Source organism: Thermus caldifontis (assembly GCF_003336745.1).
Classification (GTDB): domain Bacteria; phylum Deinococcota; class Deinococci; order Deinococcales; family Thermaceae; genus Thermus; species Thermus caldifontis.
The window spans coordinates 1-50686 of sequence record NZ_QGMX01000017.1 but is presented as its reverse complement, the minus strand read 5'-3'; the positions used below and the strand labels follow the sequence as shown (position 1 = coordinate 50686).

The window sequence follows — 50686 nt, the reverse complement described above, 5'->3', positions numbered from 1 at the left end:
GGTTTGCCATCCGTGAGGGTGGGCGGACCGTGGGCGCCGGCGTGGTCACCAAGATCCTGGAGTAATCAGGGGCGGAAAGCCGCCTCTTTGGGGAAAGGGGGTGAACCATGGCCAGCGAAGTCCGCATCAAAATCCTCCTGGAGTGCACCGAGTGCAAGCGCCGTAACTACGCCACCGAGAAGAACAAGCGCAACACCACGGGCAAGCTGGAACTCCGGAAGTACTGCCCTTGGTGCGATAAGCACACGGTGCACAAGGAAGTGAAGGTCTGATGTTTACCCGGATTGTTCGCTACTTCCAGGAGGCCCGGGCCGAGCTTGCCCGGGTCACCTGGCCCACGCGGGAGCAGATCGTGGAGGGCACCCAGGCCATTTTGGTTTTCACCGTGGTGTCCATGGTGATCCTGGGGTTCTACGATCTCGTCTTCCGGTTCCTGATAGGGCTTGTGCGATGAGCATTGAATGGTACGCGGTCCACACCTACGTGGGGCAGGAGGAAAAGGCCAAGGCCAACCTGGAGAAGCGGGTCAAGGCCTTTGGCATGGAGGACAAGATCTTCCAGGTGCTCATTCCCACGGAGGAGGTGGTGGAGCTCCGCGAGGGGGGCAAGAAGGAGGTCGTCAAGAAAAAGCTCTTTCCCGGCTACCTTTTTGTGCAGATGGACCTGGGGGACGAGGAGGAGCCCAACGAAGCCTGGGAGGTGGTGCGGGGTACCCCGGGCATTACGGGTTTCGTGGGGGCGGGGCATAAACCGGTACCCCTTTCCCCGGACGAGGTGCGGCACATCCTGGAGGTGTCGGGGCTTTTGGGCAAAAAGGAGGCCCCCAAGGCCCAGGTGGCCTTCCGGGAAGGGGATCAGGTGCGGGTGGTTTCCGGCCCCTTCGCGGACTTTACCGGCACCGTGACCGAGATCAACCCGGAAAAGGGGAAGGTCAAGGTCATGGTCACCATCTTTGGGCGCGAGACCCCGGTGGAGCTGGATTTCTCCCAGGTGGTCAAGGCTTAGGAGGCGTTCGCACCCCCAACTTGGGGGGAGCCTAGGAGGGAAAAATGAAGAAAGTCGTTGCGGTAGTGAAACTTCAGTTGCCGGCGGGCAAGGCCACGCCCGCACCCCCGGTGGGTCCAGCCTTGGGCCAGCACGGGGCCAACATCATGGAGTTCGTGAAGGCCTTCAATGCGGCCACCGCCAACATGGGCGACGCCATCGTCCCGGTGGAGATCACCATCTACGCCGACCGGTCCTTCACCTTCATCACCAAAACCCCGCCCGCCAGCTACCTGATCCGCAAGGCGGCCGGACTGGAGAAGGGGGCCCACAAGCCGGGCCGGGAGAAGGTGGGCCGCATCACCTGGCAGCAGGTCTTGGAGATCGCCAAGCAGAAGATGCCCGACATGAACACCACCGACCTGGAGGCCGCCGCCCGGATGATCGCCGGCTCGGCCCGCTCCATGGGGGTGGAGGTGGTGGGTGCCCCGGAGGTGAAGGATGCCTAAGCACGGCAAGCGCTACCGGGCCCTTTTGGAGAAGGTGGATCCCGCCAAGGTCTACACCATTGACGAGGCCGCCCGGCTTTTGAAAGAGCTGGCCACGGCCAAGTTTGACGAGACCGTGGAGGTCCACGCCAAGCTGGGTATTGACCCCCGCAAGTCCGACCAGAACGTGCGTGGCACGGTTTCCCTCCCCCACGGCCTGGGCAAGCAAGTGCGGGTGTTGGCCATCGCCAAGGGCGAGAAGATCAAGGAGGCCGAGGAGGCTGGGGCCGACTACGTGGGGGGGGAGGAGATCATCCAGAAGATCCTGGATGGCTGGCTGGACTTTGACGCTGTGGTGGCCACCCCAGACGTGATGGGGGCCGTGGGCTCCAAGCTGGGCCGTATCCTGGGCCCGAGGGGGCTCTTGCCCAACCCCAAGGCGGGTACCGTGGGCTTCAACATCGGGGAGATCATCAAGGAGATCAAGGCGGGCCGCATTGAGTTCCGCAACGACAAGACCGGGGCCATCCACGCCCCCGTGGGCAAGGTGAGCTTCTCCCCGGAGAAGATCGCCGAGAACATCCGGGCTTTCATCCGGGCCCTCGAGGCCAGCAAGCCCGAGGCGGCCAAGGGCACCTTCTTGCGCTCCGTCTACGTGACCACCACCATGGGGCCTAGCCTCCGCATCAACCCCCATTCCTGAGGGAGTGTTAAGGGGGGCCTGGCTTGACGCCAGGCCCTTTTCCCTTTAGACTCGCCTATGGCACCCCGGGCGCTAGGGCGCCCAGGCCAAAGACAGCGGGGGGCTTGAGGCCTTAAACATCCCGCCGAGGCGCTTGCAGGGGGAGCGTTTCTCGGAAATCCCCAAAAGTCGGCTGGGGTTCCCCTGCCCCAAAGGGAGGAAGGCGTGCCCAATAAGCGCAACGTTGAGCTTCTAGCTGCCCTCAAGGAAAACCTTGAGCGGGCCCATGGCTCCTTCTTCCTGGTGAACTACCAGGGGCTTTCCGCCAAGGAGACCCATGCCCTGCGTCAGGCCCTGAAGGAGAAGGGGGCCAGGCTCTTCGTGGCCAAGAACACCCTGATCCGCATCGCCCTTAGGGAGCTGGGCCTGCCCGAGCTGGATGGGCTGGTGGGCCCCAGCGCCGTGGTCTTTTACCAGGACCCGGTGGCGGCGGCCAAGGCCCTTTCGGAGTTCGCCAAGAAGAACCCCAAGGGCATTCCCGAGGCCAAGGGTGGGCTTTTGCAGGGCCAGGTGCTTGCGGCCAAGGATGTGGTGGCCCTGGCGGAGCTTCCCACCATGGACGAACTCAGGGCGGAGCTTGTGGGCGTGTTGCAGGCGCCCATGGCGGAGCTGGTGGGGGTCCTGGGCGGTGTGGCCCGCGAGCTGGTAGGCATCTTGGAAGCGTACGCGGAGAAGAAGGCGGCGTAGGAGGTGGAGGATGGCTTTGGACATTGAACGCATCAAGGAAGAGCTTTCGCAGGCTACGGTTTTGGAACTCAAGCAGCTCATCGACGTCCTCAAGGAGACCTGGGGTGTGACCGCAGCGGCGCCGGTGGCGGTGGCCGCGGCCCCTGCGGCGGCCCAGGCGGCGGCTCCCGTGGAGGAGAAGACCGAGTTTGACGTGATCCTCAAGGACGCCGGGGCCAAGAAACTGGAGGTCATCAAGGAGCTTCGCGCCATCACCGGCCTTGGCCTCAAGGAGGCCAAGGACCTGGCGGAGAAGGGGGGCCCCATCAAGGAGGGCATTCCCAAGGCCGAGGCCGAGGAGATCAAGAAGAAGCTGGAGGCCGTGGGCGCGGTGGTGGAGCTGAAGTAGCCCCCCGTCCCACGGGGTGCCCCCCGGACCCCTTGGGGTCCGGGGTTTTGTATTGGGGCCTCAGGTGGGGCCAGGGTTCAGGGGTAGCATGGGACCATGGCGGATCTTCCCCGGGTGGTGGTGGGGTTGACGGGGGCTAGCGGCATGCCCTATGCCCTCGACCTTTTGCAAACACTACAGGGCCTCGCTGAGGTGCACCTGGTCTTAAGCCAGGGAGCCAAGCGGGTCTTGTGGGAGGAGATGGGCCTAAGCCCGAAGGACCTCTACCCCTTGGCCAGCCGGGTGTACAAGGACGGCGACCTTGGTGCTCCCATTGCCTCGGGCTCCTTCCCCACCCGGGGAATGGTGGTGGTACCCTGCTCGGCCAGCACCCTGGCCAAAATCGCCCTGGGGCTGGCGGATACCCTCCTCACCCGAGCCGCCTACGTGCACCTGAAGGAGCGGCGCCCCCTGATCCTGGTGCCCCGGGAGGCTCCTTTGCCCCTTCCCACCCTGAAGGCCATGGTGGGGGCGGCGGAGGCGGGGGCGGTCATCCTGCCGGCGAGCCCAGGCTTTTATCACCGGCCCAAGGAGATCCAAGACCTCCTGGGCTTCGTCACCCAGCGCATTCTGGACCACCTGGGCTTGAAGGCCCAGCGGGCTCCCCGTTGGGGGGAGGGGTAAGCATCTGGGCTAAAGGGGGGCCTCTTCCCTTAGTGTGACGTTTTTTTGCCAGCATGCAGTGTTACGATAGGGAAGATGACCCTGACCACCGAACAAAAACTGGTGCTGGACACTGTGCGCCAGGTGGCCAAGGAGGTCCTTTACCCCTTGGCCCCGGAGTACGACCGCACGGGGGAGTACCCCTGGCCCCAGCTAAAGGCCCTGGCGGAGCTGGGTTTCTTGGGCATGACCACCCCCGAGGAGTGGGGAGGGGTGGGGTTGGACTCCGTGACCTGGGCCCTGGCCTTGGAGGAGATCGCCGCCGCCGACCCTAGCGTGGCCGTGGTGCTCTCGGTGACCAGCGGCCTTCCCCAGTACATGCTCCTCCGCTTTGGTACCGAGGCGCAAAAGCGGAGGTACCTCATCCCCCTGGCCCGGGGGGAGTGGATCGGGGCCTTCTGCCTTACCGAGCCCCAGGCGGGCTCCGATGCCGCCAGCATCCGCACGGAGGCCAGGAGGGTACCTGGGGGCTTCGTGCTGAACGGTCTAAAGAGCTGGATCACCTCCGCGGGCCAGGCCCAGCTTTACGTGGTCATGGCCAGGAGCGAAAAGGGCATCAGCGCCTTTTTGGTGGAAAAGGGCACCCCGGGCCTTTCCTTTGGCCCCCCGGAGGCGAAGATGGGCCTCCACGCCGCCCACACCGCCGAGGTGCGCCTCGAGGAGGTCTTCGTGCCCGAGGAGAACCTCCTGGGGGAGGAGGGGAGGGGCCTGGCCTACGCCCTGGCGGGTTTGGATTCGGGCCGGATTGGGGTGGCGGCCCAGGCGGTGGGCATCGCCCGGGGGGCCTTTGAGATGGCCAAGGCCTATGCGGATCAGAGGGAGCAGTTTGGCAGGAAGCTTCGGGAGCACCAGGCTATCGCCTTCAAGATCGCCGACATGCACGTGAAGATCGTGGCCGCCCGGGCCTTGGTGCTGGAGGCCGCCAGGAAAAAGGACTCCGGGGAGCGGTTCACCCTGGAGGCCAGCGCCGCCAAGCTCTTCGCCAGCGGCGTGGCGGTGGAGGTGACCCGGGAGGCGGTGCAGGTGTTGGGGGGCTACGGTTACCACCGGGACTACCGGGTGGAGCGCTACTACCGCGACGCCAAGGTGACGGAGATCTACGAGGGCACCTCGGAGATCCAGCGCCACATCATCGCCCGGGAGCTATACCGTTAGCCCTTCCCTTTCTCATCCTCTCGCCTTAGGGTGGAAAGGGTATGGTTCGCCGCCTCCTCTCCCTCTCCCGGCCCCTCTACTGGCTGTACGAAAAGCGCCTCCTTAAGGAGGTGAAAGGAGGCCCGGTGCCCAAGCACCTGGGCCTCATCCTGGATGGGAACCGCCGCTACGCCCGGGCCTTGGGCCTAGCCCCCGTCAAGGGGCATGAGTTTGGGGTGCAAAAGGCCTACGAGGTCCTGGAGTGGTGCCTGGAGATGGGCATCCGGACGGTGACGGTCTGGGTGTTTTCCACCGATAACTTCAAGCGCCCCCCCGAGGAGGTGGAGGAGCTCATGCGCCTTTTCGTGCGGGAGGCGGAGAGGATGGCGGAGGACCACCGCATCCTGGAGAACCAGGTTAGGGTGCGCTTCATCGGGCGGCGGGAGGGGTTTTCCCCGGAGGTGCTAAGGGCCTTGGAGCGCCTCGAGGCCAAGACCCAGGCCCACCAGGGCATGGTGCTGAATATCGCCTTGGGCTACGGGGGGAGGGAGGAGATCGCGGATGCGGTGAAGCAACTTCTCCTCGAGGCCGATAAAAAGGGCCTTTCCCCCAAGGAGGTTGCGGAAGGGCTCACCCCTGAGGAGATCGCCCGCCATCTTTACACTGCGGGTCTTCCTGACCCCGACTTCATCATCCGCACCTCGGGGGAGATAAGGCTTTCGGGTTTCCTCCTCTGGCAGTCCGCCTACTCGGAGTTCTACTTCGCCGACGTGCTTTGGCCGGAGTTCCGAAAAATAGACTTCCTGAGGGCCCTCCGCAGCTACCAGGCCCGCGAAAGGCGGTTTGGCCGTTGACAAATGGGAGGGTTTCGTATACCCTTACAGGCAAGATGCTGGCCCGTGAGAAAAAACTCGGCCGCCGGGGGGTAGGCTAGCCCTAGAGGGCTCCTTATCCCCCGGCCCGAAATCGGGCCGGTTTTCTTTTGGGGAGGGGCGCATGCGGGAATGGAAGATTATCGATTCCACCTTAAGGGAAGGCGAGCAGTTTGAAAGGGCCAACTTTTCCACCCAGGACAAGATCGAGATCGCCAAGGCCCTGAACGAGTTCGGCGTGGAGTACATCGAGGTGACCACCCCCATGGCCTCCCCCCAGTCCCGGAAGGATGCGGAGGTCCTGGCCTCCTTGGGCCTCAAGGCCAAGGTGGTGACCCACATCCAGACCCGGATGGATGCGGCCAAGGTGGCGGTGGAAACCGGCGTGCAGGGCATTGACCTCCTCTTTGGTACCAGCAAGTACCTAAGGGCCGCCCACGGGCGGGACATTCCCCGGATCATCGAGGAGGCCAGGGAGGTCATTGGCTACATCCGCGAGAAGGCCCCCCACGTGGAGGTGCGCTTCTCCGCCGAAGACACCTTCCGCTCCGACGAGCACGACCTTTTGGAGATTTACGGGGCCATCGCTCCCTATGTGGACCGGGTGGGCTTGGCGGACACCGTGGGCATCGCTACCCCCAGGCAGGTCTTTGCCCTGGTGCGGGAGGTGAGGCGGGTGGTGGGGCCGCATGTGGACATAGAGTTCCACGGGCACAACGACACGGGCTGTGCCATCGCCAACGCCTTTGAGGCCATAGAAGCCGGGGCTACCCACGTGGACACCACCATCCTGGGGATCGGGGAGCGGAACGGGATCACCCCTTTAGGGGGTTTCTTGGCCCGCATGTACACCCTGCAGCCCGACTATGTGCGCAGGAAGTACAAGCTGGAGATGCTTCCCGAGCTGGATCGCATGGTGGCCCGGATGGTGGGGATCGAGATTCCCTTTAACAACTACATCACCGGGGAGACCGCCTTCAGCCACAAGGCGGGGATGCACCTCAAGGCCATCTACATCAACCCCGAGTCCTACGAGCCCTATCCGCCGGAGGTCTTCGGGGTGAAGCGCAAGCTCATCATCGCCTCTAAGCTCACGGGCCGGCATGCCATCAAGGCGCGGGCGGAGGAGCTGGGCCTCCACTATGGGGAAGAGGAGCTTGCCCGCATCACCCAGCACATCAAGGCCTTGGCGGATAAAGGGCAGCTCACCCTCGAGGAGCTGGACCGAATCTTAAGGGAGTGGATCACGGCATGAGGCCGGGCCCTTTAGAGCTTGCGGAACTCCTCCTCGCTGAGGCCGGCTTGCTTCAGGATCTTTTTGAAGGTGCCCTTGGGAAGCTCTCCGCTATGAAAGGGAATCACCACGATCCGGCCGTCGGGATGGGCGTAAAGCCGGTGCCCCCCTCTGGTCATGCGCTCCGCAAACCCCAGGCGCTGGAGCTTCCGGGCCACCTCCTCGGGCCTAGGCGGCATCTACCCCCACCTGCACCGCACGGACATCTTTGGGAAGGGGGCGGCCCATTTCCTTCAGGTGGGCCAGAACCAACTCCAGGGCTTCTTTGGCGTGGGCCAAGGCTTCCTCGGGGGTTCGGCCGAAGGAATGGGCTTCGGGAATGGCGGGAAACTCGGCGATCCAGGTGCCCGGGGTTTCTGGGTCCTCGTAAACCAGGGCGGTATAGGTCATACCCCCAGTATAGGAGGCGGGCATGGGCTTGACCTTGGCGGAAAAGATACTTTCTAGGAAGGCGGGAAGGGAGGTAAGGGCCGGGGAGCTTGTGGTGGTGGAGGTGGACCAGGTGATGGTGGTGGACTCCATCGCCGGGAGCTTCTTCAAGCGCCTGGCGTACCTGGAGGCCACCCCCCGCTATCCGGAAAGGGTTTCCATCGTCATCGACCACGTGGCTCCGGCGGCCAACCTGGAGGTGGCCAAGGCCCAGAAGGAGATCCGGGAATGGGGCAGGAAGCACGGCATCCGGGTCTTTGACGTGGGAAGAGGGGTGTGCCACCAGGTGCTCATGGAGGAGGGCCTGGCCCAGCCGGGTTGGATCGTGGTGGGGTCGGATTCCCACTCCACCACCTATGGGGCAGTGGGGGCCTTCGGCACGGGCATGGGGGCCACGGACATTGCCTTGGCCGCCGCCAGCGGCCGCACCTGGCTTAGGGTTCCGGAAAGCGTGAAGGTGACCTTCCGGGGAAAGCTTCCTAGGGGGGTTACCGCCAAGGACGCTGCCCTGGAGATGGTCCGTCTCCTCACCGCCGAGGGGGCCACCTACATGGCGGTGGAGATCCACCTTGCCGAGGGGGCGGAGTCCCTAAGCCGGGGTGAGCGCATGACCCTGGCCAACCTCACGGTGGAGGCGGGGGCCAAGGCGGGGCTTTTGGTGCCCTCGGGGGAGATCCTGGATCTTTACCGGGTGCCCGATTGGCTCTACCCCGACCCCGATGCCCGGTATGTCCGGGAGGTGGAGGTGGACCTCTCCACCCTTACCCCGCGGGTTTCCGTGCCCTTTTACGTGGACAACGTGCAGGAGGTTTCCGCGGTGCGGGGCAAGCGGGTGGATCAGGTCTTCATCGGCACCTGCACTAACGGGCGCCTCGAGGACCTCCGCGCCGCCGCCGAGGTGCTAAGGGGAAGAAAGGTGGCCCCGGGGGTGCGCCTTTTGGTGATCCCCGCCAGCTCCCAGGTCCTGGAGGAGGCCGCCCGGGATGGCACCCTCCTCACCCTGCTGGAGGCGGGGGCCACCCTGGGCACCCCTGGGTGCGGCCCCTGCATGGGGCGGCACATGGGGGTTTTGGCCCCGGGAGAGGTGTGCGTGTCCACCAGCAACCGCAACTTCCGGGGGCGCATGGGGGCGCCCGACGCCGAGATCTACCTGGCAAGCCCCCGGGTGGCCGCGGCCAGCGCGGTGGCCGGGTACATCGCCACCCCCGAGGACCTGGCCCCTTTACAGGAGGAAGCCCATGCCTAGGGTTTGGAAGTTTGGCGACCAGATCAACACCGACGACATCCTTCCCGGCAAGTACGCTCCCTTCATGGTGGGGGAGGACCGGTTCCACACCTTCGCCTTTGCCCACCTGCGGCCGGAGTTCGCCAAGGAGGTGAAGCCGGGGGACATCTTGGTCTTTGGGCGGAACGCCGGGCTTGGCAGCAGCCGGGAGTATGCCCCCGAGGCCCTGCGCAAGCTGGGCATCCGGGCGGTGATCGCCAAGAGCTACGCCCGCATCTTTTTCCGCAACCTGGTGAACCTGGGGATCATCCCCTTTGAATCGGAGGAGGTGGTGGATGCGCTAGAGGATGGGGATCAGGTGGAGTTGGACCTGGAAACGGGGGTTTTGCTGCGGGGAGGGGAGCGCTTTGCCCTTCGCCCCCCGCCCCCCTTCCTGCTGGAGGCCTTGAGGGAAGGGTCGCTGTTGGACTACTACAAGAAGCACGGCCGCTTCCCGGGGGAGTAGACTGGACCCATGGAGGACCTGGAGATCACCTGTCCGGTGTGCGGCGAGGTCAGCGTGGTGCTGGCCGAGGACCTGGAAACCCTGGAGATAGGGGATGTGCTGGAGTGCGAGGCCTGCGGGGCCTTCTTGGAGGTGGTCTCCCTGGATCCCCTCGAGGTGGAGGTGACGGAGGAGGGCCTGGAAGCCTTCTTCGTGGACTGCCCCCGTTGCGGTTACACCTTTGAGGTATCCGAGGAGGACCAAGGCCAGGAGGTGGAGTGCCCTGAGTGCGGCTTCCGCTTCATCCCCGACTGGAGCGAGGTGGACGAGGAGGACGAGGAATGGTAGCCACTTGTCCTGAATGCGGTGCGGAGTTGACCCTGGAAAACCCCGAGTTGGGCGAGCTTGTGGTTTGCGAGGACTGCGGTGCGGAGCTGGAGGTGGTGGGGCTGGACCCTTTGCGCTTGGAGCCCGCCCCGGAGGAAGCGGAGGACTGGGGGGAGTGAGGCCCTTCCCTTAGGGTAGGGGGCCTCGAGGCCCCGGGCCGGGCCCGGTCCGGGGTTCCTGGAAGGGGGAAGAGCCATCGCCATGCTGGCCATCCTGTACGACCGTATCCGCCCCGACGAGAGGATGCTCTTTGAACGGGCTGAGGCCCTGGGCATTCCCTACAAGAAGGTTTACGTCCCCGCCTTGCGCATGGTCCTGGGGGAAAGGCCTAAGGAGCTGGAGGGGGTCACGGTGGCCCTGGAGCGGTGCGTGAGCCAGACCCGGGGCCTGGCCGTGGCCCGCTACCTCACCGCGTTGGGCATCCCCGTGGTGAACCGGCCCGAGGTGATGGAGACCTGCGGGGACAAGTGGGCCACCAGCGTGGCCTTGGAGCGCCATGGCCTGCCCCAGCCCAGGACCGCCCTCCTCACCGAGGCGGAGGAGGCCCTTAGGCTCATGGAGGAATGGGGCTATCCCCTGGTGCTGAAGCCGGTGATCGGGAGCTGGGGAAGGCTTCTCGCCAAGATCACCGACCGGGAGGCCGCCGAGGCCATCCTGGAGCACAAGGAGGTCTTAGGGGGGTTTCAGCACCAGCTCCTTTACCTGCAGGAGTATGTGCGCAAGCCCGGGCGGGACATACGGGTCTTCGTGGTGGGGAGTAGGGCCATCGCCGCCATCTACCGGCGGAGCCAGCACTGGATCACCAACACCGCCCGGGGGGGACAGGCGGAAAACTGCCCCCTAACCCCCGAGATCGCCGAGCTTTCGGTGAAGGCGGCCCAGGCGGTGGGGGGCGGCGTGGTGGCCATAGACCTCTTTGAGTCGGAGCGGGGTCTATTGGTGAACGAGGTGAACCACACCATGGAGTTCAAGAACTCCGTCCACACCACGGGGGTGGATATCCCGGGGGAGATCCTCAGGTACGCATGGGAAGAGGCACGAGCCTAGGGGAACGGGTGGGCCGTTTGCTGGAGGCTTTGGAGGAGTAGTTGCATGAGCGCTAAGAAGACGCTATCCATCGTGGGGGCCTCGGGGTATGCCGGGGGGGAGTTTTTGCGCCTGGCCCTTGCCCATCCGTACCTCGAGGTGAAGCAGGTGACCTCGAGGCGCTTCGCCGGCGAGCCCGTGGCCTTTGTCCACCCCAACCTCAGGGGAAGAACAGGCCTCAAGTTCATCCCTCCGGAAAGGCTGGAGCCCGCCGACATCCTGGTCCTCTCCCTGCCCCACGGGGTTTTCGCCCAGGAGTTTGACCGCTATGCGGATCTAGCCCCCATCCTCATAGACCTTTCCGCGGATTTCCGCCTCAAGAACCTGGACCTATACCGCAAGTACTACGGGGAGCACCCCCGGCCCGAGCTTCTGGGCCGCTTCGTCTACGCCATCCCTGAGCTCTACCGGGACCGCCTGCGGGAGGCGGACTGGATGGCGGGGGCGGGGTGCAACGCCACCGCCACCCTCCTGGGCCTTTACCCCCTCCTTAGGGGTGGGGTGCTGAAGCCCGCACCCATCTTCGTCACCCTTCTCATCTCCACCTCGGCGGCGGGGGCCGAGCCCAGCCCCGCCAGCCACCACCCCGAGCGTTCCGGTTCCCTTAGGGTCTACAAGCCCACGGGCCACCGCCACACCGCCGAGGTGGTGGAAAACCTCCCGGGAAAGCCGGAGGTCCACCTCACCGCCATCGCCACCGACCGGGTGCGGGGCATCCTCATGACCGCCCAGGCCTTTTTGCAGGACGGCTGGAGCGAGCGGGATGTCTGGCAGGCCTACCGGGAGGCCTATGGGGGAGAGCCTTTTGTCCGTATCGTCAAGCAGAAAAAGGGCATCCACCGCTACCCCGACCCCCGCTTCGTCCAGGGCACCAACTATGCGGACATCGGCTTTGAGCTGGAGGAGGACACGGGGCGGCTGGTGGTGATGACCGCCATCGACAACCTGGTGAAGGGCACCGCCGGCCATGCTCTCCAGGCCCTCAACATCCGCATGGGCTGGCCCGAGACCCTGGGTCTGGAGTTTCCCGGCCTGCATCCCTGAAGGCCAGGATGGGGGAGGTAACCGTGGATGGGTTTGTGCCCTCTTGGGTGGGGATAGGGAAGAGCGCTAGGCCAGGTTGCGTGTCAAGGAACCTCGGGTCTGACGGGGACGCCTAAGGGAGGGGTTTTTGTGATCGTGGTCAAGGTGGGAGGCGCTGAGGGCATCAACTACGAGGCGGTGGCCAAGGATGCCGCCTCCTTGTGGAAGGAGGGGGTGAGGCTTCTTCTGGTCCATGGGGGAAGCGCCGAAACCAACAAGGTGGCGGAGGCCTTGGGCCATCCCCCCCGCTTCCTCACCCACCCCGGGGGGCAGGTGAGCCGCCTCACCGACCGCAGGACCTTGGAGATCTTTGAGATGGTCTACTGCGGCCTGGTGAACAAGCGCCTGGTGGAGCTTCTCCAGCGGGACGGGGCCAACGCCCTGGGGCTTTCCGGGCTGGATGGGAGGCTTCTCCAAGGCCGCCGCAAGACCGCGGTGAAGTACGTGGAAGACGGCAAGGTCAAGATCCACCGGGGGGACTACACGGGCACGGTGGAGCAGGTGAACCGGGCCCTTTTGGACCTCCTTTTGGGCGCAGGGTACTTGCCGGTGATCACCCCTCCCGCCATCAGCTACGAGGGGGAGGCCATCAACACCGACGGGGACCAGGTGGCGGCCCTCCTGGCCACCCTTTATGGGGCGGAGGCCTTGGTTTACCTTTCCAACGTGCCGGGCCTTCTCGCCCATTACCCCGACGAGGCCAGCCTGGTACGGGAGATCCCCGTGGACAGGGTGGAGGACCCCGAGTACCTTTCCTTGGCCCAAGGCCGCATGAAGCGGAAGGTGATGGGGGCGGTGGAGGCGGTGAAGGGCGGGGTGAGGCGGGTGGTTTTTGCCGATGCCCGGGTGGAAAACCCCATAAGGCGGGCCCTGGCCGGGGAAGGCACCGTGGTACGCTAGACCCATGGCACGCTTTGCCCTGGTCCTCCACGCCCACCTACCCTATGTGCGCTCCCATGGGATGTGGCCCTTCGGGGAGGAAACCCTTTACGAGGCCATGGCGGAAACCTATCTGCCCCTCCTTAGGTCCTTGGAGCGGCTTCATCAGGAAGGGGTGGAGGCCCGCTTTACCCTGGGGATCACCCCCATCTTGGCGGAGCAGCTGGGGGACGCCAAGGTGAGGGAAGGCTTTTGGGCCTACGCCAAGGACCGGCTGGAGCGGGCCCAGGGTGACTACCTGCGCTACCAAGGGACGGACCTCGAGGCCAGCGCCCGCCACCAGGTGGCCTTCTGGGAGCTTACCCTGGACCATTTCCATCATCTAAGAGGGGATCTCCTTTCCGCTTTCCGCAGGACCCAGGACCGGGGCCAGGTGGAGCTTCTCACCTCCAATGCCACCCATGGCTACTCCCCCCTTCTGGGCTACGACGAGGCCCTTTGGGCCCAGATCAAGACGGGGGTGGCCACCTACCGCCGCCACTTTGCCAAGGACCCCACGGGCTTCTGGCTTCCGGAGATGGCCTACCGGCCGAAGGGCTACTGGAAGCCCCCCGTGGAAGGGGCCCCAGAGGGTTTTAGGCCGGGGGTGGATGAGCTTCTCATGCGGGCCGGGATCCGCTACACCTTCGTGGACGCCCACCTGGTCCAAGGGGGGAGGCCCCTTTCCCCTTATGGGGAAGCCTCCTTGGGCCCGGTGGAAAGCGCCGAGGCCACCTACTACGTCCACGAGCTGGAGTCGGGCCTGAGGGTCTTGGCCCGCAACCTGGAAACCTCCTTGCAGGTGTGGAGCGCGGACTATGGCTATCCCGGGGAGGGGCTTTACCGGGAGTTTCACCGCAAGGACCCGGTTTCTGGCCTCCACCACTGGCGGGTTACCCACCGCCAGGCCGACCTTTCCGCCAAGGCGCCCTACGAACCCGAGGCGGCCTTTCTCAAGGTGAAGGAACACGCCCTTCACTTCGTGGGCCTGGTGGAGCGCCTGGGCCGGGAGCATCCGGACGGGGTTATCCTGGCTCCCTACGATGCCGAGCTCTTTGGCCACTGGTGGTACGAGGGGGTGGCCTGGTTGGAGGAGGTGTTGCGGCTTCTGGCCCAAAGGAGAGGGGTCCAGGCGGTCACGGCGAAGGAGGCGGTCCAGGGTAAGGCGGTGCGCACGGCTTTGCCCGAGGGTTCCTGGGGCCGGGGCGGGGACCATAGGGTCTGGCTCAACGAGGCCACCTGGGACTACTGGCGCACGGTATACCGGGCGGAAGGGGCCATGCGGGAGGCGGTGCGCCAGGGCAACCTGCCCTTTAGGGTGCTCCAGCAGGCCATGCGGGAGCTTTTGCTCCTCGAGGCCTCCGACTGGCCCTTCCTGGTGGACACCGCCCAGGCGGTGGAGTACGCCAAGGAGCGCTACCAAGGGCATGCCGAAGCCTTTTTCAACCTTCTCAAAGGCGTCTCCCCCGAGGAGCTTGGGGCCTTGGAGGAGCAGGACAATCCCTTCCCCGAGGCGGACCCCAGGCTTTACCTGGAGCCCAGTAGGGCCCCGCATGGGGGTGTAGGCTAGGAACCGTGGTCCGGCATGCCATCCTCCAGTTTCGCCCGGAAAAGGCCAGGATCAGGGAGAACCTAACCCGCTTGGCGGCGCACCTTAGGGTTCTTCGTCCTCACGCCCCGGGGGTGGTGGTCCTACCCGAGGCGGCCTTGACCGGGTATTTCCTGCAAGGGGGGGTGAGGGAGCTGGCCCTTACCCGGTACGAGCTTTTGGAACTCCTCTCCCAGGTGCACAAGGAGGTGGGTTGGGAGGGGCTTTTGGACGTGGTGGTGGGCTTTTACGAGCGGGATGAGGGAGCCTATTACAACAGCGCCGCCTACCTGGAACTTCCCCACCGCATTGTCCACGTGCACCGCAAGGTTTTCCTGCCCACCTACGGGGTCTTTGACGAGGAGCGCTACCTGGCCCGGGGGAGGCGGGTGGAGGCCTTTAACACCCGTTTTGGCCGGGCGGCCATCCTCATCTGCGAGGACTTCTGGCATTCCCTCACCTCGGCCATCGCCGCCTTGGACGGGGCGGAGGTGGTCTATGTGCCCGCAGCCAGCCCCGCCAGAGGCTTCCACGGGGAAAGGCCCGAGAACGTGGAGCGCTGGCGCACCCTGGCCCGGGCGGTGGCGGCGGAGCACGGCCTTTACGTGATCCTTTCCAGTCTGGTGGGGTTTGAGGGGGGGAAGGGGATGAGCGGGGGAAGCCTGGCGGTGGGGCCGGAAGGGCGCGTTCTGGCCGAGGCCCCCCTGTTTGAGGAGGCGGCCCTGCTCTTGGACCTGGACCGGGAGCGGATCCCCCCGGTGCGCTACGATAGCCCTCTGCTTTCCGACCTCGAGGCCGCCTTGCCCCTTCTCCTCCCCGACCTGGAGAGGGTTTTGGGAAAGGAGGGGAGATGAAAATCCTCCAAGCTCCCAAGATCCAGGAAAGCCTGGAGCTCCACTGGCCCCTGGTGGCGGACTTCCTTACCCGCTTTGTCCAGGAGGAGCTTTCCTGGCGGGGCTACGAGAGGGCCATTGTGGCGGTATCCGGGGGGGTGGACTCCGCCACCACCTTGGCCCTGGCGGTGCGAGCCCTGGGGCCGAAACGGGTCCACGCCCTTTTCCTCCCCCACCGGGACTCCAGCCCCCTTTCCCGGGAGCACGCCTATCTGGTGGCGGAGACCTTCGGGGTGGAGCTAGAGGAGGTGGACATCACCCCCATGGTGGAGGGCTACGCTGCGCAAACCCCGGACCTCACCCCCCACCGCAAGGGCAACCTGATGGCCCGGGCCCGGATGATGGTCCTCTTTGACAAATCCCAGGCCTACGAGGCCCTGCCCTTGGGCACGGGCAACAAGACGGAGAGGCTTTTCGGCTACTTCACCTGGCACGGGGACGACACCCCCCCGGTAAACCCCTTGGGGGACCTGTACAAGACCCAGGTCTGGGGCCTGGCCCGTTACTTGGGGGTGCCCCAGGCGGTGGTGGAGAAGGTGCCCACCGCTGACCTCATCCCGGGGCAGACGGACGAGGGGGACCTGGGGGTGCGCTACCTGCGGGCGGATGTCATCCTGGAGCACTACCTGAAGGGCTACCCCGACGCCTATATAGAGAGCCTGGGCTACACCCAGGAGGAGATAGCCCGGGTCAAGGAGCGGGTGAACCGCACCCATTGGAAGCGGGCCCTGCCCACCGTGGCCCTCCTTTCCTCCACCGCCATCGGGGAGTTTTACCTGAGGCCCTTGGACTACCGGCCATGACCGACCTAGAGCTCCAGACCTATCTGGAAAGGGCCCGGACCATTGCCGTGTTGGGGGCCCATAAGGACCCTTCCCGCCCCGCCCACTACGTGCCCGAATACCTTTGGGAGAAGGGTTACCGCATCCTGCCGGTTAACCCCCGTTTCGCCGGGATGGAGCTTTTCGGGGTGCGGGTGGTGGCGAGCCTAGAGGAGATTTCCGAACCCGTGGACATCTTGGACGTCTTTCGCCCTCCGGAGGCCCTTTTGGCCCACCTGCCCGAGGTCTTGGCCCTGAGGCCCGGCCTGGTGTGGTTGCAGTCTGGCATCCGCCACCCGGGCTTTGAAGAGGCCCTGAAGGAGGCCGGGATCCCCGTGGTGGCCGACCGGTGCCTTATGGTGGAGCACCGGAGGCTTTTCGGCACCCCGTAGGCCCATGAAAGGGCTACAGGAAGCGCTCCTTGGCTGGTATCGGGAAAACCCCCGCCTCCTTCCCTGGAGGGGGGAGAAGGACCCCTACCGCATCCTGGTGGCCGAGGTGCTCCTGCAGCAGACCCGGACCGCCCAGGCCATCCCTTACTACCATCGCTTCCTGGCCCGTTTCCCCAGCCTGAAGGCCTTGCGGGAGGCCCCCTTGGAGGAGGTGCTGAAGGCCTGGCAGGGGGCGGGCTACTACCGCCGGGCCCTTCACCTCCACCGCCTGGCCCAGGAGGTGGAGGCCCTGCCCCAAGGCTATGCCGAGCTTCTTGGGCTTCCCGGCCTTGGCCCGTACACGGCGGCGGCGGTGGCCTCTCTGGCCTTTGGGGAAAGGGTGGCGGCGGTGGACGGGAACGTGAGGCGGGTCCTTTCCCGGCTTCTCGCCTGGGAGAACCCTTCTCCCCAGCGCCTTTGGCGCCTAGCCCAGGACCTCATGCCCCCGGGGGAAGCCCCAGGCGAGTGGAACCAGGCCCTCATGGACCTGGGGGCCACGGTGTGCCTGCCCCGGAGGCCCCTTTGCTCCCGTTGCCCCGTCGCCGCCTTTTGCCAAGGGCGGGCGGACCCAGGGCGTTACCCGGGGGCCAGGAAGCGGAAGGTGCGGGAGGAAGCCCTGGCGGCCCTGGTCCTCTGGGGCAGGGAAGGGGTCTATCTGGAGAAGCTGGAAGGGCGTTTCGCCGGGCTCTACGGGGTGCCCCTCATGCCCCCTGAAGACCTTCCGGCAAGGGCCAGGGCCTTTGGGGTGGAGCCCCGTTTCGCCGGGGAGGTGCGCCACGCCCTCACCCACCGCAGGCTCCGGGTGGAGGTGCACGTGGCCCCCTGGGAAGGGGCTGCTTGCCGAAGGGAACAGCTTGTGGACCCGGGGGAGAAACCCCTACCCAAGCTCATGGAGAAGGTGCTCCGCCAGGCGCAGGCCTTCTTGGCTCATGAGGGCATACTCCCCCTCCCGCACGCAAAGGCCCACCGCATAAAGCCCTTCCAGCCTGACTAGGCGGAAGGTTTCCTCCTCCCACTCCTCCGGGTGGAAGGCGTGGTAGCTCACGGTATAGCCCGGGGTCCCGGGGGCTTCCGGCACCGCCCTCTCCCGCTTTAGGAAGCGGAAGCCCAGGGCCTGAAGGTGGAGGAAGAGGTCCGGGTAGCTGGCCTCGGAAAGCCGGCCCGCCTCCTCCACCGCCTCGCCCAACCAAAGCCTGGCTCCGAGAAAGCTCCCCACCGCCAGCACCACGCGGGAGGCCCGGGCCGGGGGGCCTTCCCACGTACCCACCCCCACCACCCTCTTCCCTTCCAGAAGAAGCTCCGTGGCGGTGGCCTGGAAAAGGTGCAGGTTGGGTTGGTTTTCCAGGAGGTACTTGGCCCGGGCGTGGAAGGCCCAAAGCCGGGAATCGGCAGGGTCGTAGGCCCGGGCCAGGAGGCTTCCTTCCGGGAAAGGGGGCTTTGGGGGCAGGAAGGGCATCATCACCGAGTCCAGGCTCTGGGTGAGGAGGCCCACCCGCACCCCCATTTGCGCCAAGCGGAAGGCGGCCTCGCTACCGGCAAAGCCCGCCCCTACGATGAGCACCTGGTACTCAGGCATATCCGCTTCCCGCCTATCGGGATTAAAAAAGGGCCCCGAAGGGCCATCCTGGCGGGCCGTGAAGGACTCGAACCTCCAACCCCCGGTTTTGGAGACCGGTGCTCTGCCAGTTGAGCTAACGGCCCCCGCCTTCCGGGATTGTAACACACCCTTTTGCCCTGGGCCAAGGGGGGCCGGGCGTAAAATGAAACCCATGCGGGCCTTTGCCCTGGCGGTCCTTTTGGCCTGGACCCTAGGCCAGGTTAATCCCCAAGGGGCCACCTTGTCCCACACCGTCGCCCCTGGGGACACCCTTTTCTCCATCGCTCGCCGCTATGGCACCACGGTGGAGGAGCTCATGCGCCTGAACGGTCTGGAGAACTTCTTGATCCAGCCCGGCCAGGTGCTCAAGATTCCCGGGAAGGCGGAGGGGACCCATGTGGTGGCCCCTGGGGACACCCTTTTCTCCCTGGCCCGACGCTACGGGACCACGGTGGAGGCCCTCATGGCCTTAAACGGCCTGGCCGCCTCGAGCCTCAAGGTGGGCCAGGTGCTAAGGATCCCGGCTCCCCAGGACCAGGGGGGAAAGGAGGCGGAGGGCCAACCCCAAGGGGGCTATCCGGCTGAGCCCAGGGAAAACGGCGCCCCAGCGCCTCCCCCTCGAGGCCCCACCCCTGGCCCAGAAGAATCCCTTCCTTCCGAGGACTACGATCCCGAAAGTCCCCTCCTCAAGGTGGTCCTCCGCTACCTGGGCCTTCCCTACAAATACGGGGCCAACTCCCCCACCGCCTTGGACTGCTCCGCCTTCGTGGCCCAGGTGTTCGCCGAGCTGGGCGTGGCTCTGCCCCGAACCTCCCGGGAGCAGTACCGCGCCCTGCCCCCCGCCGATACCCTGCGCCCAGGGGACCTGGTCTTCTTTAGCTTTGGCGGCAGGGATATTGACCACGTGGGCATCTACCTGGGCCGGGGGGTTTTCGCCCACGCCAGCAGCTACGGGAGCCGGGTGGTGATCGAGAGCCTCGAGGCCCCCTTCTACCGGAAGGCCTACCGGGGTGCCCGGCGGGTGGCGCAGGAGGCCAGGAAATAGCCTTCCTAAGGCCAGTCCTTCACCTCCCCCCGGGCCTTCTTTAGGGCGGTTACGAGGGCTTCCCCGGGGCCTCCTTCCCCCCGGAAGGCTTCGGTTTCCCGCTCCAGCCAGGCCTCCCCCTTGCGGAAGAGGACGGCCCGGGCTTCCTCCAAAGCCTCCCCCAGAAGGGCGCCCAGGGAATAGAAGGGGGTACCGGGGGGAAGGTCGGGGTCCAGGCCCTGGCGGGCCAGGGCCCGGCCATAGGGCCTTTCCCGTTCCTCCATCGTGCCTCCCTGGGCGAAGTAGCGCCTTAGGACCCTTCCCCAGTCCCCCACCCGGCTATAGGGGGCCATGGCCTGGAAGGCGGCCTCGAGGTCCTGGGGCCCATAGGAGCGGTACCGGTTCTCGTGCACCACCAGGCCCCTTGGCAACCTGGGCCTGGGGGGGCCTGCCTCGTCCGGCACCCCCACCGCCAGGCCCACCGCGGGGATGACCCCCGGGGGAAGCCCCAGGAGGTCCAAAAGCTCCTCCACCCCGTTCAGCACCCCCCCAATGAAGCAGACCCCGTAACCCAAGGCCTCGGCGGTGAGGGCCAGGTAGGCGGCGGCGAGCCCAGCGTCCAAAAGGGCAAAGTGTAGGGCAGTTTTGGGCCAGAGGGCCATCCTTTCTCCCCGGTGGGCGAGAAGCCTTTCCAAGCGATGGATGTCCGCCAGGAAAACGAAGAACTCCGCTGCCTGGCGGATGTGCTCCTGGTTTCCGGAAAGCTGGGCCACCCTTTCCCTGAGCCCGGGGTCCGTGATCCGGATGGCGCTATAGAGCTGGGCGCTGGCGTCGGTGGGGGCCCGTTGCAGGGCGAAGAGGAGCTTTTCCAGGTCTTCTTCTGGGATGGGCAAGGGCTTAAACCGGCGCACGCTCCGCCTTTGCGCCAGGATGGGAAAGAGGTCTAAGGACATCCTCCTAACTATAGCCCCAGCCAGGCCAGATAGGCCCGCCACAAGGCCTCCCCGAAGAAGAAGGCCACTATGCCCCCTAGGGCCAGGTAAGGGCCGAAGGGGATTTTCCGTTGCCGGAGGGTGAGGCCAAAGAAGGCCCCGGCCAGCACCCCCAGGAACAGGGCCAGCAGGCTATAGGGCCCAAGCCAGGCCCCAAGGGCCCCCAGGAGCTTCACATCCCCATAGCCCATGGCCACGGGTTCCTCCTGTTCCTCTTCTCCCTCCTTTTGAGCCTCTTGGGGTCTAAAAGCCCAGTAAAGCCCCCCTGCCAGCGCCAGCCCTCCTGCGCTCAAAAGGGAGCCTTTCAAGGGGCTAAGAGGGTCGGCCCCCAGGTAAGGGGCTAGGATCCAGGCCAGGGGTAGAAGGGGAAGGGTGATCCGGTCGGGAAGTACCACAGGCCTTCCCGTACGCCCCGAAAGGGCCCAGGTGAGGAAGGCCAGGGCCATGCCCATCCCGGGGCCCAAGAGGGCGCCAAAAAGGGCGGCCATGTGCACCTGATGGGGCCCCACGGGGACCTCGGCCTTTCCTTCCCGGAAACGCCTCAGGAAAAAGGCCCCGTACCCCGCCACCAACCCCAATACTCCAGCGGCGAGGAGGCTTCCATCCAAGGCTTGGGAAAAGGGGCGGGGAAAGGAGAGGAGGTAGGCAGAGAGGAGACCCAGGAAGAGGAGGCCATAGGTGAGGCTATCGGGAAGCTCATAGGTGTCCAGGTCTATGAAGGAAAGGGCCACCAGAAGGGCCAGGAAGGCAAAGGTCAAGAAGGCCTGGGGCGAGGGGGGGTAGAAGAAGGCGGCCAGGGCAAAGAGGAGGCCCGTGAGGGCCTCCACCAGGGGGTAGCGGGGGCTTATGGGGCTTGAGCAGTAACGGCACCGCCCCCTAAGGGCCAGGTAGGAGAGCACGGGGACCAAGTCCTTGGGGGCCAGGCGGTGCCCGCAGGCGGGGCAATGGGAGGGTGGGAAGACGATGGACTCCCCCTTGGGCAGTCGGTGGATGACCACGTTCAGGAAGGAGCCCACCACCAGACCAAGGAGCAGGGAAAAAAGGAGCCACATGGAGGCATTGTAAAGCCGGAACCCAGACCCCGGGCTAAGGGCGCCGCTTCCTTCAGGCCTGGCCGGGGAGGTCTTCGGGCTTGCGGGGCTGGTCGGCATCGTCCAAGAGCAGGGCCAGGAGGAAGAAGAGGAGCACCCCCAGCAAGGACCAGGCCCCGCCAAGGGCGAAGAGCCATACGGCCAGAAATCCTATTCCCAGGGTCAGGGCTAACCTCATCATAAGTTTATCTTAACATACCGCCCCCACAAATAAGCAAGGCTTTACTATGAGGGCCAGGCCTGGGTTCCACCGGGGTTTCACGGGCCTTTAACACCATGGGGGGTATGATGCTTCCGTGACGCCGGAAACCGCTTATCGGGAGCTTTTGGAGTTTCAAAGGGAAACCGCCTACCTGGCCTCCTTGGGGGCCCTGGCGGCTTGGGACCAGCGCACCATGATCCCCAAGAAGGGGCATGAACACCGGGCGAGGCAGATGGCGGCCTTGGCTCGGCTCCTCCACGGGCGGGCCACCGACCCCCGGATCGGGGACTGGCTTGCGGCGGTGGAGGGTTCTCCCCTGGTGCAGGACCCCCATTCCGATGCCGCGGTGAACGTAAGGGAGTGGCGGCAGGCCTACGAGCGCGCCCGGGCCATCCCCGAAAGGCTAGCGGTGGAGCTGGCCCTGGCGCAAAGCGAGGCGGAAAGCTACTGGGAGGAGGCCCGGCCCAGGAACGACTGGCAGGGGTTTTTACCCTATTTGCGCCGGGTGTTTGCCCTCACCAAGGAGAAGGCGGAGATCCTCTATGGCCTTCCCCTCGCCCCAGGGGATGCGCCCTATGGGGAGGTGTACGATGCCCTTTTAGACGGGTATGAGCCGGGGATGCGGGCCCGGGAGTTGGAGGGGCTTTTTGCTGGGCTTAGGGCAGGGCTTCAGGGGCTTCTGGACCGCATTTTGGGAAGTGGCAGTAGGCCCGATACGGGCATCCTTCACCGGCACTATCCCAAGGAGGCCCAGAGGGCCTTTGCCCTCGAGCTCCTGGCCGCCTGCGGCTATGACCTGGAGGCGGGCCGCCTGGACCCCACCGCCCACCCCTTTGAGATCTCCATCGGCCCCGGGGATGTGCGCATCACCACCCGCTACTTTGAGGACTTCTTCAACGCCGGCATCTTCGGCACCCTGCACGAGATGGGCCACGCCCTCTACGAGCAGGGCTTGCCCAAGGAGCACTGGGGGACCCCAAGGGGGGAGGCGGTCTCCTTGGGGGTTCACGAGTCGCAAAGCCGCACCTGGGAGAACCTGGTGGGCCGGTCCTTGGGCTTTTGGGAGCGGTTCTTCCCCCGGGCCCAGGAGGTTTTCCCAAGCCTACAGGGCGTGGCCCTGGAGGATTTCCACCGGGCCATCAACGCCGTGGAGCCCTCCCTCATCCGGGTGGAGGCGGACGAGGTCACCTATAACCTCCACATCCTGGTGCGGCTGGAGCTGGAGCTTTCCCTCTTCCGGGGCGAGCTTGCCCTAGAGGACCTCCCCGGGGCCTGGGCGGAGCGGTACCGGGCGTACCTGGGGGTGGCCCCCAAGGACTACAAGGACGGGGTGATGCAGGACGTGCACTGGTCTGGGGGGCTTTTCGGCTACTTCCCCACCTATACCCTGGGTAACCTCTACGCCGCCCAGTTCTTCCAGAAGGCAAAGGAGGAGCTTGGGGACCTCGAGGCCCAGTTCCGCCGGGGAGAGTTCCGCACCTTCTTGGACTGGACCCGGAAGGAGATCCATGCCGAGGGAAGCCGCTTTCGGCCCAAGGACCTGGTGGAGCGGGTGACCGGTGCACCTCCCAGCGCAGGGCCCTTCCTGGCCTACCTGGAGGCCAAGTACCGGGCCCTTTACGGCCTCTAGCCCTTTTGCGTCCAGCGCTTTCCGTCCCGCTCCCGATACTTGGCCATGGCCTTGAGGAAGGCTTCCTCCAGGTCAATCCCTTCCCGGTTGGCCAGGGAGATGAGGACGAAGAGGAGGTCGGCGAGCTCCATGGCCAGATCCCCTTCCTCCTCCCCCGGCTTGGGCTTTTTCCCGTGGCGATGGGCCAGAACCCGGGCCACCTCCCCGAGCTCCTCCGTGAGGCGGGCCAGCATGAGGAGGGGAGGGAAGTAGCCCTCCTGAAACTGCCCAATCCAGGCGTCCACCTGCCTTTGCGCCTCCTTGAAGGTGAGGGCTTCCATGGAAAGGAGCATACAATGGCCCCATGAAGGCCTTGGCCCTCATCGCCCACGATGCCAAAAAGGACGATATGGTGGCCTTCTGCCAAAGGCACCGGGAGCTCCTTGCCCGCTTTCCCCTCCTGGCCACGGGCACCACGGGAAGGCGCATAGGGGAGGCCACCGGGCTACGGGTGGAAAGGGTCCTTTCCGGCCCCTTGGGAGGGGACATGCAGATCGGGGCAAAGGTGGCGGAGGGAAAGGTGCTCTGCGTGCTCTTCTTCCAAGACCCCCTCACCCCCAAGCCCCACGAGCCCGATGTGCAGGCCCTCATGCGGGTGTGCAACGTGCACGGGGTGCCCTTGGCCACCAACCTCGAGGCGGCGGAGGCCCTGATCCCCTGGCTGGCGGGCCAGGCGGGCTAAAGGGTTTTGCGGTAGGCCAAGGCCTCGGCCACGTGGCCTTCCTCCACGCCGTCCGCCCCTTGCAGGTCGGCGATGGTGCGGGCCACCCGGAGGAGGCGGTCGTAGCTCCTGGCGGAAAGGAGCATCCGCTTGGCCGCCGCCTGCAGAAGGCTTTCCGCCCCCTGGCCCAGGCGCACGTGCTCCCGCAAAGCCCTTCCCGCAAGCTCCCCGTTGGGCCGGCCTTGGCGGGAGAGCATCCTCTCCCGGGCCCTTAGGACCCGTTTCCTTACCGCCTCGGTGCTTTCCCCCTCGGGGGCCCGGGCCAGCTCCGCTGGGGTCAGGCGGGGCACCTCCACCACCAGGTCGAAGCGGTCCAAAAGGGGCCCAGAAATCTTTCCCACGTAACGCTGGCGGCTAGCCGGGGTGCAGGTGCAGGCCCTTTCCGGATCCCCATACCAGCCGCAGGGGCAGGGGTTCATGGCCGCCACCAGGAGGAAGCGGGCGGGGAAGGTGAGGCTGGCCTTGGCCCGGGAAACGGTCACCACCCCGTCCTCCAGGGGCTGGCGTAGGGCCTCCAGGGCGTCCCGGGAAAACTCGGGGAACTCATCCAGGAAAAGCACCCCCCGGTGGGCCAGGGAAACCTCCCCTGGCTTGGGAATGGCCCCGCCCCCGATGAGGCCGGCGTAGCTCACCGTGTGGTGGGGGGCGCGGAAGGGGGGCGTGCGCACCAGGCCCTTGAGGACCTGCCCGGCGGCGGAGTGGATGCGGCTCACCTCGAGGGCGGCCTCCTGGCCCAAAGGGGGAAGCAGAAAGGGAAGGCGCCTGGCCAGCATGGTCTTCCCCGAGCCCGGGCTTCCCACCATGAGGAGGTGGTGGTAACCGGCGGCGGCGATCTCCAGGGCCCTTTTGGCCTTGGCCTGGCCCTTCACGTCCCGCAGGTCCAAAACCTCTAAGGCGGCCACGGGGTCCTCGGGCTCCGCCCTCTTTGGGTCCTCCTCCCCCCTTAGGTAGGCCACCGCCTGGAGGAGGCTTTCCGCCCCGTAGACCTCCACCCCCTCCACCAAGGCGGCCTCCTTGGCGCTTTCCCAAGGGAGAAGGAGTTTTTTCCCTTCCCCCAAGGCCCCCAACGCCAGGTTCACCGCCCCGGGCACCGGGCGCAAGGACCCGTCCAGGCCCAGCTCCCCCGCCACCGCCAGGCCCGAGAGGCTTTCCAAAGGCACCACCCCCTGGGCGGCCAGAAGCCCCAAGGCGATGGGCAGGTCAAAGTGGCTCCCCTCCTTGCGCAGCTCCGCCGGGGCCAGGTTCACCACCACCCGGGCCTGGGGGTAGGGGAAGCCAGAGTTTTTGAGGGCCGCCCGGACCCTCTCCCGGCTCTCCTCCACCGCCTTGTCCGGCAACCCCACCAGGGCGTAGCTGGGAAGCCCGGGGCTAACATCCACCTCCACGGTGACGGGAACCGCGTCCAGGCCGAAGAGGGTGTAGCTGCGCACCTGGGCTAGCATGGAGGGAGTTTAACGCAAAAGTGTTAGTTTTGCCTAGTGTTTGCGAAGTTGCTAACAGGGAAACAGTAGGCTTATAATCGCAACGAATGCCTATAAGGCCCGTGGGACCATATAACAAATATCGCCGCTGGGTGGAAGAGCGCTGGCATCTACTTCGGCGCCTGGGGGGATGGGATCTGGCCTTGGTGCAGGTGGCCAACCGCGAGTGGCTTTACATGCTTCAAGAGGATACACGCCATTCCCTAGCGATAGAAGGGTACTTCGCTTCCGAAGCTGAGCTCGAGGAGGTTGTACGAGGTGGAAGGGCCTCGGTAGAGGTCCTAAACTACTTCCGCACGGCGCAGTTTGTCTACGAGCAGGCCCTGCAGGATGTCAAGGAGGGCATCTTCCGTTTGGATGTGGCTTTTATCAACAATATCCATGGCCAGCTATTTCGCGATACCTCAGGGGAAGCCTGGCGGGGAAGGCCTGCGGATGGGGTTGACCGTATCATCCAGGGAGCCAAGGTAAAGCCTCCCTTGGAGGCCGCCGATTACCTCAAGGCGTTTGTTCGGCTGGCCCCGAGGCTTCTAGAGGAGCGGGAGCCCCTCGAGGCCCTAGCCAAGGCCCATGTCCTCTTTGAGGCCATTCATCCCTATCGGGATGGGAATGGCCGGGTAGGCCGTCTGGTCCTCAACTATATGGCCTTGTGGAAAGGACTCCCCCCCATCGCCATAAAAGGCTTGGCGGAGGAGGAAAGGCAGACCTACTATCAGGCATTGGAGAGGGCTGACAGGGGCTTCCACCGGGGATTCCCTCCTCCCGATGCCGAGGCTTTGCTCAAGGCTTTGGACGAGGGGGACTGGCAACCCCTGGCCTGCGTGCTAGGGGAGGCCCTGGTGGATCGCTTGGAAACCATTTTGGGCTTGGCCTTGCTGCGGTATGAGGACCTGAAACCCATAGAGGAGGTGGCCCGGGACCTGGGGGTAAGCCGGCAACAAGCCTACGTTTGGGTGAACCGGCGGAGGCTTGCCGTCTACCGCCCAGGGGGTAAGGCCCAACTGCTCTCCCACCCCTGGCTTTTTTTGGGGACCCGGGAGCGCCCCCCCCTTTTGCCCGACCCTCTTCCCCCAGAACGTCCCGGCTGGCCGGATAGAGTCCGGGAGAAACAAGACATGCTGTTTCACCCAGAGGCCCTTGGACGGAGAAGGGGCCGGTAGAGGAAAAGGGCGAGGAGGAGAAGGCCAAGAAGGCCGGCAAAGGCGAGGCCGTATCCCATGGTCCCCACCGCCACCCCCACCCCCCACTGCAGGAGGAAGGTCCCCCCGATGCCAAAGAGGTTCACCAAGGTGGTGCCCCGGCCCACCAGGTGAGGGGGTACCAGCTCCCGGGCCTGGGTCAGGGTGAGGATGTTGAAGGCTCCGAAGAACCCCATGACGGGGTAGGCGAGGGCCAGAAGTTTAAAGAGGGCGAGGAGGAGGCCCAGGGCGAAGAGAAAGGCCGCGCCTACCAGCACCTTGGGGGTGCCCAGGCGGTCGGCCAGGTAGCCGGACACCAAGAAGCCCAGGACCGCACCCCCCGAGTAGAGGAGGAGGAGGTTCCCCACCTTCACCGCCTCGAGGCCCAGCGCGTAGGCGTAGGCCCCGGCCCAGAGGGTTTGCAAGGCCAGGAAGCTTCCCGCAAAGGCCAAGGCTAAAAAGGCCACCCGCAGGAGCCTGGGGTTACCCAAGACCTCCCTTAGCCCCCCGCTTCCTCCGCCCCTGGGCCAGGGAACCCCAGGAGGGGTGTTCCGCACCCCAAGGGCGATGAGAAAGGCAACCAGCACCACTACCCCCGCTCCCAGGAGGAAAACCCCGCGCCAGCCCACGGCCTCTTTCATGAGGGCCAGGGGCGTGGCTGCCAAAAGCCCCCCCGTGGCCCCCAGGCCCACCAGGAGGGTGGACATGGTGGCGTAGGTCCGGGGAAACCACAGGCTAAAGGCCTTTAGGGAACCCATGAGGGCCGCGGCCATCCCCACCCCGATCAGGGCCCGGCCCAGGGCCAGAATGGGGAAGCTTTGCGCCAGCCCGAAGACCACGCTCCCCAGGGAAGCCACCAGGAGGAGGGCCGGGGTGATGGTCCTGGGGCCATACCGGTCCAGGAGGCTTCCTAAGGGTAGCTGCACCGCGGCGAAGGCCAGGTAGAAAAGGCTGGTCATGAAGCCCAGCTCCGCCGGGCCCAGTCCCAGGTCCTGGGACAGGTCCTTGGCCAGCACCGCATTGGCCGACCGGTAGAAGTAGGAGAGAAAGTAGCCTAAGGTGAAGAGGAGAAAAACCCGCGCTGCCATATCATCTCCGGTTCAGGGCAACCCCCAGGAGGATGAGGGTGCCGCCCAGAAGGGCCTCGAGGCTGAGGGGCTCCCCCGCCAGGGGCCAGGCGAAAAGCGCCCCCGCCACGGGCTCCAGCATGGCCACGAGGGTAGCCTTGCGGGCGGGCACCGTGCGTACCCCAAGGAGAAAAAGGCCAAAGGGCACCACCGTGCCCAAGACCACCAGATAGCCCACCGCTCCCCAGTCCCCCGGTCCCAGGGCCAGCACCTGGGGCAGGTGGGCGAGGAGCACCGGTAGGGAAAGGAGGCTTCCCACCCCCGTGGCCACCCCCAGGCTCACCAAGGGGGGTATGCGAAGCCCGTGGGAAAAGAGGGCGTAAAGGGCGAAGGAAAGGGCAGAAAGAAGCCCGTAGGCCACCCCGAGGGGGCTGGCCAAGAATCCCTTCGGGCCCACCACCAGCACATAGGCTCCCAAAAGGGCCAAGGCCACGCCCAAAAGCGCCCTTCCGGGAAGCCTTTCCCTCCTTAGGAGGGCGTAGAGGGTGAGGAGGGCCGGGGCCAGGTACTGGAGGAAGATCCCCGTGGCCACGGTGGTGGCGTGGATGGCCAGGTAGTAAAAGGCCTGGGCTCCGGAAAGGGCCAAGCCCACCTGAAGGAGCCTGGGCCACTCCGTGGCGGCTGGGGGGAAGCGAAGCACCAGGGGAAGGAGCAGGAGGAAGCTGAGGAGAAAGCGCAAGGGAATGAGGACGGAAGGGGGGATCTCCCCCATGAACCGCCCGGCCAGGGCTCCCCCCAGACCCCAAAGGAGGGCGGCCAAGGCGATGGGGATCACCGGCGCCCTCCCACCACCACGAGCCCCACCCCCAGGAGGAGGACCAAGGCTCCCAAGAGCACCTTCACCCCAGGAAGCTCCCCGAAAAGGAGGAAGGCGAGAAGGCTTGCCCCCACCGGCTCAAAGAGGATGGCCAGGGTGACCAGGACCGGGGGGATGTGCCGGGTGGCCCAGTTGAAGCTGGTGTGGCCCACGAGTTGCGGCAGAAGGGCCATGAGCAGGATGTAGCCATAGACCACGGGCGGATACCCCCCGTACTCACCTCCGAAGAGATAGGGAAGGGGGAGGAGGAGAAGGGCGGCGGCGGAGTAGGCGACCCGTATGTATTCCAGAATGGAAAGGCCGCGCCTTTGCGCTTCCCGCCCCAGGAGGAGGTAGAGGGAGGCGGCCACCGCTCCCAAGAGGGCCAGGAAATCCCCCAGGAGGGGGTTGGCACCCCCCTCTCCTTGGGCATCCCCCAGGCCGATGAGAAGCCCTCCCAAAAGGGCTACCCCGATTCCCAGAAGGGTGAGGCCGGAAGGAGTCTCCCGGAAGAAGAGCCGAGCGAACAGGGTGATCCAGATGGGGTTGGTGGTGACCAAGGCGGTGCTGGCGGCCACGGAGGTGTAGGAGAGGGAGGTGATCCAGAGGGCGAAGTGCAGGGCTAAAAAGGCTCCGGCGGCCACGGCGTAAGGAAGCCCAGCGGGGCTCTTTAAGGGGCTGCGCCAAGCGGGGAGGAGGAGGAGGGCCGCCAGCGCCATGCGCCCCGCGCTCATCACCAGGCTGAAGGCCAGGCTTCTATCCCCGGAGGCCGCCAGGGCCAGGCGCACCAGGATGCTCCCGAAGCTGATGGCGAAGATCCCCAAGAGCAGTACGGCGGCGATCTTGAGCCCCGAGGGCCGCATGGGGGCATTTTTCCATAAGGACTTGCTTCTGACCAGTGGGTCAGCCTCGAGGGTCAGGACAGATGCCCATGGAGGCCGTTGGTATACTGGCCCGGAAGGAGGTCCTATGGTGACCATAGCGGTTCCCAAGGAAAGGGCCCCAGGGGAAAAAAGGGTGGCCCTGGTGCCCGAGGTGGTGGCCCGTCTGGTAAAGGGAGGGGCCAGGGTACGGGTGGAAAAGGGCGCTGGGGAAGGCGCCTATCATCTTGACGCCGCTTACCAGGAGGCGGGGGCGGAGGTGGTGGAGCGAGGGGAGCTCCTAAAGGGCGCCAATCTCCTCTTCACCGTCCAGCCGCCACCGGAGGATCTGATCGCCGCCTTGGAGCCTGGGGCCATTGTGGTGGGGTTTGTTCAGGCCCATAAAAACCTGGACCTGGTGAAGGCTTTGGCCGCCAAAAAGGCCACGGTGATCGCCATGGAGCTCATTCCCCGCATCACCCGGGCCCAGAGCATGGACGCCCTTTCCAGCCAGGCCACGGTGGCGGGGTATCTGGCAGCCATCCATGCCGCCAGGCTTTCCCCCCGCTTCTTCCCCATGCTGACCACCGCGGCGGGCACCATCCGCCCCGCCAAGGTGATGGTCATGGGGGTGGGGGTGGCGGGGCTCATGGCCATCGCCACCGCCAAGCGCCTGGGGGCCCAGGTGTTCGCCTACGACGTGCGCAAGGCGGCGGTGGAGCAGGCCCTTTCCTTGGGGGCCAAGCCCATTGAGCTGCCCATCAGTGCCGAAGGGGAGGGGGGTTACGCTCGCGAACTCACCGAGGAGGAAAAGCGGATCCAGCACGAGGCCCTTAGGGAACACGTGGCGGGGATGGACGCCATCATCACCACCGCCCAGGTGCCGGGCCGCCGGGCCCCCATCCTCCTCACCGAGGACATGGTGGAGCGCTTAAAGCCGGGCACGGTGGTGGTGGACCTGGCCGCGGAAAGCGGGGGTAACTGTGTGCTCACCCAGCCGGGAGAGGTGGTGGAGGTGAGGGGGGTTAGGATCTATGGCCCCTTGAACCTCCCCAGCGAGCTTTCCGTACACGCCTCGGAGATGTACGCCAAGAACCTGCTCAATCTTTCGGGCCTGCTCATAGATAAGGGCGAGTTCGCCCCCAAGTGGGAGGACGAGATCGTCCAAGGGGCGCTTCTCATGAAGGAAGGCGAGATCCTGCACGGGCCCACCAAGGCCCTCGTGGGAGGTGCGTGATGGAGTTTGGCTTCTGGTCTGCCCTATACATTTTTGTGCTCACGGCCTTCTTGGGTTACGAGCTCATCACCCGGGTGCCGGTGATCCTCCACACCCCCTTGATGTCGGGGTCCAACTTCATCCACGGGGTGGTGGTGGTGGGGGCCATGGTGGTCCTGGGGCATGCGGAGACTGGCCTGGAAAAGCTCATTGGCTTCCTGGGGGTGATCCTGGGGGCGGCCAACGCCGCCGGGGGGTATGCGGTGACGGTGCGCATGCTGGAGATGTTTGAGAAAAAGCCGGGCAAGGGGGGTGGTCAGTAATGGATCTCATCCAAGCAGCCTACTTTGTGGTGGCCATCCTCTTCATCGTGGGCTTAAAGCGCATGGCCCACCCCACCACCGCCAAAAGCGGCATAGTGTGGGCGGGGTGGGGCATGGCCTTGGCGGTGGTGGCCACCTTCTTCTGGCCGGGGATGCACAACTTTGGCCTCATGCTCATCGCCCTCTTGGTGGGCTCGGTGGTGGCTTGGTGGGCGGCGGTCAAGGTGGCCATGACCGACATGCCCCAGATGGTGGCCATCTACAACGGCATGGGTGGGGGTGCGGCGGCCACCATCGCTGCGGTGGAGCTTCTAAAGGGAGCCTTTGAGAACCCGGGCCTCATGGCCTTGGCCATCCTGGGCGGCCTCATCGGGAGCGTGGCCTTCACGGGAAGCCTCATCGCCTTCGCCAAGCTGCAGGGAATCATGAAAAGCCGGCCCATCCTTTTCCCCGGGCAGAAGGTGGTGAACGCCCTGGTGCTTCTCATCACGGTTCTGGTGGGCTTCTCCCTGCTTTGGAACGATCCCACCCTCAGCATCGTGCTCTTCTTCCTCCTGGCCCTGCTTTTCGGCATTCTCATGACCCTGCCCATCGGCGGGGGGGATATGCCCGTGGCCATCTCCTTCTACAACGCCTTCACCGGTATGGCCGTGGGCTTTGAGGGTTTTGCCGTGGGGAACCCGGCCTTGATGGTGGCGGGAACCCTGGTGGGGGCGGCGGGTACCCTTCTCACCGTGCTCATGGCGCGGGCCATGAACCGCTCCGTGTGGAACGTGTTGGTGGGCGGCTTTGGCGTGGAGCAGGAGGCGGGGGAGGTCAAGGGCAGCCTCAAGCCCATTGACGTGGAGGACGCCGCCGTGATGCTGGCCTACGCCAGCAAGGTGGTCTTTGTGCCCGGTTACGGCATGGCCCTCTCCCAGGCCCAGCACAAGGTGAAGGAGCTTTCGGACCTCCTAGAGAGCAAAGGGGTGGAGGTGAAGTTCGCCATCCACCCGGTGGCGGGGCGGATGCCCGGGCACATGAACGTGCTTTTGGCGGAGGCAGGGGTGGATTACGACAAGCTGAAGGACCTCGAGGAGATCAACCCCGAGTTCCCCACCGTGGACGTGGCGGTGGTGATCGGGGCCAACGACGTGGTGAACCCCGCCGCCCGCCGCCCGGGAAGCCCCCTTTACGGCATGCCCATCCTGGACGTGGACAAGGCCAAGAACGTCATCGTCATCAAGCGGGGCCAGGGCAAGGGCTTTGCTGGGGTGGAGAACGAGCTCTTCTACGCCGACAACACCCGGATGCTCTACGGGGATGCGCAACAGGTGCTCACCCAGCTCACCCAGGCTCTAAAGAAGCTTTAGGCCTTGGCCCGCTTCTCGGGTTTCGTTCCCCGAGTTCCACCCAGGTGTTGCCAATCGGGCTTTTCCTTTCCGGGGCCCCCACCCTGGCGCAAGCCAGGGTGGGGTGGTTTAAGGCCTGGGCCGGGCCCCAGGAGGTTCCCGGGGTCTTCTTCTTGACGCTTCCCCGGGCCTCCTGCTATAGTGCCTAGTGCGGTCGGTCCGCGGTAGCTCAGCTGGTAGAGCGGCCGGCTGTTAACCGGTTGGTCGCAGGTTCGAGTCCTGCCCGCGGAGCCAGGTGGGGGCCTTAGGGCCCCCTGGGTCTTTTTTTGGGGAGGAAGAGAGGGTATAATCATTCCTCGTGCGGCCTGCCGGGCCCGGAAAGGAGGTGTGGATGCGCAAGTACGAGGTGAACATCATCCTGAGCCCCAACCTGGACCAGACCCAGCTCGCCTTGGAGAAAGAGATCATCGGCAAGGCCCTCGAGGCCTTCGGCGCTCGGGTGGAGAAGGTGGAGGAATGGGGTGTACGCCGCCTGGCCTACCCCATCGCCAAGGACACCCAGGGCTACTTCCTCTGGTACCAGGTGGAGATGCCCGAAGACCGGGTGAACGATCTGGCCCGGGAACTTCGCCTGCGCGACAACGTGCGCCGGGTCATGGTGGTGAAGGCCCAGGAACCCCTGCTCGCCAAGGCGTAAACTGTTTTCATGGCAAGAGGCCTGAACCGTGTATTTCTCATCGGGACCCTTACCGCCCGTCCGGACATGCGCTATACCCCGGGGGGCATGGCCATTTTGGACCTGAGCCTCGCGGGCCAGGATACCCTGTGGGATGCCTCTGGCGAAAAGGAGGTGTCCTGGTACCACCGGGTGCGCCTTTTGGGGCGGCAGGCGGAGATGTGGGGGGACGTCCTGGAAAGGGGCCAGCTGGTCTTCGTGGAGGGGCGGCTGGAGTACCGGCAGTGGGAGCGGGAAGGGGAGAAGCGGAGCGAGCTCCAGATCCGGGCGGACTTCATCGATCCCCTGGAGGCCAGAGGGCGCGAAACCGTGGAGGATGCCCGGGGCCAGCCTAAGCTCCGCCACGCCCTAAACCAGGTGATCCTCATGGGCAACCTCACCCGCGATCCTGATCTGCGCTACACCCCCCAGGGGACGGCGGTGGCCCGGCTGGGTCTGGCGGTGAACGAGCGCCGCCCTGGCCAGGGGCCGGAAGGGGAAAAGACCCACTTTATAGAGGTTCAGGCCTGGCGCGACCTGGCCGAGTGGGCCTCCGAACTTAGGCGGGGTGAGGGGCTTTTGGTGATCGGCCGTTTGGTGAACGACTCCTGGACGAGCTCCACCGGGGAGAGGCGCTTCCAGACCCGGGTGGAAGCCCTCAGGTTGGAGCGACCCACCCGTGGGCCTGAAAGAGCCGGCGGAAGCAGGCCCCAAGAGCCAGGGCGCTCTGTCCAGACGGGTGGGGTGGACATCGACGAAGGATTGGAAGACTTCCCGCCGGAGGAGGATTTGCCGTTTTGAACACGAAGAACGCTAAACCCAAGAAGGAGACGCAGAAGCGTCCTTCCAGGAAGGCCAAGGTCAAGGCCAGCCTGGGGGAGTTTGACCTGAAGGACTACCGCAACGTGGAGGTGCTGAAGCGGTTCCTGTCGGAGACGGGGAAGATCCTGCCCCGCCGCCGCACGGGGCTTACCGCCAAGGAGCAGCGCATCCTGGCCCGCACCATCAAGCGGGCGAGGATTTTGGGGCTTCTTCCCTTCACGGAGAAGCTGGTGCGCAAATAGGGGGTGGACATGAAGGTCATCCTGCTTGAACCCCTGGAGAACCTGGGCGATGTGGGCCAGGTGGTGAAGGTGAAGCCCGGCTACGCCAGGAACTACCTCCTGCCCCGGGGCCTGGCGGTCTTGGCCACGGAGAGCAACCTGAAGGCCCTGGAGGCCAAGATCCGCGCCCAGGCCAAGCGCCTGGCGGAGAGGAAGGCGGAGGCGGAGCGCCTTAAGGAGATCCTGGAGAACCTCACCCTCACCATCCCGGTGCGGGCGGGGGAGACCAAGATCTACGGCTCCGTGACCGCCAAGGATATCGCCGAGGCCCTTTCCCGCCAGCACGGCATCACCATTGATCCCAAGCGCCTGGCGTTGGAAAAGCCCATCAAGGAGCTGGGGGAGTACACCCTCACCTACAAGCCCCACCCCGAGGTGCCCATAGCCTTGAAGGTGAGCGTGGTGGCCCAGTAGGGGCCAAGGGACCTGGCAGGCTGCATGGACCCCTGGAAGGCCGGGGGTCCTTAAGCTTTTCCTATGGGGGCTGTGCTCATCACGGGAGCGGGTAGCGGCATCGGCCTGGCCACGGCCTGGCTTTTGGCGGCCAAGGGCTTTCGGGTCTATGGTGGGGTGCGCAAATCCCAGGATGCCGAGGCCCTGCGCGCCCTGGGGGCGGTGCCCCTTTTCCTGGACGTAACCCAGGAGGAAAGCCTTGTGCAGGCCCGAAGGCTTCTGGAAGGGGAGGGGTTGGAGGGTTTGGTGGCCAATGCGGGGATTGCGGTGGCGGGGCCACTGGAGCTTATCCCCCCTTCCGCCTTCCGCCAGGTGCTTGAGGTGAACGTCCTCGGGGCTTTCGCCACGGTGAAGGCCTTTTTGCCCCTTCTCCGCCAAAGCCGGGGGCGGGTGGTGCTCATGGGCTCCGTGTCTGGCCTGGTGGCCCTGCCCCTGGCGGGCCCCTATGCCGCCAGCAAGTTCGCCCTCGAGGCCCTGGCGGATGCCTTAAGGGTGGAGCTCCTTCCCTTTGGGGTGGGGGTGGCCTTGGTGGAGCCGGGGCCCGTGGCCACCCCCATCTGGGAACGTTCGGAAAAGTGGGCGGAAACCTACCTGGAGCCCCCTCCTCCCGGTACGGAAGGGGTGTATGGCCGCTACCTGGAGGTGGCCCGCAAGATGGCCAGGGCGGGCGCCCAAAGGGGCTTGCCCCCGGAAAGGGTGGCGGAGGTGGTGCTGAAAGCCCTCCTGGACCCAAGGCCCAGGGCCCGCTACCTGGTGGCCCCTAAGGGGTGGCAGACCCTTCTTCTCCGCCACCTCCCCCAAGCCTTACGGGACCGGCTCCTGGCCCGCTTTCTGGCCTAGGCCAGCTCCAGGGCCACGAGGAGAACCAGACGCCCTTCCTGCCGCTTCAGGAGGCCCTCGAGGTTCCGCACGGGAAGGTGCCTGCGGAAAACCGCCAGCACCTCATCCATGAGCTTTTCCGCTAGCCCTGGGTCCAAGGCCTCGGGGTCAAGCTCCAAAAGCATCTCCAGCCACCTAGGCCCCTGGTGGGGTTTTGCCCCATGGGCACACAGATTTGCGGCGCTGTGAGACCCCATACTTTAAGGGGGCTTCCCCCTGGCGTATGCTTAGGGACGTGGAGTTTCTGGTGGAGGACCTGGGCCTGGTGCCTTACGGGGAGGCCTGGGCGTATCAGAAGGGGGTGCACGGCCAGGTGGTGCGGGGCGAGCGCCCCCCCACCCTGCTCCTTTTGGAGCATCCCCGGGTCGTCACCCTGGGGCGGAAGGCCACGGGGGAGAACCTCCTTTTCCCCGAAAGCTGGTACCGGGAGAACGGTTTTGAGCTCTACTGGGTGGAACGGGGTGGGGACGTCACCTACCATGGGCCGGGGCAGCTGGTGGGCTATCCCATCTTCCCCGTGGGCCGGGAGGTGCGCCGCTTCCTGCGCCAGATAGAAGAGGCCGTGGTAAGGGTAGCGGCCTCCTACGGCCTAGAGGCCTACCCCACCCCGGGGTACGCCGGGGTCTGGGTGGGGGAGGAGAAGCTTTGCGCCATCGGGGTGGCGGTGAAGGAAGGGGTGAGTTTCCACGGCTTCGCCCTCAACGTGAGCACCGACTTGAACGACTTCTCCGTCATCGTCCCTTGCGGGCTTAAGGGGAAAGGGGTCACTTCCCTGGAGCGGCTTTTAGGCCGCCAGGTTCCCATGCAGGAGGTGAAGGGCCGGGTGGTGCAGGCCTTCGCCCAGGTTTTCGGAATGGAGCCCCGCCTAAAGGAGGGCCATCGTGAAGCCCAAGTTTGAAACCGTGGAGCTCATAGCCCCCACCGGGGAGGTGGTGGAGCTCAAGGTGGTGAAGCACGGCCTGGCCCAGACCCGGCCTGAGCCCGTGGACCGGCACAAGCCTGCCTGGCTCCGGGCCACCCTGCCCACGGGGGCCAGGTACCAGGCCCTGAAGGCCACGGTGAAGGAGCTCAAGCTCCACACCGTCTGCCAGGAGGCCCTTTGCCCCAACGTGGGGGAGTGCTGGAGCCACGGCACCCTCACGGTGATGATCCTGGGGGGCATCTGCACCCGGGCCTGCAAGTTCTGCGCCGTGGACACAGGGAATCCTAAGGGCCTCATAGATCCGGAGGAGCCCCATAGGGTGGCCGAGGCCATCGCCCGGCTTCATATCCGCTACGTGGTCCTCACCAGCGTGGACCGGGACGACCTTCCCGACGGCGGGGCGGCCCACTTTGCCGCCACCATCCGGGCCATTAAGGAGAAGGCCCCCGGGGTCTTGGTGGAGGCCCTTACCCCTGACTTCCAGGGGGACCTGAGGGCGGTGGAGACGGTTTTGGATGCGGGCCCTGAAGTCTACGCCCAGAACCTGGAGACCGTGCGCCGCCTCACCCCCAAGGTGCGGGACCCGCGGGCGGGCTACGACCAGACCCTTAAGGTCCTGGCCCACGCCAAGCGCTACCGCCCCGGGGTCCTCACCAAGAGTAGCCTCATGCTGGGCCTGGGGGAGACGGAGGAGGAGATCCTCGAGGCCATGCGGGACCTGAGGGAGGTGGGGGTGGATATCCTCACCCTGGGCCAGTACCTGCGCCCCACCCCGGCCCACCTGCCCGTGGAGCGGTACGTGCCCCCGGAGGACTTCAAGCGCTACGAGGCCTGGGGGTACGGGCTGGGCTTTAAGGAGGTCTTCGCCGGGCCCCTGGTGCGGAGCTCCTACCGGGCGGATCGGGTTTTCCTCGAGGCTTCCCAGAAGGAGGTGGGGCCATGACCCGAAGCCGCCCTGCCGCCACGCCCCTCTTCCTCCTGGACCTCTTGGCCCTTTTCCTCTTCGCCGGGGCTGGGCTCCTTTCCCATGGCCTACCCGTTACCTTTGGGGGCCTGGCGCGAAACGTGCTGCCCGTGCTTTTCGTCTGGCTTCTCCTTTCCCCTTTCCTGGGCACCTACCGTAAGCCCACCTGGCAAAACCTCCTCCTCACCTGGGCCTTGGCCTTCCCTGCGGGGCTATGGCTTAGGCAGATGGTCCTGGGCCTGGGGTTTGGGGTGGGGTTTTTCGTCTTCCTGGGCGTGGCCATGGCCTTTAGCCTCCTTTTCCTCCTCCTCTTCCGGGGCCTCGCCAAGCTCCTCAGGCTCTGGTAAAAAGGGGACATGGATCAGCCCTTAGAGAAGGTGGCCTTCCTCGGCCTCGGGGCCATGGGCTACCCCATGGCGGCCCATTTGGCCCAGCGGTTTCCCACCTTGGTCTGGAACCGCACCTTTGCCAAGGCCCTAAAGCACCAGGAGGAGTTTGGCTCAAAGGCCGTGCCCCTGGAAGGGGTGGCGGAGGCTCGGGTGATCTTCACCTGCCTGCCCACCACCAAGGAGGTGACGGAGGTGGCGGAGGCCCTTTGGCCCCACCTGAGGCCCGGCACCTACTGGGTGGACGCCACCAGCGGGGAACCCGAGGGAAGCCGTAAGGTGGCGGAGCGCCTTCTGGAAAAGGGGGTGGTCTACCTGGACGCCCCGGTTTCCGGAGGGACCATCGGGGCGGAGAAGGGCACCCTTACGGTGATGATGGGAGGGCCCCTCGAGGCGGTGGAGAGGGTGAGGCCCTACCTGGCCTATGCCGCCAAGGCGGTCCACGTGGGGCCCGTGGGGGCGGGGCATGCGGTGAAGGCCATCAACAACGCCCTCTTGGCGGTCAACCTCTGGGCGGCGGGAGAAGGACTCCTGGCCTTGGTGCGGCAAGGGGTTTCCGCGGAGAAGGCCCTGGAGGTGATCAACGCCTCCAGCGGCCGCTCCAACGCCACGGAGAACCTGATCCCCCAGAGGGTCCTGACCCGGGCCTTTCCCAAGACCTTCGCCTTGGGCCTGTTGGTGAAGGACCTGGGCATCGCCATGGGGGTTTTGGATGGGGAGAAGGCCCCAAGCCCCCTGCTCCGCCTCACCCGGGAGGTGTACGAGATGGCCAAGCGGGAGCTGGGCCCCGAGGCCGACCACGTGGAGGCCCTGAAGCTTTTGGAGCGCTGGGGCGGGGTAGAGATCCGCTAAGGGGTTTGGGTTATCCCCGGGTTGGGCCCACCCTTGGGCTTGACGCGGGCGTAAAGGTGCCCTAGTGTGTATGATATGAAAGACAATGTGTCCTACTATATAGGACAAAGGCTTCAACGGTTACGTCAAGCCAAGGGGCTTACCTTGTCGGGTCTGGCGGCTAAAGCGGGTGTGGCCAGATCCCTGATATATGCCTTGGAGGCGGGGAAGGCCAACCCTACCCTCGCTACCTTGTGGGCCTTAGCCCAGGCCTTGGAGGTGTCCTTCAGTGAGCTGGTTCAGACCCAGCCGGTAGCGGAGGAGGGGGTAGTGGTTCAACTTATTGAACAAACCCAAGAACCGGGGGGCGGTACCCTGGAAGTTTACCGTATGGATCTCTATCCCCATTCTCTGCGCCATGCGGAACCCCACGAGGCTGGCATTCGGGAGCGGGTGATTGGCTTGAAGGGAAAAGCCCGCGTGGGGCCACCCCCAGGCAAGGAGGTGGGCCCCGGGGAAGAGGCGGATTTTTCGGGTGATGTCCCCCACCTGTATGCCAGTGAGGAGGGAGCAAGCCTCTTGGTCTTCCTCCATTATCCTCCGGTTTCTTGGCCCAAGGGAGAGCCCGGTAGCGAGGAGAAGGCCTCTTTGGCGCTACGGGAGGTGGGTTTGGGAGTGGGGGGCATGGTCTTGGAAGGCCGTTGGCTTGCACCAGGGTTTCGGGAAGGGGTTTTTGTCCGCTGGGGCGGTAGCCGTACCTACCTTTTCAGCCTGCCTCTCGCTCCGTTGCCTCGTCTCACAGGCCAGGGGCTTTTGGGCGAGGCCTTCGCCCTACTCCACGCCCCTAGGGAAGACCTGAGGTTTTACCAGAGAAGCTCCAGCCTCCTTTTGCACGCCTTAGCATGGGAAGGGTTGCTCCTTAAGGGCGAGGTGGCGGATCCGACACCCCTTCTTATCAAAACGCCACAACCCTTTCCCGGTTCTTCCGTAGAGGGTGGGTGGGAAAACCGCATATCCGTAGACCTCTATGCCCAGGTGGAGCTTCTGCACCCCGGGTATGCCAGGCAACTCCTTTACCTGGCGCATGGGTTGCAAGCTGTTGATTTGACGGCAGAGCGATTTTTGGATGTGGGCACCGGACCCGGCCACCATCTCCTGTTGCTTTTAGAGCTTCTTCCCCACTTGAAACCAGTTGCGGTGGAACCCAGCCTGGCCTCGAGGCAAGCCCTAGCTCAGCTGCTTCCCTGGGTAGAGGTCTTACCCGTGGATTTTACCATGCTGGAGACAGGGGAAGCCTTCTCCTTGGTCCTTTCCGTGGGGTCCAGTCACCACATGTCCACTTGGAACTTTCTGGATAGAGCTTATCGGCTTCTACGGCCCGGGGGAGTGTTGGCGGTGGCGGATGAGTTCGTAAGCCCCTTTGCTACCCGGGAGGAACGGGTCCGAAACCTAGTGCTTCACCACACGGCCTATTTGGTTCCGTTCCCCTTGGAGGATTGCGAGGCCCTTTGGGCCTTGCGCATTTTGGCGCTACAAGGGGAAACCAAGGGTCTTAGGAGGTTGGTAGAAGAAGCCTTGCAGGAAATGCGGGTTCGGCCAGGACCTCTTGCCTCCTTTGCAAGCCTGGAGCTGCAGGCCTTGCTGGCGGGCTTGGACTACGAAGTGGAAACAAAGACCTCCGCCAAGCGTTTTCTGGAGCTAGCCTTGGCGGTAGGTTTTCAAGTGGAGCAGCACTTCCGCCTTTTTGCCACCCATGGGAGTAGCTCTTGGGACGGGGGGACCCATCTTTTCGTCCTGAGGAGGCCAGAGTGAGGCAGGGTCTAAAGGCCGCTTGGCCCATCGCCCTAGGCTATTTCCCCGTGGCCGTGGCCTTTGGTGCCCTGGGTGCCCAGGCGGGGCTTGGCTACCTTTGGTTCCAGCTCACCTCCCTCCTGGTCTTCGCTGGGGCCAGCCAGTTTGCCCTGGTGGGGCTTCTGGCCCAGGGGGTGCCGCCCCTCTTGGCGGCCACCTTGGGCCTTCTCCTCAACCTGCGCCACGCCTTCTACGGCCCGGCCCTCAGGCCCTACCTAAAAGGGGGCCCCCTGGAGGCCTTCTTCCTCACCGATGAGGTGTTTGCCCTGGCCCTAAGGGCACTACCTGGCCTCCTTCTGGAAAGGAGGCGGGGCTACTTCCTGGGTCTGGGCTTGGGCGCCTACCTCTCCTGGAACCTGGGCACTGCCCTCGGGGCCTTGGGGGCCAAGGGGCTATTGGCCTGGCCGGTCCTAGGGGAGGCCCTTTCCTTTGCCCTTCCTGCCCTTTTCCTTCTCCTGGCCCTTCCCCACTTAAGGAATCCGGTGGCCCTCCTGGCAGGTGGGGTGGCCCTGGCCTTCCACCTCCTAGGCCAGACGGCCTGGGGCCTTTTCTTGGCGGGGGGCATCGGGCTTCTCTGGAGGCGGCCATGACCCTGGCCCTTTTCCTCCTGGCTCTGGGCACCTTTCTCCTCCGCTTCCTGCCCTGGCGGGGGGAAGGCAGCCTAAGGGCGGGCCAGGCAGGGCCGGCCCTGGTGGTGGCCCTTTTCCTGGTCTCCGCCTTTAACCCGCCCCCTTCCCCCGAGTGGCTCCGCGCTGCCTTGGCCCTCTTGGGCGCCTATCTGGGAGCCCGGCTTACGGGGAACCTGGGCCTTGCGGTTTTCCTGGGGGCGGGGCTTTACGGGCTTCTGGGCCTCCGCTAGCGGCTCAGGATGTGGATGGCCTGTTTGTGCAAGGCCTCCGCCGCCTCCATGAGGCCTTCGGAGAGGGTGGGATGGGGGTGGATGGTGAGGCCCAGGTCGGAAACCGTGGCCCCCATCTCCAGGGCCAAGGTGGCCTCGGCGATGAGCTCTCCCGCCTGGGGCCCCACCATGAAGACGCCCAGGAGAAGGTCGGTTTCCGCGTCCCCCACCACCTTGATGAGGCCCTCTGCGCCTCCTAGGGTGAGGGCCCGGCCGCTGGCGGAGAGGGGAAACCTCCCCACCTTGACCTTATACCCCGCCTTCCCCGCTTCCTCCTCCGTAAGCCCCACCCCGGCCCACTCGGGGCCGGTGTAGACCACGCTGGGCACCTGGTAGTCAAAGAGGGCGTTCTTGCCGGCGGCATTCTCCGCGGCCACCAGGCCCTCCCGCATGGCCTTGTGGGCGAGAAGGGGAGGCCTGGCCACATCCCCGATGGCGTAGACCCCGAAAGCGGAGGTTTCCATGCGGGCGTTCACCTGGATGAAGCCCCGCTCGTCCACCTTCACCCCGGCCTTTTCCAGGCCTAGGCCCTCGGTGCGGGGCTTTCGGCCCACGGCCACCAGGATCTTGTCCACCACGATCTCCTCTTGGTTTCCCCCCTGGGCTGGCTCCAGGAGCACGTGGAGGCCATCTTTCTTCTTTTCATAGCCCACCGCCTTGGTGCCCGTGCGCACCCTAAGGCCTTCTTTCTCCAGGGCCTTGCGCAGGAGGGCGGCGGTTTCCCTGTCGCCTGCGGGGAGGATCTCCGGCATGTATTCAATAAGGGTGACCTCCGAGCCTAGGCGGCGGTAGATCTGGCCGAGTTCCAACCCCACCGCCCCGCCCCCGATCACCAAGAGGCGCCTGGGGATGCCCTCTTCTACCCGTAAGGCCCGGGTGGAGTCCCAGACGTCCTCGCCAAAGGGGAAACCCTTTAAGGGCATGGGCTCGCTTCCCGTGGCCAGGATGAGGCTTTTGGCCCCGTAGGTTTCCCCGTTTACCTCGATCTCCTTGGGTCCCTTGAAGCGGGCGAAGCCCCGCAAAAGCTCCACCTTGTTGCCCTTGAGGAGCCCGGCCACCCCTCCGGTGAGCTTTTTCACCACCCCATCCCGCCAGGCGCCCAGTTTCCCAAAGTCCAGCTCGGGCTTGGCCTTTAGGCCAAAGCCCTCGGCCGCCTTCAGGTGGTGAAGGGTTTCTGCGGCGTGGAGGAGGGCCTTGGTGGGAATGCACCCCACGTTCAGGCACACGCCCCCCACCTCGGCGGCCTCCACCGCCAGAACCTTAAGCCCCAGTTGCGCCCCCCGGATGGCGGCGTGGTAGCCGCCGGGCCCGGTGCCGATCACGATGAGGTTGTAGGTCTTCATGGGGTCCATCCTACATTTCCAGAAGGAGCAGGTCCGGGTTTTCCAAGAGCCGGATCACCTCCCGGGTGAAGGAGGCGGCCTCGGCCCCGTCCACCAGGCGGTGGTCAAAGGAGAGGGAGAGGTACATGATGTCCCGGGCCTGGATGGAGCCATCCGGCATCACCCAGGGCCGCTTCCGGATGGAATGCACCCCCAGGATGGCGGCCTCGGGAACGTTGATGATGGGGAAGCTCATGAGGGCCCCCACCGAGCCGATGTTGGTGACGGTGAAGGTGGAGCCCGTGACCTCCTCGGGGGAGAGCCTTCCTTCCCGGGCCTTGGCGGAAAGCTCGGCGATCTCCTGGGCCAACTCCAGGATGTTTTTGCGGTCCGCATCCCGCACCACGGGTACGATGAGCCCCCTTTCCGTGGCCACCGCCAGGCCCAGGTGGTAGTAGCGCTTGTAGACGATCTCCTGCCTTTCTTCGTCCAGGCTGGCGTTTAGCATGGGGAACTTCTTCAGGGCCCGCACCACCGCCTTGAAGATGAAGGGCAGGTAGGTGAGCTTAACCCCCTGGCGCTCCGCTTCGGGCTTCAGCCGTTCCCTAAGGGCTACCAGCTCCGTGAGGTCGGCCTCGTCCACGTTCAGGGTGCGCACCGTGTAGAGGTGGCTTTGCCAAAGCCCTTGGGCGATGGTGCGGCGGATGCCCCTTAAGGGAACGCGCTCCTCCAACCCCTCATAGCCCTTGGGAGGGGTGTACCGGGGCGGGGGAGGGAAGCCCGAGGGAAGGGGTGCTGGGGCTTCCCTGGGGACTTCCGGCGGGGGAGCGGCCTGGGCTTTAAGCCTTTCCGCATAGGCCCGCACGTCCTCCACCCGGATGCGGCCCATGGGGCCCGAGCCCGGGATGGCCTCGAGGGGAATCCCCAGTTCCCGGGCCAGCTTCCTGGCGGCGGGTACCGCCAGGATGCGGCCTGGGCCTGGCCCCTCCTTGGGGGCTTCCCCTTGGGCCTCGAGGAAGGGGTTCTTCACCGCCACCTGGGTGGTGTCCGGCTTGAAGAGGGAGAGGTCCTCCTTTTCCTCCTTCGGGGGAAGCCCGGGCTCCACGATGGAGCGCTCTTCGATGGCCTGCACCGGCGGGGCTTTCTCTTCCTTCGCTTCCGTCACCACCTCTCCGGGCTCCGCCAGGAGGGCGATGGGGGCATGGACCTTGACCACCTCCCCCTCCTTGGCCAGCTTCTTCAGGAGCACCCCCTCATAGGGGGAGGGTAGCTCCACCGTGACCTTGTCGGTCATCACCTCCACGAAGGGCTGGTCCTTTTTGAGGTAGTCTCCTTCCTCCACCAGCCACTTCAGGATCTCGCCTTCCACCACGCTTTCCGCCAGTTCGGGCATGAGGATTTCCTTGGGCATAGGCCTCCTAGATTAGGTCTAGAAACTCCTCGAGGGGAAGCTGGGCATCCTTAAGGATGTGGGCTAGAGTGGAGCGTTTGATGGGGATGTGCGCAGGTACGATGACGATGATCCGCTTTTCCCCTACTTCCTTTTCCATCCGGATATGGCTTCCCCGTTGGCGTACCACCTGAAAGCCTGCTTTTTCCAAAGCCTTGACTACCCGCTTATAGGACAAGGAGGGAACCTTCAAACCTCTACCTCGGCCAGTTCGGCGTTCTCCGGGAGCTTTTCCTCTAGCGGCTCCAGATAGAGGGCTATGGCCTCACGGATGTTGGCTAAGGCCTCCTCGAGGGTGTCCCCCTCACTAATGCAACCGGGAAGAGCAGGTACGTAGACGGTATACCCGCCCTCCTCGCTCTTTTCCAGGACCACCTTCAAACGCATACTCCCTCCTCTAATCAGTAGTCTAACGCCCGCTTGGCGGCGTTGAGGATGCGGGTGACGGTGGGCAGGTACAGCTTGTCCTGGGCGTAGGGGTAGGGGGTGTCAAAGCCCGTGACCCGGATGGGAGGGGCGAGGAGCATGTCCAGGATGTCCTCGGCAAGGGTGGCCGCCACCTCGCTTATAAAGCTGGCGTGCCGGGGGGCATCGGATACCAGCACCGCCCTTCCCGTCTTGGCCACGGAGTTCATCACCGCCTCGTAATCCCAGGGCATGAGGGTGCGGAGGTCCAAAACCTCGGCGGAAACCCCCGCCTTCTCCAGCTCCTCCGCCGCCTGGAGCACCTCGGGCATGACCGTGCCGTAGCCGATGAGGGTGAGGTCCTTCCCCTCCCGCCTGATGGCGGCCTTGCCGATGGGCAAGGTGTAGTCCTCCTCGGGCACCTCCTCCTTCACCGAGCGGTAAAGCCTCTTGGGCTCCAGGAAGACCACGGGGTCCTCGTCGCGGATGGCCGCCTTTAGGAGGCCCTTGGCGTCGTAGGGGGTGGAAACCGCCACCACCTTGAGCCCAGCGGTGTGCACGAAGTGGGCCTCGGGGCTTTGCGAGTGGTGGTGCCCACCCTTGACCCCACCCCCAGAGGGCATACGCACCACCAAGGGCGCGGTGAACTGCCCGCCGGAACGGTAACGGAGCTTGGCCACCTGGCTTGCCAGCTGGTCAAAGCCGGGGAAGATGTAGTCGGCGAACTGGATCTCCGCCACCGGCCTCAAGCCGTGGGCGGCCATACCCAGGGCCGCCCCCACGATGGCGGCCTCCGACAGGGGGGTATCCATAACCCGGTCGGGGCCGTACTTCTGCAAGAGGCCTTCCGTCACCAGGAAAACCCCGCCCCTTTTGCCCACATCCTCCCCCAGGACCACCACCTTGGGGTCCAAGGCCATCTCCTCATCCAGGGCCCGGTTCAGGGCCTGCACCATGGTCATGAGGGCCATGGGGACCTCCTTAGAGCTCCTCCCTGAGGAGGGCCTCCTGGCGCCTTAGGTGCCAGGGCTTTTCCGAGAAGACGTCCGCAAACATCCATTCCGGCGGTACCGGTCCCGCCTCCTCCGCCTCCTTCAGGGCCTTTTCCTGCTCGGCGCGGATGGCCTCTTTGAGTTCCTCCTCCCACTCCAGGTTCCAAAGGCCCCGCTCCTCCAGGAAGCGCCGGAAGCGCAGGATGGGGTCCCGCTTCCGCCAGGCCTCCACCTCCTCCCGGGGGCGGTAGCGGCTGTCGTCGTCCGCGGAGGAGTGGGGGCCGTAGCGGTAGACCCTGAGCTCCACCAGGCTGGGGCCTTCCCCCATGCGGGCCCGCTCCACCGCCTCCTTGACCACGTAGTAGGCGGCCAGAACGTCCATGCCATCCACCAAATATCCGGGAATGCCAAAGGCATGGGCCTTGTCGGCGATGGTGGGGCTATGGGTCTGGCGGCCATAGTCCACGCTGATGGCGTAAAAGTTGTTTTCGGCGATGAAGACGGCGGGGGCCCCCTGCACGGCGGCGAAGTTGATGCCCGCATACCAGTCCCCCTCGCTGGTGGCCCCGTCCCCGAAGGTGCATACGGCCACCTGGCCCGTGCCTAGGAGCTTCATGCTGATGGCCGCTCCGGCGGCGGGGGGCACGTGGGAGGCAATGGGGCTGGCCACGGTGAAGTAGTTGAGGGCCTTGGAGCCCGGATGTTCCGGCATCTGGCGGCCCTTGTTGGGGTCAGCCCGGGTGGCCAGCATCTGGCCGAAGATCTCCTTCAGGGGCAGGCCCAAGGCCAGGGCCAGGCCGTGGTCCCGGTAGTAGGGGAAGACCCAGTCAAAGCCCTTCCGGATGGCGTGGGCGATGGCCACCTGGGCGGCCTCGTGCCCGGCGGCGGGGGCGATAAAGCTGGTCTTGCCGGTGCGGATGAGGATGGTGTAGCGCTCGTCCAGCATCCGGGCCGCCAGCATGTCCCGGTAGAGGCGGCGTAGCCTATCCTCGTCCAAGTCCAAGGGGAAATCCCCCAGCCACTCCCCCTTTTCCCCCATGAGCCTTATGGGCTCGGGGGTGAAGGGCTGAAACCGGTGGGTATCCTTTACCATAAACCCTCCTTTTCCAGCGCTTTTGGCGCTCCTGGAGCCTGCCCTGGGTAAGGGCCTAAGGCTCCTTTTTGGGGTGGGTGAGGTCCCACTTTCCCTTCGCCTTTGAGTATACCCTGGCCTTAGGATGAAGGCGTGCGGCTTAGGGTGGTGGCGGTGGGCAAACCCAGGCTGGCCTACGCCCGGCTGGGGGTGGAAGAGTATGCGCACCGCATCCAAAAGTATGCTCCCCTCGAGGTCCACTTCGTCAAGGAGGCCCGGGAGCTGCTCCCCAGGGCGGAGGGCTACCGCAAGGTGGTCCTGGACGAGAGGGGTAAGCTTTTCACCACGGAGGGGCTTTTGGAGGAACTGAGGCGCTTTGAGGGAGAGCGGGTGGCCTTTCTGGTGGGGGGTGCCGAGGGCTATCCGGAAGGGGTACGGGAGCGGGCCGACCTCCTCCTTTCCCTCTCCCCCCTCACCCTGCAGCACGAGCTGGCCCTTCTGATCCTCATGGAACAGCTTTACCGCCTCTTCACCTTAAGGGCGGGGCATCCCTATCACCGGCCATGACCTACGAGGCCTTTGTGGCGCTGGTGGAAAGGCTTTGGGCGGAGATCCCCGAGGCCTTCAAGCGGGGGCTTCAAGGGGTGCACGTCCTTCCCCAGGCCAAGCCGGAGCTGGGGCTAAGGGGAGTCTGGCGGCTGGGGGAGTACCTGGACCCGGGCCCCCCTTCCGCCTTCCGCGGTTTTGAAGGGCTTGGGCGGCATATCGCCCTCTACTACGGCTCCTTCCGGAAGGTGGCGGGGCCGGGGTTTGACTGGGAAGGGGAGGTCTGGGAAACCCTTCTCCACGAGCTAAGGCACCACCTGGAGTCCCTGGCGGGCCGGGACGAGCTGGTCCAGGAAGACCTTAGGCGCCTGGCCGAGTTTCGCCGGGGTGGGAGGGGGTAGGGGGCAAGGAGGCCTCCTGTAGGGGCCTGCGCTGGGCGAAACCCCCGGCCAAGGGGTGGTAGTGGGCCACCTCGGGCTCGCCTTCCTGCCAGCACAGAAACACCACCTCGCCCCCAATCCGGGCGGGGAAGTCCACCAGGCCCCGGTCCAGGTCCTTGAGGAAGACGCCCAAGGAGGCCAGGTAGCGGGCGTCCGCTTCCAAGGAGCCCAGGAGGAAGCGCACCTCCTCCTCCAGGTTCCTGCGCTCCAGCCCCCGGGCCTCGGGAAGCCGGGCCTGGGCTTCCTGGAGCTCCTTGCGGTTTTGGCGCATCTGGCCCAGGATCCGCCGGATTTCAGGAAGCAGGGCGTCGGCCTCCTCCTTGGTGAAGATGCGGGCGAACATACCTGACCCTATCCTAGCACAGCCATTTAGGGAAATCTAAGCCTAGGATACTCAAGGGGGAAAGCCCAGGAGGGCCACATCCCCGGCCCCCACCTTTACCCCTCCCACCAGGAGGCTTCCATCGGGGAGCACGTCCTCCGCCACGCCTTCCACCAGGCCCCTTGCGGTCTGGACCCGCACCCTCTGGCCCAGGGTGTAGGAGGCCTTTCGGTAAAGGGCCAGCAGGGCCTCCGGGTTCTCCAGGAGGGGGAGGAGGTTTTCCAGGTGGAGAAGGAAGCCCGAAAGCACCTCCCGTCGGGAAGCCTGGGAGAACTCCTTTAAGGCGGCGGCCCCCTCGGGGGCCCATTCCACGTTCACCCCCACGCCCAAAAGGACGTAGGCTACCTCCTCTCCCTCCGCCTTGGCCTCGAGGAGCACCCCGGCCAGCTTCCTGCCATCGGGGGCGAGGAGGTCGTTGGGCCACTTAAGCCCCCCCACCCCCACCGCCCGCCAAAGGGCCAAGCCGGCCACAAGGGGGAGAAGCCCCAGGGTGGAAAGGGGCAGGGCCGGGCGCAGGAGCAGGGAAAAGGTGAGGCTTTCCCCTGGGCGGCTTTCCCAGGGCCTTCCCTGCCTTCCCCGGCCCCTTTCCTGGACCTCGGCCAGGACCAGGGCCCCCTCTCCCGCCCCCTCCTCCGCCCAGGCCCGGAGCACATCCTGGGTGCTCCCCACCCGGCCCAGATACCGGTAGGGCCGGCCCAGCCGTCCCAAGGGATGGAAGAGGTGGGGCAGGGGGGTGCCGGGCCGGATGCGGTAGCCCTGGCGGCCCACCTCCACGGGAAACCCTTCGGCAAGAAGCCTTCTTGCCTCCTTGGAAACCGCCTGGCGGCTCACCCCAAGCTTTTGGGCCAGGGCCTCGCCGCTTTGGTACGCCTCGGTGAGAAGGTCCAGAAGGCTCGGCATCAGGCCAGTTCCACCTGGGAAAGATCCCCCAGGATCAGCCGGTGGGCCCGGGGGAGGCCATCGCGGCTTTTCACCTCGGCCCCCACCCCTAGGATGCTTTCCTGCAGGCGCAGGGCCACGTTCTCCAGGAGGGCGTGGTCCTCGAGGATGGAGTACTCCACCTCCGAGCGCACCACCTTGGCACCTGGCCCAAGGGAGGTGAAGGGGCCGATGTAGGCCCCCTCCACCAGGGCACCTTCCCCGATGAAGGCAGGGCCGATCACCGTGCTTCCCACCACCTTGGCCCCCTTCTCCACCACCACCCGCCCCGTGATTTGGCTTTCCGCCACCTCGCCTTCTATGCGGGCCTCCAGCTCCTCCAAAAGGAGGCGGTTGGCGTCCAGGAGGTCCTGGGGGCGGCCCGTGTCCTTCCACCAGCCCTCCACCTCCACCCCCACCACCCTCTTCCCCCGGTCGATGAGGCCCTGGATGGCGTCGGTGATCTCGTACTCCCCGCGGGCGGAGGGCCTGAGCCCCTCGATGATCTCCAGGACCTCCGGGGTGAAGACGTACACCCCCGCCACCGCCAGGTCCGAGGGAGGCTCCTTGGGCTTTTCCAGAAGGCGCACGATCCTTTCCCCTTCCAAAACCGCCACCCCGAACTGGCTGGGGTTTTCCACCCGTACCAGGGCGATCACCGCGCTCACCCCTGGGGCGAAGGCCTGAAGGAAGCGGGCGATCCCCTTTTGGAAGAGGTTGTCCCCCAGGTAAAGGACGAAGGGGCTTTGGCCCAGGAAATCGCGGGCCACGGCCACCGCATGGGCCAGGCCCTGGGGCTCCTCTTGCAGGATGTAGCGCACCCGGTAGCCCGAAAGGGCTTCCCGGATGTCCTTTTCCGTTTCCGGGGAGACCACCACCCCGATCTCCTTAATGCCCGCCTGGAGCAGGTTCTCCAGGCCGTAGTGGAGGATGGGCCTTCCCGCCACCCGGATCACCGGTTTGGGCCTCGTGTGGGTGAGGGGACGGAGCCTCGTGCCCCGTCCGGCAGCCAGAATGAGTCCTTTCACGCTGGGGAGTATACCCGTAAAATGAAGGGAAGGATGCCCAAGGCCTCCATCCGTGCGGCTTACGCCTACGACCGCCTAAGGGCCTACCCGCCGGAGGTGGCGGGCCGCATCGCCACCGCCATGGGGAATGCCCTAGGGGTGCGGGGGGAGGAGGCGGTGCTCCTGGAGCTTGGGGTGGGCACCGGGCGCATCGCCCTGCCCCTCATCGCCCGGGGCTACCGCTACCTGGCCCTGGACAAGGACCCGGCCATGCTGGAGGTCTTCCGCCAGAAGGTGGCGGGGGTCATGCGCAAGGTGCGCCTCCTGGAGGCGGATGCCCGGGCCATTCCCCTGCCCGATGAGAGCGTGCACGGGGTGATCGTGGTCCACCTTTGGCACCTCCTTCCCGACTGGCCCAAGGCCCTGGCGGAGGCCCTGAGGGTGCTGAAGCCGGGGGGGGTGCTCCTGGAGGGCTGGGACGAGATGGAGGCAGAGGAGGAGCGTGGCATTCAGGAAAGGTGGCGCTCCTTGGTGGAGGCGGAGGGGGTGAGGGTGGAGCGGGGCCTACACAAAAGGCGGCTTCAGGAGGTGGAGGGAGCCCTAAGGCGTCTTGGCCTTAAGCCCAAGGCCCGGGAGGTGGTGCGCTGGCAGGAGGCGCGCACCCTGCGCCAGGCCCTGGAGGCCCTGGAGGAAAGGCTTTACTCCTTCACCCAGCTGGTTCCCGAGGAGGTGCACGGGCGCATCATGCCCCGGCTCTGGGCCTGGGCGGAAGGGGAGTTCGGCGACCTGGACCGCCCCTTTACCCTGGAAAGGAGCTTTACCCTGCGCGCCACCCGCATGGCCTAGCGCCGCCCGGTAAGGCCCCTCCCCAAGCCACATTCCGGGGTGCCTGGGAGGAAAGGGTAA

The 50686-nt window shown here is 65.5% G+C and carries 67 protein-coding genes and 2 tRNA genes; 47 read left to right on the top strand and 22 right to left on the bottom strand.

All coding sequences use genetic code 11. The features are described from left to right. The 12 genes from DK874_RS12065 to lysS all read left to right on the top strand — a co-directional run. A partial coding sequence (locus DK874_RS12065) for an EF-Tu C-terminal domain-related protein (protein ID WP_162798730.1) occupies nt 1-65 on the top strand: 65 nt, incomplete at its 5' end. A 42-nt stretch (nt 66-107) separates the two neighbouring features. Then, nucleotides 108-272, top strand: a complete 165-nt coding sequence (gene rpmG, locus DK874_RS09620) for a 50S ribosomal protein L33 (protein ID WP_114313807.1) — start codon at nt 108-110, stop codon at nt 270-272. After that, nucleotides 272-454: a preprotein translocase subunit SecE gene (secE, locus tag DK874_RS09615; protein WP_114313806.1), complete on the top strand. Its 183-nt coding sequence runs from the start codon at nt 272-274 to the stop codon at nt 452-454. The genes rpmG and secE overlap by 1 nt, the downstream gene beginning before the upstream one ends. After that, a complete protein-coding gene (gene nusG / locus DK874_RS09610; protein WP_038029241.1) occupies nt 451-1005 on the top strand; it encodes a transcription termination/antitermination protein NusG in 555 nt (184 codons plus the stop codon). Before secE ends, nusG begins: the two co-directional genes overlap by 4 nt. 44 nt (nt 1006-1049) lie before the next feature. Beyond that, nucleotides 1050-1493: a 50S ribosomal protein L11 gene (gene rplK / locus DK874_RS09605; protein WP_015716108.1), complete on the top strand. Its 444-nt coding sequence runs from the start codon at nt 1050-1052 to the stop codon at nt 1491-1493. Further along, a complete protein-coding gene (gene rplA / locus DK874_RS09600) occupies nt 1486-2175 on the top strand; it encodes a 50S ribosomal protein L1 (RefSeq protein ID WP_114313805.1) in 690 nt (229 codons plus the stop codon). The genes rplK and rplA overlap by 8 nt, the downstream gene beginning before the upstream one ends. A 204-nt stretch (nt 2176-2379) precedes the next feature. Beyond that, complete coding sequence (gene rplJ / locus DK874_RS09595) at nt 2380-2901, top strand: 50S ribosomal protein L10 (RefSeq protein WP_114313804.1); 522 nt, start codon at nt 2380-2382, stop codon at nt 2899-2901. Nucleotides 2902-2911: 10 nt separating this feature from the next. Next, the gene (gene rplL, locus DK874_RS09590; RefSeq protein ID WP_015716111.1) at nt 2912-3289 is read left to right on the top strand and encodes a 50S ribosomal protein L7/L12; all 378 of its coding nucleotides are present in this window, start codon (nt 2912-2914) and stop codon (nt 3287-3289) included. Between the two features lie 96 nt (nt 3290-3385). Beyond that, complete coding sequence (locus tag DK874_RS09585) at nt 3386-3952, top strand: UbiX family flavin prenyltransferase (protein WP_114313803.1); 567 nt, start codon at nt 3386-3388, stop codon at nt 3950-3952. Between the two features lie 75 nt (nt 3953-4027). Next, nucleotides 4028-5146 carry an acyl-CoA dehydrogenase family protein gene (locus tag DK874_RS09580; protein ID WP_114313802.1) on the top strand — a complete coding sequence of 373 codons (1119 nt, stop codon included), beginning with the start codon at nt 4028-4030 and terminating at the stop codon, nt 5144-5146. Between the two features lie 41 nt (nt 5147-5187). Next, nucleotides 5188-5979 carry an isoprenyl transferase gene (locus tag DK874_RS09575; protein WP_114313801.1) on the top strand — a complete coding sequence of 264 codons (792 nt, stop codon included), beginning with the start codon at nt 5188-5190 and terminating at the stop codon, nt 5977-5979. 142 nt (nt 5980-6121) lie between these two features. After that, a complete protein-coding gene (gene lysS, locus DK874_RS09570) occupies nt 6122-7252 on the top strand; it encodes a homocitrate synthase (protein ID WP_114313800.1) in 1131 nt (376 codons plus the stop codon). Nucleotides 7253-7263: 11 nt separating this feature from the next. Here the strand turns inward: lysS and DK874_RS09565 are convergent, their stop codons facing one another. Both DK874_RS09565 and DK874_RS09560 read right to left on the bottom strand, forming a co-directional pair. After that, complete coding sequence (locus DK874_RS09565; protein WP_114313799.1) at nt 7264-7470, bottom strand: type II toxin-antitoxin system HicA family toxin; 207 nt, start codon at nt 7468-7470, stop codon at nt 7264-7266. Then, entirely contained in the window at nt 7460-7681 is a 222-nt protein-coding gene (locus tag DK874_RS09560) for a type II toxin-antitoxin system HicB family antitoxin (RefSeq protein WP_114313798.1), read from the bottom strand. The genes DK874_RS09565 and DK874_RS09560 overlap by 11 nt, the downstream gene beginning before the upstream one ends. A 22-nt stretch (nt 7682-7703) precedes the next feature. Between DK874_RS09560 and DK874_RS09555 the strand changes: the two genes are divergently transcribed. The 12 genes from DK874_RS09555 to DK874_RS09500 all read left to right on the top strand — a co-directional run bounded on the left by DK874_RS09555 (nt 7704) and on the right by DK874_RS09500 (nt 17630). Then, nucleotides 7704-8966: a 3-isopropylmalate dehydratase large subunit gene (locus DK874_RS09555; RefSeq protein WP_114313797.1), complete on the top strand. Its 1263-nt coding sequence runs from the start codon at nt 7704-7706 to the stop codon at nt 8964-8966. Then, nucleotides 8959-9450: a LeuD/DmdB family oxidoreductase small subunit gene (locus DK874_RS09550; protein WP_114313796.1), complete on the top strand. Its 492-nt coding sequence runs from the start codon at nt 8959-8961 to the stop codon at nt 9448-9450. The genes DK874_RS09555 and DK874_RS09550 overlap by 8 nt, the downstream gene beginning before the upstream one ends. A gap of 9 nt (nt 9451-9459) precedes the next feature. Continuing rightward, nucleotides 9460-9777, top strand: coding sequence for a paraquat-inducible protein A (locus tag DK874_RS09545; protein WP_114313795.1), 318 nt, complete (start codon nt 9460-9462; stop codon nt 9775-9777). Then, nucleotides 9771-9935 (top strand): lysine biosynthesis protein LysW, encoded by a 165-nt coding sequence (gene lysW / locus DK874_RS09540; protein ID WP_114313794.1) that lies wholly within the window; start codon nt 9771-9773, stop codon nt 9933-9935. Before DK874_RS09545 ends, lysW begins: the two co-directional genes overlap by 7 nt. Nucleotides 9936-10017: 82 nt before the next feature. Beyond that, nucleotides 10018-10863, top strand: coding sequence for a lysine biosynthesis protein LysX (lysX, locus tag DK874_RS09535; protein WP_114313793.1), 846 nt, complete (start codon nt 10018-10020; stop codon nt 10861-10863). 45 nt (nt 10864-10908) lie between these two features. Continuing rightward, nucleotides 10909-11946 (top strand): N-acetyl-gamma-glutamyl-phosphate reductase, encoded by a 1038-nt coding sequence (gene argC / locus DK874_RS09530; protein ID WP_114313792.1) that lies wholly within the window; start codon nt 10909-10911, stop codon nt 11944-11946. A 129-nt stretch (nt 11947-12075) separates the two neighbouring features. Further along, the gene (locus DK874_RS09525) at nt 12076-12885 is read left to right on the top strand and encodes a [LysW]-aminoadipate kinase (protein ID WP_114313791.1); all 810 of its coding nucleotides are present in this window, start codon (nt 12076-12078) and stop codon (nt 12883-12885) included. A gap of 4 nt (nt 12886-12889) precedes the next feature. Continuing rightward, a complete protein-coding gene (locus DK874_RS09520) occupies nt 12890-14473 on the top strand; it encodes a 1,4-alpha-glucan branching protein (RefSeq protein ID WP_114313790.1) in 1584 nt (527 codons plus the stop codon). Between the two features lie 5 nt (nt 14474-14478). Next, nucleotides 14479-15345: a nitrilase-related carbon-nitrogen hydrolase gene (locus tag DK874_RS09515; RefSeq protein ID WP_114313789.1), complete on the top strand. Its 867-nt coding sequence runs from the start codon at nt 14479-14481 to the stop codon at nt 15343-15345. Then, nucleotides 15342-16187: an NAD+ synthase gene (locus DK874_RS09510; RefSeq protein WP_114313788.1), complete on the top strand. Its 846-nt coding sequence runs from the start codon at nt 15342-15344 to the stop codon at nt 16185-16187. Before DK874_RS09515 ends, DK874_RS09510 begins: the two co-directional genes overlap by 4 nt. Further along, nucleotides 16184-16597, top strand: a complete 414-nt coding sequence (locus tag DK874_RS09505; RefSeq protein ID WP_114313787.1) for a CoA-binding protein — start codon at nt 16184-16186, stop codon at nt 16595-16597. The genes DK874_RS09510 and DK874_RS09505 overlap by 4 nt, the downstream gene beginning before the upstream one ends. Nucleotides 16598-16601: 4 nt before the next feature. Beyond that, a complete protein-coding gene (locus tag DK874_RS09500; RefSeq protein ID WP_114313786.1) occupies nt 16602-17630 on the top strand; it encodes an A/G-specific adenine glycosylase in 1029 nt (342 codons plus the stop codon). Here the strand turns inward: DK874_RS09500 and DK874_RS09495 are convergent. Both DK874_RS09495 and DK874_RS09490 read right to left on the bottom strand, forming a co-directional pair. Next, nucleotides 17514-18212 (bottom strand): FAD-dependent oxidoreductase, encoded by a 699-nt coding sequence (locus tag DK874_RS09495; protein WP_114313785.1) that lies wholly within the window; start codon nt 18210-18212, stop codon nt 17514-17516. The genes DK874_RS09500 and DK874_RS09495 overlap by 117 nt on opposite strands. A 49-nt stretch (nt 18213-18261) precedes the next feature. Next, a tRNA-Trp gene (locus DK874_RS09490) sits at nt 18262-18337 on the bottom strand. Nucleotides 18338-18405: 68 nt separating this feature from the next. On the opposite strand from DK874_RS09490, the gene DK874_RS09485 reads away from it, so the two are divergent. Next, nucleotides 18406-19278 carry a C40 family peptidase gene (locus DK874_RS09485; RefSeq protein ID WP_162798775.1) on the top strand — a complete coding sequence of 291 codons (873 nt, stop codon included), beginning with the start codon at nt 18406-18408 and terminating at the stop codon, nt 19276-19278. 5 nt (nt 19279-19283) lie between these two features. Here DK874_RS09485 and DK874_RS09480 read toward each other — a convergent pair whose 3' ends face one another. Genes DK874_RS09480 through DK874_RS11675 form a run of 3 tightly spaced genes read right to left on the bottom strand, consistent with a single transcriptional unit; the run spans nt 19284 to nt 21521 of the window. Beyond that, on the bottom strand, nt 19284-20210 hold the full coding sequence (locus tag DK874_RS09480) for a nitroreductase family protein (RefSeq protein ID WP_114313783.1): 927 nt from the start codon (nt 20208-20210) through the stop codon (nt 19284-19286). A gap of 8 nt (nt 20211-20218) precedes the next feature. Next, entirely contained in the window at nt 20219-21301 is a 1083-nt protein-coding gene (locus DK874_RS09475; protein WP_114313782.1) for a prepilin peptidase, read from the bottom strand. A gap of 52 nt (nt 21302-21353) precedes the next feature. After that, nucleotides 21354-21521 (bottom strand): hypothetical protein, encoded by a 168-nt coding sequence (locus DK874_RS11675; protein WP_162798774.1) that lies wholly within the window; start codon nt 21519-21521, stop codon nt 21354-21356. A 115-nt stretch (nt 21522-21636) separates the two neighbouring features. Between DK874_RS11675 and DK874_RS09470 the strand changes: the two genes are divergently transcribed. Continuing rightward, nucleotides 21637-23172, top strand: a complete 1536-nt coding sequence (locus tag DK874_RS09470) for a carboxypeptidase M32 (protein WP_114313781.1) — start codon at nt 21637-21639, stop codon at nt 23170-23172. On the opposite strand, the gene DK874_RS09465 is transcribed toward DK874_RS09470, so the two are convergent. Next, nucleotides 23169-23504: a nucleotide pyrophosphohydrolase gene (locus DK874_RS09465; protein WP_240307653.1), complete on the bottom strand. Its 336-nt coding sequence runs from the start codon at nt 23502-23504 to the stop codon at nt 23169-23171. The genes DK874_RS09470 and DK874_RS09465 overlap by 4 nt on opposite strands. A gap of 11 nt (nt 23505-23515) precedes the next feature. On the opposite strand from DK874_RS09465, the gene mgsA reads away from it, so the two are divergent. Continuing rightward, complete coding sequence (gene mgsA / locus DK874_RS09460) at nt 23516-23893, top strand: methylglyoxal synthase (RefSeq protein ID WP_114313780.1); 378 nt, start codon at nt 23516-23518, stop codon at nt 23891-23893. On the opposite strand, the gene DK874_RS09455 is transcribed toward mgsA, so the two are convergent. After that, nucleotides 23890-25374, bottom strand: coding sequence for a YifB family Mg chelatase-like AAA ATPase (locus DK874_RS09455; RefSeq protein WP_114313779.1), 1485 nt, complete (start codon nt 25372-25374; stop codon nt 23890-23892). The genes mgsA and DK874_RS09455 overlap by 4 nt on opposite strands. Before the next feature lie 131 nt (nt 25375-25505). Here DK874_RS09455 and DK874_RS09450 point away from each other — a divergent pair, with 131 nt between their 5' ends. Beyond that, nucleotides 25506-26573 carry a Fic family protein gene (locus DK874_RS09450; protein WP_114313778.1) on the top strand — a complete coding sequence of 356 codons (1068 nt, stop codon included), beginning with the start codon at nt 25506-25508 and terminating at the stop codon, nt 26571-26573. Here the strand turns inward: DK874_RS09450 and DK874_RS09445 are convergent. From DK874_RS09445 to DK874_RS09435, 3 genes are read right to left on the bottom strand one after another with little or no spacing between them, the layout of a single operon-like run. Further along, nucleotides 26537-27679 carry an MFS transporter gene (locus DK874_RS09445; protein WP_114313777.1) on the bottom strand — a complete coding sequence of 381 codons (1143 nt, stop codon included), beginning with the start codon at nt 27677-27679 and terminating at the stop codon, nt 26537-26539. The two genes, DK874_RS09450 and DK874_RS09445, sit on opposite strands and share 37 nt — an antisense overlap. A gap of 1 nt (nt 27680) precedes the next feature. Then, on the bottom strand, nt 27681-28493 hold the full coding sequence (locus tag DK874_RS09440; RefSeq protein ID WP_114313776.1) for an EamA family transporter: 813 nt from the start codon (nt 28491-28493) through the stop codon (nt 27681-27683). After that, the gene (locus DK874_RS09435; RefSeq protein WP_114313775.1) at nt 28490-29377 is read right to left on the bottom strand and encodes a DMT family transporter; all 888 of its coding nucleotides are present in this window, start codon (nt 29375-29377) and stop codon (nt 28490-28492) included. The genes DK874_RS09440 and DK874_RS09435 overlap by 4 nt, the downstream gene beginning before the upstream one ends. 106 nt (nt 29378-29483) lie before the next feature. Between DK874_RS09435 and DK874_RS09430 the strand changes: the two genes are divergently transcribed. The 9 genes from DK874_RS09430 (at nt 29484) to DK874_RS09390 (ending at nt 35355) form a co-directional block, all read left to right on the top strand. Beyond that, on the top strand, nt 29484-30611 hold the full coding sequence (locus DK874_RS09430) for an NAD(P) transhydrogenase subunit alpha (RefSeq protein WP_114313774.1): 1128 nt from the start codon (nt 29484-29486) through the stop codon (nt 30609-30611). Then, nucleotides 30611-30913, top strand: a complete 303-nt coding sequence (locus tag DK874_RS09425) for a proton-translocating transhydrogenase family protein (protein ID WP_008630585.1) — start codon at nt 30611-30613, stop codon at nt 30911-30913. The genes DK874_RS09430 and DK874_RS09425 overlap by 1 nt, the downstream gene beginning before the upstream one ends. Further along, entirely contained in the window at nt 30913-32265 is a 1353-nt protein-coding gene (locus tag DK874_RS09420) for an NAD(P)(+) transhydrogenase (Re/Si-specific) subunit beta (RefSeq protein WP_114313773.1), read from the top strand. Before DK874_RS09425 ends, DK874_RS09420 begins: the two co-directional genes overlap by 1 nt. A gap of 197 nt (nt 32266-32462) precedes the next feature. Continuing rightward, nucleotides 32463-32538, top strand: a tRNA-Asn gene (locus DK874_RS09415). A gap of 97 nt (nt 32539-32635) precedes the next feature. Continuing rightward, on the top strand, nt 32636-32941 hold the full coding sequence (gene rpsF / locus DK874_RS09410) for a 30S ribosomal protein S6 (protein ID WP_114313772.1): 306 nt from the start codon (nt 32636-32638) through the stop codon (nt 32939-32941). Nucleotides 32942-32950: 9 nt separating this feature from the next. Beyond that, nucleotides 32951-33760 carry a single-stranded DNA-binding protein gene (gene ssb, locus DK874_RS09405; protein WP_114313771.1) on the top strand — a complete coding sequence of 270 codons (810 nt, stop codon included), beginning with the start codon at nt 32951-32953 and terminating at the stop codon, nt 33758-33760. Further along, nucleotides 33757-34023: a 30S ribosomal protein S18 gene (gene rpsR / locus DK874_RS09400; protein WP_114313770.1), complete on the top strand. Its 267-nt coding sequence runs from the start codon at nt 33757-33759 to the stop codon at nt 34021-34023. Before ssb ends, rpsR begins: the two co-directional genes overlap by 4 nt. 9 nt (nt 34024-34032) lie before the next feature. Beyond that, on the top strand, nt 34033-34476 hold the full coding sequence (gene rplI, locus DK874_RS09395; RefSeq protein ID WP_114313769.1) for a 50S ribosomal protein L9: 444 nt from the start codon (nt 34033-34035) through the stop codon (nt 34474-34476). A gap of 63 nt (nt 34477-34539) precedes the next feature. Beyond that, a complete protein-coding gene (locus tag DK874_RS09390) occupies nt 34540-35355 on the top strand; it encodes an SDR family NAD(P)-dependent oxidoreductase (protein ID WP_114313768.1) in 816 nt (271 codons plus the stop codon). Here DK874_RS09390 and DK874_RS11750 read toward each other — a convergent pair. Beyond that, nucleotides 35352-35519 carry a hypothetical protein gene (locus DK874_RS11750; RefSeq protein WP_205387578.1) on the bottom strand — a complete coding sequence of 56 codons (168 nt, stop codon included), beginning with the start codon at nt 35517-35519 and terminating at the stop codon, nt 35352-35354. The genes DK874_RS09390 and DK874_RS11750 overlap by 4 nt on opposite strands. Nucleotides 35520-35629: 110 nt before the next feature. Here DK874_RS11750 and lipB point away from each other — a divergent pair, with 110 nt between their 5' ends. The 7 genes from lipB (at nt 35630) to DK874_RS09355 (ending at nt 41207) form a co-directional block, all read left to right on the top strand. Beyond that, the gene (gene lipB, locus DK874_RS09385; RefSeq protein ID WP_114313809.1) at nt 35630-36292 is read left to right on the top strand and encodes a lipoyl(octanoyl) transferase LipB; all 663 of its coding nucleotides are present in this window, start codon (nt 35630-35632) and stop codon (nt 36290-36292) included. After that, nucleotides 36276-37259: a lipoyl synthase gene (lipA, locus tag DK874_RS09380; protein WP_114313767.1), complete on the top strand. Its 984-nt coding sequence runs from the start codon at nt 36276-36278 to the stop codon at nt 37257-37259. The genes lipB and lipA overlap by 17 nt, the downstream gene beginning before the upstream one ends. Continuing rightward, entirely contained in the window at nt 37256-37627 is a 372-nt protein-coding gene (locus DK874_RS09375; RefSeq protein ID WP_114313766.1) for a DUF3054 domain-containing protein, read from the top strand. Before lipA ends, DK874_RS09375 begins: the two co-directional genes overlap by 4 nt. A 9-nt stretch (nt 37628-37636) precedes the next feature. After that, on the top strand, nt 37637-38518 hold the full coding sequence (locus tag DK874_RS09370) for an NAD(P)-dependent oxidoreductase (protein WP_114313765.1): 882 nt from the start codon (nt 37637-37639) through the stop codon (nt 38516-38518). 75 nt (nt 38519-38593) lie between these two features. Further along, nucleotides 38594-40309 carry a helix-turn-helix domain-containing protein gene (locus DK874_RS09365; RefSeq protein ID WP_114313764.1) on the top strand — a complete coding sequence of 572 codons (1716 nt, stop codon included), beginning with the start codon at nt 38594-38596 and terminating at the stop codon, nt 40307-40309. Beyond that, nucleotides 40306-40938, top strand: a complete 633-nt coding sequence (locus tag DK874_RS09360) for an AzlC family ABC transporter permease (RefSeq protein WP_114313763.1) — start codon at nt 40306-40308, stop codon at nt 40936-40938. Before DK874_RS09365 ends, DK874_RS09360 begins: the two co-directional genes overlap by 4 nt. Beyond that, a complete protein-coding gene (locus DK874_RS09355; protein ID WP_114313762.1) occupies nt 40935-41207 on the top strand; it encodes a branched-chain amino acid transport in 273 nt (90 codons plus the stop codon). The genes DK874_RS09360 and DK874_RS09355 overlap by 4 nt, the downstream gene beginning before the upstream one ends. Here DK874_RS09355 and lpdA read toward each other — a convergent pair. The 6 genes from lpdA to DK874_RS09325 are packed head-to-tail and all read right to left on the bottom strand — an operon-like array spanning nt 41204 to nt 46508. Further along, complete coding sequence (gene lpdA, locus DK874_RS09350) at nt 41204-42589, bottom strand: dihydrolipoyl dehydrogenase (protein WP_162798771.1); 1386 nt, start codon at nt 42587-42589, stop codon at nt 41204-41206. The two genes, DK874_RS09355 and lpdA, sit on opposite strands and share 4 nt — an antisense overlap. 10 nt (nt 42590-42599) lie before the next feature. Continuing rightward, complete coding sequence (locus DK874_RS09345) at nt 42600-43979, bottom strand: dihydrolipoamide acetyltransferase family protein (protein WP_114313760.1); 1380 nt, start codon at nt 43977-43979, stop codon at nt 42600-42602. Between the two features lie 7 nt (nt 43980-43986). Then, a complete protein-coding gene (locus DK874_RS09340) occupies nt 43987-44196 on the bottom strand; it encodes a type II toxin-antitoxin system HicA family toxin (protein WP_240307652.1) in 210 nt (69 codons plus the stop codon). A gap of 11 nt (nt 44197-44207) precedes the next feature. Next, nucleotides 44208-44405 (bottom strand): type II toxin-antitoxin system HicB family antitoxin, encoded by a 198-nt coding sequence (locus DK874_RS09335; protein ID WP_018111076.1) that lies wholly within the window; start codon nt 44403-44405, stop codon nt 44208-44210. A 14-nt stretch (nt 44406-44419) separates the two neighbouring features. Next, on the bottom strand, nt 44420-45394 hold the full coding sequence (locus DK874_RS09330) for an alpha-ketoacid dehydrogenase subunit beta (RefSeq protein WP_114313759.1): 975 nt from the start codon (nt 45392-45394) through the stop codon (nt 44420-44422). Nucleotides 45395-45404: 10 nt separating this feature from the next. Further along, nucleotides 45405-46508, bottom strand: coding sequence for a thiamine pyrophosphate-dependent dehydrogenase E1 component subunit alpha (locus DK874_RS09325; protein ID WP_114313758.1), 1104 nt, complete (start codon nt 46506-46508; stop codon nt 45405-45407). Between the two features lie 132 nt (nt 46509-46640). Between DK874_RS09325 and DK874_RS09320 the strand changes: the two genes are divergently transcribed. Beyond that, complete coding sequence (locus DK874_RS09320) at nt 46641-47054, top strand: 23S rRNA (pseudouridine(1915)-N(3))-methyltransferase RlmH (RefSeq protein WP_114313757.1); 414 nt, start codon at nt 46641-46643, stop codon at nt 47052-47054. Next, entirely contained in the window at nt 47051-47434 is a 384-nt protein-coding gene (locus DK874_RS09315) for a metallopeptidase family protein (RefSeq protein WP_114313756.1), read from the top strand. Before DK874_RS09320 ends, DK874_RS09315 begins: the two co-directional genes overlap by 4 nt. On the opposite strand, the gene DK874_RS09310 is transcribed toward DK874_RS09315, so the two are convergent. The 3 genes from DK874_RS09310 to DK874_RS09300 are packed head-to-tail and all read right to left on the bottom strand — an operon-like array spanning nt 47394 to nt 49801. After that, nucleotides 47394-47816: a DUF2203 domain-containing protein gene (locus DK874_RS09310; RefSeq protein WP_114313755.1), complete on the bottom strand. Its 423-nt coding sequence runs from the start codon at nt 47814-47816 to the stop codon at nt 47394-47396. The genes DK874_RS09315 and DK874_RS09310 overlap by 41 nt on opposite strands. Before the next feature lie 51 nt (nt 47817-47867). Further along, nucleotides 47868-48755 carry a biotin--[acetyl-CoA-carboxylase] ligase gene (locus DK874_RS09305; protein WP_114313754.1) on the bottom strand — a complete coding sequence of 296 codons (888 nt, stop codon included), beginning with the start codon at nt 48753-48755 and terminating at the stop codon, nt 47868-47870. Then, nucleotides 48755-49801, bottom strand: a complete 1047-nt coding sequence (locus DK874_RS09300) for a glucose-1-phosphate thymidylyltransferase (protein ID WP_114313753.1) — start codon at nt 49799-49801, stop codon at nt 48755-48757. Before DK874_RS09300 ends, DK874_RS09305 begins: the two co-directional genes overlap by 1 nt. A 33-nt stretch (nt 49802-49834) precedes the next feature. Between DK874_RS09300 and DK874_RS09295 the strand changes: the two genes are divergently transcribed. After that, on the top strand, nt 49835-50626 hold the full coding sequence (locus DK874_RS09295; RefSeq protein ID WP_114313808.1) for a class I SAM-dependent methyltransferase: 792 nt from the start codon (nt 49835-49837) through the stop codon (nt 50624-50626). Nucleotides 50627-50686: the final 60 nt, after the last annotated feature.

Coding starts and splice junctions, on each gene's coding strand:
- rpmG (WP_114313807.1), top strand. CDS start 108: ATGGCCAGCGAAGTCCGCATCAAAATCCTCCTGGAGTGCACCGAGTGC.
- secE (WP_114313806.1), top strand. CDS start 272: ATGTTTACCCGGATTGTTCGCTACTTCCAGGAGGCCCGGGCCGAGCTT.
- nusG (WP_038029241.1), top strand. CDS start 451: ATGAGCATTGAATGGTACGCGGTCCACACCTACGTGGGGCAGGAGGAA.
- rplK (WP_015716108.1), top strand. CDS start 1,050: ATGAAGAAAGTCGTTGCGGTAGTGAAACTTCAGTTGCCGGCGGGCAAG.
- rplA (WP_114313805.1), top strand. CDS start 1,486: ATGCCTAAGCACGGCAAGCGCTACCGGGCCCTTTTGGAGAAGGTGGAT.
- rplL (WP_015716111.1), top strand. CDS start 2,912: ATGGCTTTGGACATTGAACGCATCAAGGAAGAGCTTTCGCAGGCTACG.
- DK874_RS09585 (WP_114313803.1), top strand. CDS start 3,386: ATGGCGGATCTTCCCCGGGTGGTGGTGGGGTTGACGGGGGCTAGCGGC.
- DK874_RS09580 (WP_114313802.1), top strand. CDS start 4,028: ATGACCCTGACCACCGAACAAAAACTGGTGCTGGACACTGTGCGCCAG.
- DK874_RS09575 (WP_114313801.1), top strand. CDS start 5,188: ATGGTTCGCCGCCTCCTCTCCCTCTCCCGGCCCCTCTACTGGCTGTAC.
- lysS (WP_114313800.1), top strand. CDS start 6,122: ATGCGGGAATGGAAGATTATCGATTCCACCTTAAGGGAAGGCGAGCAG.
- DK874_RS09565 (WP_114313799.1), bottom strand. CDS start 7,470: ATGCCGCCTAGGCCCGAGGAGGTGGCCCGGAAGCTCCAGCGCCTGGGG.
- DK874_RS09560 (WP_114313798.1), bottom strand. CDS start 7,681: ATGACCTATACCGCCCTGGTTTACGAGGACCCAGAAACCCCGGGCACC.
- DK874_RS09555 (WP_114313797.1), top strand. CDS start 7,704: ATGGGCTTGACCTTGGCGGAAAAGATACTTTCTAGGAAGGCGGGAAGG.
- DK874_RS09550 (WP_114313796.1), top strand. CDS start 8,959: ATGCCTAGGGTTTGGAAGTTTGGCGACCAGATCAACACCGACGACATC.
- DK874_RS09545 (WP_114313795.1), top strand. CDS start 9,460: ATGGAGGACCTGGAGATCACCTGTCCGGTGTGCGGCGAGGTCAGCGTG.
- lysW (WP_114313794.1), top strand. CDS start 9,771: ATGGTAGCCACTTGTCCTGAATGCGGTGCGGAGTTGACCCTGGAAAAC.
- lysX (WP_114313793.1), top strand. CDS start 10,018: ATGCTGGCCATCCTGTACGACCGTATCCGCCCCGACGAGAGGATGCTC.
- argC (WP_114313792.1), top strand. CDS start 10,909: ATGAGCGCTAAGAAGACGCTATCCATCGTGGGGGCCTCGGGGTATGCC.
- DK874_RS09520 (WP_114313790.1), top strand. CDS start 12,890: ATGGCACGCTTTGCCCTGGTCCTCCACGCCCACCTACCCTATGTGCGC.
- DK874_RS09510 (WP_114313788.1), top strand. CDS start 15,342: ATGAAAATCCTCCAAGCTCCCAAGATCCAGGAAAGCCTGGAGCTCCAC.
- DK874_RS09505 (WP_114313787.1), top strand. CDS start 16,184: ATGACCGACCTAGAGCTCCAGACCTATCTGGAAAGGGCCCGGACCATT.
- DK874_RS09500 (WP_114313786.1), top strand. CDS start 16,602: ATGAAAGGGCTACAGGAAGCGCTCCTTGGCTGGTATCGGGAAAACCCC.
- DK874_RS09495 (WP_114313785.1), bottom strand. CDS start 18,212: ATGCCTGAGTACCAGGTGCTCATCGTAGGGGCGGGCTTTGCCGGTAGC.
- DK874_RS09485 (WP_162798775.1), top strand. CDS start 18,406: ATGCGGGCCTTTGCCCTGGCGGTCCTTTTGGCCTGGACCCTAGGCCAG.
- DK874_RS09480 (WP_114313783.1), bottom strand. CDS start 20,210: ATGTCCTTAGACCTCTTTCCCATCCTGGCGCAAAGGCGGAGCGTGCGC.
- DK874_RS09475 (WP_114313782.1), bottom strand. CDS start 21,301: ATGTGGCTCCTTTTTTCCCTGCTCCTTGGTCTGGTGGTGGGCTCCTTC.
- DK874_RS11675 (WP_162798774.1), bottom strand. CDS start 21,521: ATGATGAGGTTAGCCCTGACCCTGGGAATAGGATTTCTGGCCGTATGG.
- DK874_RS09465 (WP_240307653.1), bottom strand. CDS start 23,504: ATGCTCCTTTCCATGGAAGCCCTCACCTTCAAGGAGGCGCAAAGGCAG.
- mgsA (WP_114313780.1), top strand. CDS start 23,516: ATGAAGGCCTTGGCCCTCATCGCCCACGATGCCAAAAAGGACGATATG.
- DK874_RS09455 (WP_114313779.1), bottom strand. CDS start 25,374: ATGCTAGCCCAGGTGCGCAGCTACACCCTCTTCGGCCTGGACGCGGTT.
- DK874_RS09445 (WP_114313777.1), bottom strand. CDS start 27,679: ATGGCAGCGCGGGTTTTTCTCCTCTTCACCTTAGGCTACTTTCTCTCC.
- DK874_RS09435 (WP_114313775.1), bottom strand. CDS start 29,377: ATGCGGCCCTCGGGGCTCAAGATCGCCGCCGTACTGCTCTTGGGGATC.
- DK874_RS09430 (WP_114313774.1), top strand. CDS start 29,484: ATGGTGACCATAGCGGTTCCCAAGGAAAGGGCCCCAGGGGAAAAAAGG.
- DK874_RS09425 (WP_008630585.1), top strand. CDS start 30,611: ATGGAGTTTGGCTTCTGGTCTGCCCTATACATTTTTGTGCTCACGGCC.
- DK874_RS09420 (WP_114313773.1), top strand. CDS start 30,913: ATGGATCTCATCCAAGCAGCCTACTTTGTGGTGGCCATCCTCTTCATC.
- rpsF (WP_114313772.1), top strand. CDS start 32,636: ATGCGCAAGTACGAGGTGAACATCATCCTGAGCCCCAACCTGGACCAG.
- ssb (WP_114313771.1), top strand. CDS start 32,951: ATGGCAAGAGGCCTGAACCGTGTATTTCTCATCGGGACCCTTACCGCC.
- rplI (WP_114313769.1), top strand. CDS start 34,033: ATGAAGGTCATCCTGCTTGAACCCCTGGAGAACCTGGGCGATGTGGGC.
- DK874_RS09390 (WP_114313768.1), top strand. CDS start 34,540: ATGGGGGCTGTGCTCATCACGGGAGCGGGTAGCGGCATCGGCCTGGCC.
- DK874_RS11750 (WP_205387578.1), bottom strand. CDS start 35,519: ATGCTTTTGGAGCTTGACCCCGAGGCCTTGGACCCAGGGCTAGCGGAA.
- DK874_RS09375 (WP_114313766.1), top strand. CDS start 37,256: ATGACCCGAAGCCGCCCTGCCGCCACGCCCCTCTTCCTCCTGGACCTC.
- DK874_RS09370 (WP_114313765.1), top strand. CDS start 37,637: ATGGATCAGCCCTTAGAGAAGGTGGCCTTCCTCGGCCTCGGGGCCATG.
- DK874_RS09365 (WP_114313764.1), top strand. CDS start 38,594: ATGAAAGACAATGTGTCCTACTATATAGGACAAAGGCTTCAACGGTTA.
- DK874_RS09355 (WP_114313762.1), top strand. CDS start 40,935: ATGACCCTGGCCCTTTTCCTCCTGGCTCTGGGCACCTTTCTCCTCCGC.
- lpdA (WP_162798771.1), bottom strand. CDS start 42,589: ATGAAGACCTACAACCTCATCGTGATCGGCACCGGGCCCGGCGGCTAC.
- DK874_RS09345 (WP_114313760.1), bottom strand. CDS start 43,979: ATGCCCAAGGAAATCCTCATGCCCGAACTGGCGGAAAGCGTGGTGGAA.
- DK874_RS09335 (WP_018111076.1), bottom strand. CDS start 44,405: ATGCGTTTGAAGGTGGTCCTGGAAAAGAGCGAGGAGGGCGGGTATACC.
- DK874_RS09330 (WP_114313759.1), bottom strand. CDS start 45,394: ATGGCCCTCATGACCATGGTGCAGGCCCTGAACCGGGCCCTGGATGAG.
- DK874_RS09325 (WP_114313758.1), bottom strand. CDS start 46,508: ATGGTAAAGGATACCCACCGGTTTCAGCCCTTCACCCCCGAGCCCATA.
- DK874_RS09315 (WP_114313756.1), top strand. CDS start 47,051: ATGACCTACGAGGCCTTTGTGGCGCTGGTGGAAAGGCTTTGGGCGGAG.
- DK874_RS09310 (WP_114313755.1), bottom strand. CDS start 47,816: ATGTTCGCCCGCATCTTCACCAAGGAGGAGGCCGACGCCCTGCTTCCT.
- DK874_RS09305 (WP_114313754.1), bottom strand. CDS start 48,755: ATGCCGAGCCTTCTGGACCTTCTCACCGAGGCGTACCAAAGCGGCGAG.
- DK874_RS09295 (WP_114313808.1), top strand. CDS start 49,835: ATGCCCAAGGCCTCCATCCGTGCGGCTTACGCCTACGACCGCCTAAGG.